51 protein-coding genes and 1 pseudogene (2 of these 52 only partly in view) are annotated in these 55731 nt (G+C 68.4%); 29 read left to right on the top strand and 23 right to left on the bottom strand.

Translation table 11 applies throughout. The features are described 5' to 3' along the window. The 3 genes in view from AC3A5Z_RS01625 to AC3A5Z_RS01615 are tightly spaced (at most 2 nt apart) and all read right to left on the bottom strand, a layout consistent with a single transcriptional unit that may run on beyond the window. Positions 1 to 374, bottom strand: the 5' end (the start) of a protein-coding gene (locus tag AC3A5Z_RS01625; protein WP_487517665.1) for an ABC transporter permease. 610 nt of this gene lie to the left of the window's left edge; only the first 374 of its 984 coding nucleotides appear in the window; the start codon lies at positions 372 to 374; its stop codon lies off the left edge, out of view. Then, entirely contained in the window at positions 371 to 1930 is a 1560-nt protein-coding gene (locus AC3A5Z_RS01620; protein WP_487517664.1) for a sugar ABC transporter ATP-binding protein, read from the bottom strand. Before AC3A5Z_RS01620 ends, AC3A5Z_RS01625 begins: the two co-directional genes overlap by 4 nt. Positions 1931 to 1932: 2 nt before the next feature. After that, positions 1933 to 2580: a GntR family transcriptional regulator gene (locus AC3A5Z_RS01615; protein WP_487517663.1), complete on the bottom strand. Its 648-nt coding sequence runs from the start codon at positions 2578 to 2580 to the stop codon at positions 1933 to 1935. Positions 2581 to 2799: 219 nt separating this feature from the next. Between AC3A5Z_RS01615 and AC3A5Z_RS01610 the strand changes: the two genes are divergently transcribed. Genes AC3A5Z_RS01610 through AC3A5Z_RS01600 form a run of 3 tightly spaced genes read left to right on the top strand, consistent with a single transcriptional unit; the run spans position 2800 to position 6323 of the window. Beyond that, the gene (locus AC3A5Z_RS01610; RefSeq protein ID WP_487517662.1) at positions 2800 to 3999 is read left to right on the top strand and encodes an iron-containing alcohol dehydrogenase; all 1200 of its coding nucleotides are present in this window, start codon (positions 2800 to 2802) and stop codon (positions 3997 to 3999) included. A 15-nt stretch (positions 4000 to 4014) separates the two neighbouring features. Further along, positions 4015 to 5481: an NAD-dependent succinate-semialdehyde dehydrogenase gene (locus tag AC3A5Z_RS01605; protein ID WP_487517661.1), complete on the top strand. Its 1467-nt coding sequence runs from the start codon at positions 4015 to 4017 to the stop codon at positions 5479 to 5481. An 8-nt stretch (positions 5482 to 5489) separates the two neighbouring features. Further along, a complete protein-coding gene (locus tag AC3A5Z_RS01600) occupies positions 5490 to 6323 on the top strand; it encodes an alpha/beta hydrolase (protein WP_487517660.1) in 834 nt (277 codons plus the stop codon). Positions 6324 to 6567: 244 nt separating this feature from the next. Here the strand turns inward: AC3A5Z_RS01600 and AC3A5Z_RS01595 are convergent. The 5 genes and pseudogenes from AC3A5Z_RS01595 to AC3A5Z_RS01575 form a co-directional block, all read right to left on the bottom strand. Beyond that, a pseudogene (locus AC3A5Z_RS01595) lies at positions 6568 to 7072 on the bottom strand (IS5 family transposase); the annotation flags it as partial. Between the two features lie 424 nt (positions 7073 to 7496). Then, entirely contained in the window at positions 7497 to 9008 is a 1512-nt protein-coding gene (locus tag AC3A5Z_RS01590) for a tripartite tricarboxylate transporter permease (RefSeq protein WP_487517659.1), read from the bottom strand. A 29-nt stretch (positions 9009 to 9037) separates the two neighbouring features. Beyond that, the gene (locus AC3A5Z_RS01585) at positions 9038 to 9484 is read right to left on the bottom strand and encodes a tripartite tricarboxylate transporter TctB family protein (RefSeq protein ID WP_487517658.1); all 447 of its coding nucleotides are present in this window, start codon (positions 9482 to 9484) and stop codon (positions 9038 to 9040) included. Beyond that, positions 9477 to 10391, bottom strand: a complete 915-nt coding sequence (locus AC3A5Z_RS01580) for a BMP family lipoprotein (protein ID WP_487517657.1) — start codon at positions 10389 to 10391, stop codon at positions 9477 to 9479. Before AC3A5Z_RS01580 ends, AC3A5Z_RS01585 begins: the two co-directional genes overlap by 8 nt. Then, complete coding sequence (locus tag AC3A5Z_RS01575) at positions 10388 to 11341, bottom strand: Bug family tripartite tricarboxylate transporter substrate binding protein (RefSeq protein ID WP_487517656.1); 954 nt, start codon at positions 11339 to 11341, stop codon at positions 10388 to 10390. The genes AC3A5Z_RS01580 and AC3A5Z_RS01575 overlap by 4 nt, the downstream gene beginning before the upstream one ends. 287 nt (positions 11342 to 11628) lie before the next feature. On the opposite strand from AC3A5Z_RS01575, the gene AC3A5Z_RS01570 reads away from it, so the two are divergent. Next, positions 11629 to 12465: a MurR/RpiR family transcriptional regulator gene (locus tag AC3A5Z_RS01570; RefSeq protein ID WP_487517655.1), complete on the top strand. Its 837-nt coding sequence runs from the start codon at positions 11629 to 11631 to the stop codon at positions 12463 to 12465. Positions 12466 to 12873: 408 nt separating this feature from the next. Here the strand turns inward: AC3A5Z_RS01570 and AC3A5Z_RS01565 are convergent, their stop codons facing one another. The 3 genes from AC3A5Z_RS01565 to AC3A5Z_RS01555 all read right to left on the bottom strand — a co-directional run bounded on the left by AC3A5Z_RS01565 (position 12874) and on the right by AC3A5Z_RS01555 (position 17216). Beyond that, on the bottom strand, positions 12874 to 13104 hold the full coding sequence (locus AC3A5Z_RS01565; protein ID WP_487517654.1) for a hypothetical protein: 231 nt from the start codon (positions 13102 to 13104) through the stop codon (positions 12874 to 12876). 269 nt (positions 13105 to 13373) lie between these two features. Next, a complete protein-coding gene (locus AC3A5Z_RS01560) occupies positions 13374 to 14594 on the bottom strand; it encodes an AAA family ATPase (protein WP_487517653.1) in 1221 nt (406 codons plus the stop codon). A 360-nt stretch (positions 14595 to 14954) separates the two neighbouring features. After that, positions 14955 to 17216 (bottom strand): adenosylcobalamin-dependent ribonucleoside-diphosphate reductase, encoded by a 2262-nt coding sequence (locus AC3A5Z_RS01555; RefSeq protein ID WP_487517652.1) that lies wholly within the window; start codon positions 17214 to 17216, stop codon positions 14955 to 14957. 175 nt (positions 17217 to 17391) lie between these two features. On the opposite strand from AC3A5Z_RS01555, the gene AC3A5Z_RS01550 reads away from it, so the two are divergent. The 3 genes from AC3A5Z_RS01550 (at position 17392) to AC3A5Z_RS01540 (ending at position 18563) form a co-directional block, all read left to right on the top strand. Continuing rightward, positions 17392 to 17823, top strand: a complete 432-nt coding sequence (locus tag AC3A5Z_RS01550; RefSeq protein WP_487517651.1) for a DUF1489 family protein — start codon at positions 17392 to 17394, stop codon at positions 17821 to 17823. A gap of 63 nt (positions 17824 to 17886) precedes the next feature. Further along, on the top strand, positions 17887 to 18189 hold the full coding sequence (locus AC3A5Z_RS01545; protein ID WP_487517650.1) for a hypothetical protein: 303 nt from the start codon (positions 17887 to 17889) through the stop codon (positions 18187 to 18189). Next, positions 18189 to 18563 (top strand): hypothetical protein, encoded by a 375-nt coding sequence (locus tag AC3A5Z_RS01540; protein WP_487517649.1) that lies wholly within the window; start codon positions 18189 to 18191, stop codon positions 18561 to 18563. Before AC3A5Z_RS01545 ends, AC3A5Z_RS01540 begins: the two co-directional genes overlap by 1 nt. On the opposite strand, the gene hisG is transcribed toward AC3A5Z_RS01540, so the two are convergent. From hisG to hisS, 3 genes are read right to left on the bottom strand one after another with little or no spacing between them, the layout of a single operon-like run. Beyond that, entirely contained in the window at positions 18550 to 19263 is a 714-nt protein-coding gene (gene hisG / locus AC3A5Z_RS01535; RefSeq protein ID WP_136791515.1) for an ATP phosphoribosyltransferase, read from the bottom strand. The two genes, AC3A5Z_RS01540 and hisG, sit on opposite strands and share 14 nt — an antisense overlap. Next, entirely contained in the window at positions 19260 to 20357 is a 1098-nt protein-coding gene (locus AC3A5Z_RS01530) for an ATP phosphoribosyltransferase regulatory subunit (RefSeq protein WP_487517648.1), read from the bottom strand. The genes hisG and AC3A5Z_RS01530 overlap by 4 nt, the downstream gene beginning before the upstream one ends. Then, positions 20354 to 21841: a histidine--tRNA ligase gene (gene hisS / locus AC3A5Z_RS01525; protein WP_487517647.1), complete on the bottom strand. Its 1488-nt coding sequence runs from the start codon at positions 21839 to 21841 to the stop codon at positions 20354 to 20356. The genes AC3A5Z_RS01530 and hisS overlap by 4 nt, the downstream gene beginning before the upstream one ends. A gap of 141 nt (positions 21842 to 21982) precedes the next feature. On the opposite strand from hisS, the gene AC3A5Z_RS01520 reads away from it, so the two are divergent. Together AC3A5Z_RS01520 and AC3A5Z_RS01515 are read left to right on the top strand one after the other, a co-directional pair. Further along, on the top strand, positions 21983 to 22186 hold the full coding sequence (locus AC3A5Z_RS01520) for a SlyX family protein (protein WP_107663314.1): 204 nt from the start codon (positions 21983 to 21985) through the stop codon (positions 22184 to 22186). 226 nt (positions 22187 to 22412) lie between these two features. Then, complete coding sequence (locus AC3A5Z_RS01515; RefSeq protein WP_487517646.1) at positions 22413 to 23477, top strand: AbrB family transcriptional regulator; 1065 nt, start codon at positions 22413 to 22415, stop codon at positions 23475 to 23477. On the opposite strand, the gene dnaE is transcribed toward AC3A5Z_RS01515, so the two are convergent. Next, positions 23474 to 26917 (bottom strand): DNA polymerase III subunit alpha, encoded by a 3444-nt coding sequence (gene dnaE, locus AC3A5Z_RS01510; protein WP_487517645.1) that lies wholly within the window; start codon positions 26915 to 26917, stop codon positions 23474 to 23476. The two genes, AC3A5Z_RS01515 and dnaE, sit on opposite strands and share 4 nt — an antisense overlap. Positions 26918 to 27133: 216 nt before the next feature. Between dnaE and xdhA the strand changes: the two genes are divergently transcribed. The 13 genes from xdhA to AC3A5Z_RS01445 all read left to right on the top strand — a co-directional run bounded on the left by xdhA (position 27134) and on the right by AC3A5Z_RS01445 (position 41510). Then, complete coding sequence (xdhA, locus tag AC3A5Z_RS01505; protein ID WP_487517644.1) at positions 27134 to 28528, top strand: xanthine dehydrogenase small subunit; 1395 nt, start codon at positions 27134 to 27136, stop codon at positions 28526 to 28528. After that, complete coding sequence (xdhB, locus tag AC3A5Z_RS01500; protein WP_487517643.1) at positions 28525 to 30978, top strand: xanthine dehydrogenase molybdopterin binding subunit; 2454 nt, start codon at positions 28525 to 28527, stop codon at positions 30976 to 30978. Before xdhA ends, xdhB begins: the two co-directional genes overlap by 4 nt. Continuing rightward, positions 30971 to 31909: a xanthine dehydrogenase accessory protein XdhC gene (gene xdhC, locus AC3A5Z_RS01495; RefSeq protein WP_487517642.1), complete on the top strand. Its 939-nt coding sequence runs from the start codon at positions 30971 to 30973 to the stop codon at positions 31907 to 31909. The genes xdhB and xdhC overlap by 8 nt, the downstream gene beginning before the upstream one ends. Continuing rightward, on the top strand, positions 31906 to 33432 hold the full coding sequence (locus AC3A5Z_RS01490; RefSeq protein WP_487517641.1) for an ABC transporter ATP-binding protein: 1527 nt from the start codon (positions 31906 to 31908) through the stop codon (positions 33430 to 33432). Before xdhC ends, AC3A5Z_RS01490 begins: the two co-directional genes overlap by 4 nt. Next, a complete protein-coding gene (locus tag AC3A5Z_RS01485) occupies positions 33419 to 34501 on the top strand; it encodes an ABC transporter permease (RefSeq protein WP_107663321.1) in 1083 nt (360 codons plus the stop codon). Before AC3A5Z_RS01490 ends, AC3A5Z_RS01485 begins: the two co-directional genes overlap by 14 nt. After that, positions 34498 to 35430: an ABC transporter permease gene (locus tag AC3A5Z_RS01480; protein ID WP_487517640.1), complete on the top strand. Its 933-nt coding sequence runs from the start codon at positions 34498 to 34500 to the stop codon at positions 35428 to 35430. Before AC3A5Z_RS01485 ends, AC3A5Z_RS01480 begins: the two co-directional genes overlap by 4 nt. 47 nt (positions 35431 to 35477) lie before the next feature. Then, positions 35478 to 36560 (top strand): BMP family ABC transporter substrate-binding protein, encoded by a 1083-nt coding sequence (locus AC3A5Z_RS01475; RefSeq protein WP_487517639.1) that lies wholly within the window; start codon positions 35478 to 35480, stop codon positions 36558 to 36560. Positions 36561 to 36753: 193 nt separating this feature from the next. After that, positions 36754 to 37002 (top strand): hypothetical protein, encoded by a 249-nt coding sequence (locus AC3A5Z_RS01470; protein WP_487517638.1) that lies wholly within the window; start codon positions 36754 to 36756, stop codon positions 37000 to 37002. A gap of 77 nt (positions 37003 to 37079) precedes the next feature. Further along, positions 37080 to 37397 carry a hypothetical protein gene (locus AC3A5Z_RS01465; RefSeq protein WP_487517637.1) on the top strand — a complete coding sequence of 106 codons (318 nt, stop codon included), beginning with the start codon at positions 37080 to 37082 and terminating at the stop codon, positions 37395 to 37397. 199 nt (positions 37398 to 37596) lie between these two features. Further along, positions 37597 to 38877: an NAD(P)/FAD-dependent oxidoreductase gene (locus tag AC3A5Z_RS01460; protein ID WP_487517636.1), complete on the top strand. Its 1281-nt coding sequence runs from the start codon at positions 37597 to 37599 to the stop codon at positions 38875 to 38877. A 44-nt stretch (positions 38878 to 38921) separates the two neighbouring features. Further along, a complete protein-coding gene (locus tag AC3A5Z_RS01455; protein ID WP_487517635.1) occupies positions 38922 to 39995 on the top strand; it encodes an NAD(P)/FAD-dependent oxidoreductase in 1074 nt (357 codons plus the stop codon). Beyond that, entirely contained in the window at positions 39992 to 40630 is a 639-nt protein-coding gene (locus AC3A5Z_RS01450) for a DUF938 domain-containing protein (RefSeq protein WP_487517634.1), read from the top strand. Before AC3A5Z_RS01455 ends, AC3A5Z_RS01450 begins: the two co-directional genes overlap by 4 nt. Positions 40631 to 40709: 79 nt before the next feature. After that, on the top strand, positions 40710 to 41510 hold the full coding sequence (locus AC3A5Z_RS01445) for a glycoside hydrolase family 25 protein (RefSeq protein ID WP_487517633.1): 801 nt from the start codon (positions 40710 to 40712) through the stop codon (positions 41508 to 41510). 54 nt (positions 41511 to 41564) lie between these two features. Here the strand turns inward: AC3A5Z_RS01445 and AC3A5Z_RS01440 are convergent, their stop codons facing one another. The 4 genes from AC3A5Z_RS01440 to AC3A5Z_RS01425 all read right to left on the bottom strand — a co-directional run bounded on the left by AC3A5Z_RS01440 (position 41565) and on the right by AC3A5Z_RS01425 (position 46290). Further along, positions 41565 to 44060 (bottom strand): GcvT family protein, encoded by a 2496-nt coding sequence (locus tag AC3A5Z_RS01440; RefSeq protein WP_487517632.1) that lies wholly within the window; start codon positions 44058 to 44060, stop codon positions 41565 to 41567. A 202-nt stretch (positions 44061 to 44262) separates the two neighbouring features. After that, positions 44263 to 45054 (bottom strand): metal ABC transporter permease, encoded by a 792-nt coding sequence (locus AC3A5Z_RS01435; protein WP_487517631.1) that lies wholly within the window; start codon positions 45052 to 45054, stop codon positions 44263 to 44265. Next, on the bottom strand, positions 45047 to 45814 hold the full coding sequence (locus AC3A5Z_RS01430; RefSeq protein ID WP_487517630.1) for a metal ABC transporter ATP-binding protein: 768 nt from the start codon (positions 45812 to 45814) through the stop codon (positions 45047 to 45049). The genes AC3A5Z_RS01435 and AC3A5Z_RS01430 overlap by 8 nt, the downstream gene beginning before the upstream one ends. After that, a complete protein-coding gene (locus AC3A5Z_RS01425; RefSeq protein WP_136793471.1) occupies positions 45811 to 46290 on the bottom strand; it encodes a transcriptional repressor in 480 nt (159 codons plus the stop codon). Before AC3A5Z_RS01425 ends, AC3A5Z_RS01430 begins: the two co-directional genes overlap by 4 nt. Positions 46291 to 46359: 69 nt before the next feature. Here AC3A5Z_RS01425 and AC3A5Z_RS01420 point away from each other — a divergent pair, with 69 nt between their 5' ends. Further along, positions 46360 to 47400 (top strand): zinc ABC transporter substrate-binding protein, encoded by a 1041-nt coding sequence (locus AC3A5Z_RS01420; RefSeq protein WP_487517629.1) that lies wholly within the window; start codon positions 46360 to 46362, stop codon positions 47398 to 47400. A gap of 70 nt (positions 47401 to 47470) precedes the next feature. After that, entirely contained in the window at positions 47471 to 48460 is a 990-nt protein-coding gene (locus AC3A5Z_RS01415; RefSeq protein WP_487517628.1) for an aldose epimerase family protein, read from the top strand. A 54-nt stretch (positions 48461 to 48514) separates the two neighbouring features. Here AC3A5Z_RS01415 and AC3A5Z_RS01410 read toward each other — a convergent pair whose 3' ends face one another. Further along, positions 48515 to 48763, bottom strand: coding sequence for a DUF167 domain-containing protein (locus AC3A5Z_RS01410; RefSeq protein ID WP_487517627.1), 249 nt, complete (start codon positions 48761 to 48763; stop codon positions 48515 to 48517). Between the two features lie 59 nt (positions 48764 to 48822). Here AC3A5Z_RS01410 and AC3A5Z_RS01405 point away from each other — a divergent pair, with 59 nt between their 5' ends. Then, complete coding sequence (locus tag AC3A5Z_RS01405) at positions 48823 to 49932, top strand: class II histone deacetylase (RefSeq protein ID WP_487517626.1); 1110 nt, start codon at positions 48823 to 48825, stop codon at positions 49930 to 49932. Between the two features lie 9 nt (positions 49933 to 49941). Here the strand turns inward: AC3A5Z_RS01405 and AC3A5Z_RS01400 are convergent, their stop codons facing one another. Together AC3A5Z_RS01400 and AC3A5Z_RS01395 are read right to left on the bottom strand one after the other, a co-directional pair. Further along, on the bottom strand, positions 49942 to 50280 hold the full coding sequence (locus AC3A5Z_RS01400; protein WP_487517625.1) for a hypothetical protein: 339 nt from the start codon (positions 50278 to 50280) through the stop codon (positions 49942 to 49944). Positions 50281 to 50342: 62 nt separating this feature from the next. Beyond that, a complete protein-coding gene (locus AC3A5Z_RS01395; protein WP_487517624.1) occupies positions 50343 to 50693 on the bottom strand; it encodes a hypothetical protein in 351 nt (116 codons plus the stop codon). A 106-nt stretch (positions 50694 to 50799) separates the two neighbouring features. On the opposite strand from AC3A5Z_RS01395, the gene AC3A5Z_RS01390 reads away from it, so the two are divergent. Genes AC3A5Z_RS01390 through AC3A5Z_RS01375 form a run of 4 tightly spaced genes read left to right on the top strand, consistent with a single transcriptional unit; the run spans position 50800 to position 54104 of the window. Further along, positions 50800 to 51138 (top strand): ArsR/SmtB family transcription factor, encoded by a 339-nt coding sequence (locus AC3A5Z_RS01390; protein ID WP_487518609.1) that lies wholly within the window; start codon positions 50800 to 50802, stop codon positions 51136 to 51138. Positions 51139 to 51178: 40 nt separating this feature from the next. Further along, complete coding sequence (gene arsB, locus AC3A5Z_RS01385; RefSeq protein WP_487517623.1) at positions 51179 to 52222, top strand: ACR3 family arsenite efflux transporter; 1044 nt, start codon at positions 51179 to 51181, stop codon at positions 52220 to 52222. Next, on the top strand, positions 52219 to 52929 hold the full coding sequence (gene arsH / locus AC3A5Z_RS01380) for an arsenical resistance protein ArsH (protein ID WP_487517622.1): 711 nt from the start codon (positions 52219 to 52221) through the stop codon (positions 52927 to 52929). Before arsB ends, arsH begins: the two co-directional genes overlap by 4 nt. Further along, positions 52926 to 54104 carry an MFS transporter gene (locus tag AC3A5Z_RS01375; protein ID WP_487517621.1) on the top strand — a complete coding sequence of 393 codons (1179 nt, stop codon included), beginning with the start codon at positions 52926 to 52928 and terminating at the stop codon, positions 54102 to 54104. The genes arsH and AC3A5Z_RS01375 overlap by 4 nt, the downstream gene beginning before the upstream one ends. 36 nt (positions 54105 to 54140) lie before the next feature. Here AC3A5Z_RS01375 and AC3A5Z_RS01370 read toward each other — a convergent pair whose 3' ends face one another. Next, positions 54141 to 55731: the 3' portion of a CocE/NonD family hydrolase gene (locus tag AC3A5Z_RS01370; protein WP_487517620.1), read on the bottom strand. Its footprint extends 296 nt past the window's final position; 1591 of the gene's 1887 nt are visible here — the last part of the coding sequence; its start codon lies off the right edge, out of view; it ends in the stop codon at positions 54141 to 54143.

The following is a 55731-nucleotide window of genomic DNA, read 5'->3' as shown; positions in this document are numbered from 1 at the left end:
ACGATCACGCCGTTCAACAGCCCGCAAAGCGCGCCGACGATCAGCCCGACGCCCGCGCCGACCAGGATCGCGTTGGCGCCCATCGAAGGCTCCAGCCGGTTCATGGTCAGGATCATGATGCCGGTCACGAAGGCCATCATCGAGCCGACCGACAGATCCAGCCCGCCGGACGAAATCACGAAGGTCGCGCCAACCGCGATGATCGCCACGAAGGCCGAGCGGGTGACGACATTGGCGATGTTGGTGGCGCTGAGGAAGTTGTCGTTCAGCATCATGCCAACCAGAACGACCACCGCCAGCGCGATGAACGGGCCCGTGTCGGCCCAGCGAATGCGCCGTGCGTCCCGGCGCATCGATCCTGCTGTCACTGTCATTTCCGGTCTCCCGCCGTCCCATGCGCCTCGCCGCTGGTCGCGGCATAGACGACGTTCTGCTCCGTGATCCGGTCGCCCGTCAGTTCGGCGACAATCCGTCCGGCCCGCATCACCAGCACGCGATCCGACAGACCGACCAACTCCGGCAGTTCCGAGGAGATCACGATGCAGGCCTTGCCGGCCCGCACGAGCTTGTCGATGAATTCGTAGATCTGACTCTTGTTGCCGATGTCGATGCCCCGCGTCGGCTCGTCGATGATCACCACCGAGGGGTCGGTCAGCATGACCTTGGCGAGCAGCAGCTTCTGCTGGTTGCCCCCCGACAACTGCCCGGCATCAAGCGTCACCGACCGCACGCGAATGTCATAGTCGGCGACAGCCCTGTCCCGCGCGGCAGCTTCCTTGCGATGGTCCAGCGCCAGACCGGGATGCATGACATCCAGCGCCTGAAGCGTCAGGTTCACCGCGAGGGATTCATCCAGCAGCAATCCCTTGCCCTTGCGATCCTCGGTCAGATAGACCAGCCCCGCCGCCTGCCAGGCGACGACCGAGCGATGGGCTACCTCTGCCCCGCCCATCACCGCGCGCCCCTGCGAGGGGCGGAGGCCCATCAGCCCCTCGAAGAGCTTGGTCCGGCCCGAGCCGATCATGCCGCCGATGCCCAGCACCTCGCCGGGCCGCACGGCGAGACTTGCCTCGACTGCCCCGTGATCGACCGAAAGATCCTCCACGACCAGCAGCGGCTCACCCGTCACCGCCGGGCGTTTCGCGGGATAGAGCATGTCCAGCTTGCGACCGACCATCAGCTCGGCCATTTCGCGCTGCGTCATCCCCTTTGCAGGCCAGGTGCCGATCATCCGGCCATCACGCAGAACGGTGACACGATCCGCCAGCGCCTCGACCTCGTCGAGCCGATGCGAGATGTAGAGTACCGCGACGCCCCTCGCGCGAAGATCGCGCACCACCGCAAGCAACGCCGCAACCTCGTCATTCGCCAGAACGGCTGTCGGCTCGTCGAAGATCACCACGGTCCGCGGTTCCAGCAGCGCCCGCGCAATCTGCACCAGCTGTCGCTGGGCCAGAGACAGATCCCCCACCCGGTCCCTCGGATGGCACAGTGCGCCGACGGAGGCCAGAAGCTCCGCCGCGCGCCGGTTCATCGCCCGGTCGTCGATCAGGAACCCACGGGTCAGCTCGCGTCCGAGGAAAAGGTTCTCTGCGACGGTCAGATCATGCGCCAGCAGGATCTCCTGATGCACCAGCACCACACCCAGGGCCTCGGCAGCCGCGGCGTCGGGAAGGACGGCACGCTGGCCGCCGATCTCCAGATGGCCGGTGGTCAGGGCGACATGGCCCGACAGGCTTTTCATCAGGGTCGACTTGCCGGCGCCGTTCTCGCCGATGATGGCGTGGATCTCGCCGGCGTGGATGTCGAGCGTGACATCCGACAGCACCGTGATCGGCCCATAGGCCTTGCCCAGCCCGATTGTCCGCAAGGCGGGGCCGGGCTGCGGCCTCGGTGCGGTTGTGGCAGGGAGGGGCAGAACCTGGCCCATGGTCAATCGAAGGCCGACAGCAGGCGCGCCCGCGAGCGCGAGATATGCTCGTGCATGGCGGTCTGGGCGGCGGCGGCGTCACCGGCGCGGAAGGCGAGGAGCAGGTTTTCATGCTCCTCCAGGGCTTCCTGCGTGACGCGGGTGTGGAACATCAGACGGAACAGGTGCAGATGCACATGCTGGTTGAACAGGGTGGCGCGGATCACCTCGTTGCCGGCGATGCGCAGGATGGCGTCGTGGAAATGCGCATCCGCCCGGGCGAAGCGGGAATAGCGGCTGGTGCGGTCCACCGGGGTCTCGCCATGCTCCATGTCGGCGGCGGCCTCCTCCAGCATCCGCAGCGAGTCGGGCGTCATGTTCACCACGGCCAGCCGGGCGCATTCCGGTTCCAGCAGCAGGCGGAAGGTGTAGAGGTCGTCGAACTGCTTGCGCGTCAGCTGCGGCGCGGCGGAATAGCCGATGAGATGCGCCTTGCGCACCAGCCCCTCGCGCTCCAGCCGCGACATCGCTTCGCGCACCGGAGTTTGCGACACGTCCAGCTCGCGGGCGATCACGTCGATCGGAATCCGCGCACCGGGAGCGATTTCCAGCGACATCAGCCGCTCGTAGACATTGTCGTAGACCCCGTCGACCACGCTGGCCGGCCGCACCGAAGTGCTTCTGGAGCCTGTCCGCTCAGTTGCCGTTCCGATCACCACATCCTCACATCTCGACTTGACACAGGCAGATAGGTCGCAAATACGATATCCAATGTCAAACACAATATCATATACGATCCGATATATGATCTTGCTCCTCCCCCCGCTGCCGCTCACTTGACCGGCTTGACCCATGACCGGCTGACCACGAACCGTAGGAACAGAGACATCATGCAGCAATTCGGCACGATCAGGGCGCCGCGAGAGATCATCTTCGGCTCAGGCCAGCGTCACGTCCTCGGCGCCGTGGCGAGACGGCTCGGCCATCGGGCGCTGGTGGTCACCGACGCGAGGCTGGCAGAGGATGCGGACTTCCTCGCCATGCTGGCCGATCTTCAGGACAAGGGACTGGCCGTGCGGGTCGAAACCGGCACCCTGCCGGATGTGCCGGTCGAAACGGCGGTTGCAGCGGCGGAAGCCGCCCGCGACTTCTCCGCCGATCTGGTGATTGCCGTGGGCGGGGGGTCCTGCCTCGACATGGCCAAGTGCATGGCGCTGCTGCTGTCGCATGGCGGCCAGCCGCAGGACTATTACGGAGAGCTGAAGGTCCCGGGGCCTGTCCTGCCGCTGATCGCCGTGCCGACCACCGCCGGCACCGGCTCCGAGGCGACGCCGGTCGCCGTGCTGTCGGACTCGGCCCGCGTTCTGAAGGTGGGGATTTCCAGCCCCTATCTGATCCCGACTGTCGCCCTTTGCGACCCGGATCTGACGCTGACCTGCCCCCCCGGCCTGACCGCCATCGCCGGGGCCGACGCGCTGACCCATGCCATCGAGGCGTTCACCGCTGTCCGGCGGCCGCTGACCGCCAGCCTGACGCAAGAGCGGGTGTTCATCGGCAAGAACACAGTGTCCGACCAGTTCGCCCTGAACGCGATCTCGCTGCTCTGGCAGGGGCTGGAGAGGGCCTGCACGGACGGAAGCGATGCCGATGCCCGGGCGCAGGTGATGCAGGGGGCGACCTTTGCCGGTCTTGCCTTTGGCGTTGCAGGAACGGCGGCGGCCCATGCCATTCAGTATCCGGTGGGGGCGCTGACCCATACCGCCCATGGTGCCGGGGTCGCCTGCCTGATGCCCTATGTCATGGACTGGAACCGCCCGGTGATCGGCGAGGATCTGGCGCAGATCGCCGCGGTGACCGGGCTCGGCTCGGCCGAGGCGGTGATCCCCGCCATCGCCGCCCTGTTCGACCGCATCGGCATCCCGCCGACGCTGGCCGCGCTCGGCCTCGCCGAGGACCAGATCGACAGCGTGGCCGAACAGGCCTGCGGGATCGAGCGGCTGATCCAGAACAATCCCCGGCCGATCGACCGCGCCGGCATGACCCGACTGCTGCGGGCCGCGTTCCGCGGCGACCGCGGCGTGAGCCACTAACCGGAAGGACAGCAGATGACCCTCGATTCTCCCCGCACCGCCGGCTTCGCCGACCCGGCCCTGCATGCGCAGGGGTTCTACATCGGCGGCGACTGGCTGCCCGGCGGCGGCATTCCGGTGGTCGACCCCTCGACGGGGGAGGTTCTGGCCGAGGTGCCGGACGCCTCGATGGCGGACGCGATGCGCGCGGTCGACGCGGCCGAGGCCGCCGCCGCCGGCTGGGCCGCGACGCCGCCCCGGGCGCGGGCCGAGATCCTGCGGCGCTGGTTCGTCCTGATGACCGAGCATGCCGAGGATCTGGCCCGGCTGATCTCGCTGGAGAACGGCAAGGCGCTGCCCGACGCGCGCGGCGAGGTGGCCTATGCCGCCGAATTCTTCCGCTGGTATGCTGAGGAGGCCGTCCGCGTGCCGGGCGAGTTCCGCCACACGCCCTCGGGCGCGCATCACATCCTCGTCGACCATGATCCCATCGGCATCGCCGTGCTGATCACCCCGTGGAACTTCCCCGCCGCCATGGCGACCCGCAAGATCGGCCCGGCGCTGGCGGCGGGCTGCACCGTCATCCTGAAACCTGCCTCCGAGACGCCGCTGACCGCCTATGCCATGGCGCGTCTGGGAGCCAAGGCCGGGGTGCCGCCGGGGGTGGTGAACGTGCTGACCACCACCCAGCCCGGCCCGGTGGTCAATGCCATGCTGGCCGACCCGCGGGTGCGCAAGCTGTCCTTCACCGGCTCGACCGGTGTCGGGCGCACCCTGCTGGCCGAGGCGGCGAAGACGGTGGTCTCCTGCTCGATGGAACTCGGCGGCAACGCGCCCTTCCTCGTCTTCGACGACGCCGATCTGGAGGCGGCGCTGGATGGGGCGATGATCGCCAAGATGCGCAACGCCGGCGAGGCCTGCACGGCGGCGAACCGCTTCTATGTCCAGTCGGGCATCCATGACGCCTTCGTCGCGGGGCTGACCCGCCGCATGGCGGCGCTGCGGATCGGGCCGGGGACTGCTGCGGAGACGCAGGTCGGGCCGATGATCACCGCGAAGGCGGTCGCCAAGATCGACCGGCTGGTGTCGCAGGCAGTAGCGCGCGGCGCGCGGGTGACGACCGGCGGCACGCCCCTGCCGGGGCCGGGCTATTTCTACCCGCCGACGGTGCTGGAGAACGTGCCGGTGGAGGCCGAGATCGCCCATGAGGAGATCTTCGGCCCGGTAGCTCCGGTCTACCGCTTCGAGACCGAGGCGGAGGCGATCCGTCTGGCCAATGACACCGAATACGGGCTTGCCGCCTATGTCTATTCGCGCGACCTTGCCCGCGCGCTGCGCGTCGGCAAGGGCATCGAGAGCGGCATGGTGGCGATCAACCGCGGTCTCATGTCCGACCCGGCCGCCCCCTTCGGCGGGGTGAAGCAGAGCGGGCTCGGGCGCGAGGGTGGAGTGACCGGCATCCTCGAGTTCCTCGAGCCGAAGTATTTCGCGGTGCAGTTCTAGGGGAAGGCATGCAACAGGATCTCTACCGCAACCGCGACTTCATCCCGGAGTTCGACGCCCTCATGGCCGAGACCGCGGCCCGGTCGCGCGACCTTACGGCGCGCGCGGAAATCCGCGCCGATGTCGCCTATGGAGCCTCTGCGCGAGAGCGGATGGATATCCTGTTCCCGCCGAACCCGGCCAAGGGTGCGCCACTCCACCTGTTCCTGCATGGTGGCTACTGGCGGTCCGGCTCGAAGGCCGATCATCACCTCGTTGCGGCGCCGGTCCTGGCGGCCGGCGGCATTGCCGCCATAGCGACCTATGACCTGATGCCGGGCACGCGGCTGGGTCGCATCGTGGCGCAGGTGCGGGCGGCGGCGCGGCATCTGCAGGCGATGGCGCAAGACCTAGGCGCCGATCCGGCCCGGTTCACGGCCAGCGGCCATTCCGCCGGCGCGCATCTGGCAAGCTATCTTGCCGCCTGCGGCCCGCAGGAGACGGCCGATCCCGACCTGCCCCGCCTCCGTGGCCTGCTGATGGTCAGCGGCCTCTATGATCTGTCCGGCATCCCGTCCAGCTTTCTGAAGGACGAGGCGCAGATGACGACGGAAGAGGCCGCTGGATGGTCGCCCCTGACCGCCCGGCAGGGCGAAGGACCGCTGCGGATCATCACCCGGGGCTCGGAGGAGACACTCCCGTTTCACGAGCAGGCGAAAAGGTTCGGCAGACGCCTCGATCAGGAGGGCCATGCCAACAAGGTGCGCGAGGAGCCGGGCCTCAACCATCTGACCATCGTCCTGTCCCTTGCAGATCCGAAGTCCCCCCTCGGGGGGGTCCTGGCAGACCTTCTGGAAAGCTGACATCCCGCCTGCGGCTGCCGTCTTCGCCGGGAAGCACGGAGGAAACCCAGGCAGGAAGGTCGAGCGCCTTCCCCCGTCCGATCGGATGTGTCCACCAAACCGGCAGCAGCTCATTGCTTTTTTCGGGCGCTCTATGGGTGAGGCTAAGGACTGAGCCCGGGCTGCTCTGAACCTAATGCGATCGGATGTCTTTCAACGCATCTCTGAACCAATCGGCGTCGTAGCCGCGGTCTGCCAGCAGCTACTCCGCCTGTGGCAAGCTGCGCAGCAGGGCCGCCGCGCCCGTGTAGTCGCTGAGCTGGCCTGCGGTCATGAAGAAGCGGATGGGACGGCCATCGGCATCTGTGACGGCATGCAACTTGGTGTTCATGCCGCCCTTGGTCCGGCCGATCAGACGGCCCCTTTGGTCGCCTGATCCCCCTTCTTCAACCGCAGGCTGTTCGCCGTGCGGTGCGCCTTGAGATGGGTCGCGTCGATCATCACCGTCTTCGGAACCGTGGCTTCCGAGGCCAGACCGCCATCATTCTGACGAAGATGCCCTTGTCGCTCCACCGCTTCCAGCGGTTGTAGAGGGTCTTCGCCGGGCCGTAGTCATCGGGCGCGTCGCACCACCGCAAGCCATTGCGGTTGATGAAGATTATGGCGCTGAGGACCCGCCGATCATCGACGCGAGGCTTTCCATGGCTCTTGGGGAAGAAAGGCTGCAGCCGCGCCATCTGCGCCTCTGTCAGCCAGAAAAGGTTGCTCATCGTTCGATCTTCTTGCAGAGGCTGAATCATGCCGCAAAGGCAAAATCAATGGGTCCTGAGCCTAAGCGAACTTCTGCTTTCGGTAGTTGATGGTCAGACAGCGGACAATTCGCTGGCGGCCCTTACCCGTAGGTCGATCTGGCGTGTGTTGCACGTCGAGATTCCCGAAGGTTAACATGCGATCTGTATCGCAGCGAAATCTGCGCCGTAATTTTAGCAAGCCAAAGCCCCATTCGCTGCATCTTGCATGAGTGACTGCTTTACCGATGTCGCTGCGCCTGCCATGCTGCACCTCCGTCAGACCGGTTTCCGCCCTCCGCGTCAATTGGCATCCAGTCCCTCACCAGCCTGACCACGTCGATCTTGAACTCGCGGCTGAAAGTCCGTCGCGCCATATCCCCTCTCCTGTCCCTCGGCCACGATGCTATCGCCATCTCCACAAGACCGGCAGCAGGCCAAGGAGGCGCGCCATGGGCAAGACCGAGCCTGCGAACAACAAAAGGCTTGCGAGCAGGATCACCGCCGCGCCCGGGCGCTCGATGAAGACCATGGCGTCGCCCCGCGACAGCAGCATCGCCCGGCGGAAATACTCCTCCATCATCGGCCCCAGCACGAAGCCGATCAGCAGCGGCGCCGGCTCGAAGCGCCAGAGGCGCAGCGCGTAGCCGATCAGACCGAAGACGAGGACCGACCAGACATCGAACAGGCTTAGGTTGATGCTGTAAGCGCCGATGCAGATGATGGCGACGGTGGCGGGATAGAGGAACTCGCCAGGCACCTTCAGCAGCCGCACCCAGAGCCCGATCAGCGGGATGTTCAGGATCAGCAGGAAGAGGTTGCCGATCAGGAAGCTGACGACCAGGCCCCAGAAAAGCTGCGGATGCTCCTCGATGATGCGCGGTCCGGGCGTGATGCCATGGATCATCATCGCGCCAAGCATCAGCGCCATCGTCGGGCTGCCGGGGATGCCGAGGGTCAGCGAGGGGATGAACGAGGTCTGGGCCGCGGCGTTGTTGGCCGATTCAGGAGCGACGACCCCCTCCACCGTCCCGGAACCGAACCTGTGCCGGTTCGGCGAGATCTTCTTTTCCAACGCATAGGCCATGAAGCTGGACACCGTTTGCCCGGTGCCCGGCAACGTGCCGAGGATGGCGCCGAGCAGCGAGCCGCGCGCGATCGGACCGGCGGAGGCCCGGGCTTCCGACCCCGTGGGCAGCATGTCGGCGAGACGGAAGCGGTCGCGCAGCACCGATCCGGCCGGATCGCGCATCGAGCTGATCACCTCGGAGACGCCGAACAACCCCATGGCGACGATGCCGATGTCAATGCCGTCGCGCAGGTCCAGGGAGCCGCCGGTGAAGCGCGTCTCGCCCGAGGTGACGTCAAGGCCGACGGTCCCCAGCAACACGCCCAGGAACACCATCATCGCGCCGCGCACCGCTCCGGCGCCGGACACGGCCGCCGCCGAGATTAGCCCCAGCAGCATGATCGCAAAATACTCAGCAGGCCCGAACAGCAGCGCGAAAGAGGCAAGCGTCGGCGAGAGACTCGCCATGATCGCGATGCCCAGAACGCCGCCCGCGAAGGAGGCGATGGCGGTCATGAACAGCGCCACCCCGGCGCGGCCGGCCCTGGCCATCGGATAGCCGTCGAGACAGGTGATGGAGGCGGAGGGCGAACCCGGGATGTTGAGCAGGATCGAAGCGATGGAGCCGCCATATTCATTACCGTAGTAGACGCCGGCAAGCATCACCAGGGCGGCCTCGGGCGGCAGGTGGAAGGTGACCGGCAGCAGCATCGCGATGGCCGCAAGCGGCCCGATCCCCGGAAGAACACCGACCGCGGTGCCCAGGAACACCCCCGCCAGACAGAGGAGCAGGTTCATCGGGTCGGTCGCGGTCGCGAGACCCGAGGCGAGATTGTTCAGAACTTCCATTACGCCACTCTCTCCGGCTGTTGCCGGTATCAAAGTCCCCGCATCGCGACGAAGGGCACCTGCAGCAGCCGGATGAACAGCAGCCAAGCCAGCCCCGTGAGAACGCAGGCGAGGACCAGCCGCCACAGCCACCCGCGCCGTCGCGCCGCGAGGCTCGCTGCAAGCGCCGCGACTAAGGTCGCCGGCATGACCCCGGCAAGCTGCGAGAGGAAGGCGAATCCGGCCATCGCCCCGGCGATAGCAAGGATCGCCGGCCCGTCGGCGCGCTCGGGCGCCTGGGCGCGCCGCAGGTCGAGCAGGATGCTCGCAAGCGCGAGGGCCATGACGCAGATCCCGGCCATCAGCGGGAAGGCTCCGGGCCCGAGGCGACGCGCCGACCCCAGATCAAGTCCGGTGGCGGCGGCAAGGACGAAGGCGGCGCCGACGCCGAGCACCGCGAGGTTTCCGGCTTGGGCTGCCAGCGCGCGGCTACGCATCGTCGTGCTCCAGCGCGAACTCCGGCCCATCATAGTGCTCGGGAATGTCGACATCGCCGCCGACCACGCGCGCGGCCAGCTCCTTCACCTCCCGCGCCAACCCTGCGGGGACGTCCGCACCCATCGTCAGGCGGACGGCCCCGTCATCCGCCAGTCCGAAGCGGCGGACCTGGGCCGGGGGTGTTCCAACGGCCATGTCGGTGATCGCCTGCAGCACCCCGAGATCGATGCGCGCCTCGGCCGAGGCCAGGAAGACCTCCGGACAGATGCCGCACCAGTCCAGCGCATTGCCGATCTGACGAGCCCGGCCCGCGCAGGCCTCGATCGCGCCGTCCCTCGCGCCGTTCAGCATTGTGAACAGGATATCCGCGCCGGCATCGATCTGCGCAGCAGCCCAGCGGCACGTCGTGTGGTTCGCATCCTGCGTGCCGCAGAACGCGGTGAGCAGGCGCACATGGGCGTCGGCATGACGTAGGCCAGCGGCAAAGGCGGCGCGTCCCTTCAACCCCGGGCGAACCCGATGCCCGGACAGATGGGCTACCGTCCCGGTGCTGGTCATCCGGGCGGCAAGATAGCCAGCGAGAAAGGCCGACTGCTCTTGCAGCACATCGTAGCTCGCGACATTCGGCGCGACGTGGTTGCCTTGAACGAGTGCGAAGCGCTTCCCCGGGTGCCTGCGGGCGATGTCGGGCACAACCCGGTCGCCTTGTCCGCCGACAAAGACCAACCCGTCGAGATCCTGCAGGCCGCGTTCGACAGCCGCCGACATCTCGGCGGGATCATAGGTGATCCCGGACAGAACCTCGACGCTTCGTCCCGCCTCGATCGCCGCCTTCGTCCCGGCAAGGCCCGAGGCGTTGAAGCCCCGGTCTTCCACCTCGCCCACGAAAAGGACGCCGATCTTCATTGCAGGGCCGCCTTCTGCACGGGTTGCTTCCAGGCCTCATACTGGCTGGCGACGAAATCGCCGAAGCTGGGCTCCTTCAGCGGCGCCGTCTCGATGCCCCAGACGACGAATTGCTCCGTCACCCGGGGTTGGGCCAGCACGTCGCCGACGGCAGCGTCGATCTTTCCGGCAATGAGCGGGTCGAGCCCCGCCGGCGCACTGAGGCCGAGCCAGTTCTCGGCGACGATGTCATGGCCCAGTTCACGGAAGGTGGGCACATCCGGGAGAACGGACAGGCGTTCGGGCGAGGTGACGGCAAGCGGGACCGCGGCGCCTTCCTCGACCAGAGGCAAGTTCTGGGTGACGGCGTCGAACATCGCGGAGATGATGTCGGCGCGGAAATCCAGCACCATCGGCCCCGATCCCTGATAGGGGATGTGCTCCATGTCCACACCCGCCCTGGCCTTGAAGGTCTCGGCGACCAGATGGCCCCAGGATCCAACGCCCGAAGATCCGTAATCCAGCATGCCAGGCTCGGCCTGCGCCTTGGCCACGAAGGCCGCGAGGTCGGGGGTCGACAGCTCCGGCTGAACGAACAGCGCGAGATGGCTGGCGCCGAGGTAGCTGACATGGGTGAAGTCCGTCACAGGATCATAGCCCGCCTCCGGCATCAGCGTGGGAGCGATGCTGAACGGCGTCAGGTTCGACAGCATGAGCGTGTAGCCATCCGCAGGCGCGGGCTTAAGGTCGCCCGCGGCGATGGTGCCCGCCGCACCGGGCTTGTTCTCAACGACGACCTGCTGCCCGAGCGACTCGGTCAGATGCTGCGCCAGAAGACGCGCGACCAAGTCGCTGGCGCCGCCCGCCGGGAAGGAGACTAGGATGCGCACCGGCTTCGAGGGCCAATCCTCGGCGAGAGCGGGGCTGGCGAGGCTGGCCAGCAGAACGACGGTGAGGGATCTGAAGGGCATGGCAGGCTCCAAGGCAGGTCGGCTCATGAAACCATACACAGCATGGAGCCCGAAAATGGGTCGTCAGGAAATCATGGTTTCACGCAAAACGCGCATTGCCCGCAGAATGGGCACCCACGCCGCCCCATTGCCCGGTATAAGTCACCGAGGCAAGCTCGCGGAACGACGGTTTCAGCGAAGTCGAGCGAATCGGCATGCCGGGCGCGTTGTTCGGCTGTCCGACGCATGCTTGACAACTCCTGACCCGACGCATCATCGTCCGTGAAACCCTGATTTCACGGACGATGATGCCCGACGCTTCCCGCTTTCTCGACCTCATCCGCGAAGCCCTGCCCGACCTTCATCCCGCGGAGCGGCGCCTCGGGGCGTTCCTTCTCGATTTTCCAGGGGAGATGGCCAGCTATGACGCGCAGGAACTGGCGCGGCTCGCGGGCGTCTCCAAGGCCACCGTGTCGCGTTTTGTCAGGAGGCTCGGCTTTCCCTCATACGAACAGGCGCGCCGGACCGCGCGGGAGGAGGCGCGCACCGGTTCGCGCCTCTATCTCGGCCATGCCGAGGCGGGAGATTTCACCGACCTCTCGGCGCAGATCGAGGAAGAGCGATCGAATCTGGAATGGACCTACCGCCGCCTTTCGGTTCCAGCACTGGACGCGCTCTCCAGCAGGATCCTGTCCTCCCGCAAGGTTTGGGTCCTTGGCCAGAGGATCAGCCAGAACTTCGCAGGCTATCTCGGCTGGCAACTCATGAAGCTTGCGGAGGATGTCACCTCGATCCCTCGGGCCGGCGAAACGCTGGGCGAGCATATCGCCACCATGCAGCCCGAAGACTGCGTGATCGTCTTCGCCCTGCGCCGCCGCGCAGCGGGGACTGACGCCGTCATCGACGAGATCCTGAAGCGTGGCAGCGCCCTCGCGCTGATCTCCGACGAGGGCATGGCGACACGGGCTGACGTGCCCTGGCATTTCCAGTGCCAAACCGGCACGAACGGGCCGCAGTTCAACCACTCGACAGTTCTGGCGCTGTGTCACCAGATCATGCTGCGCACCAGCGCGGCGGCAGGCCCCGCGGGACGCGTTGGCCTCCGCCGCGCGGAAGAGATCAACGAGCGGATCGGCGCGCTTTAGCAGGGCGTCGTTCAGGCGAAGGGGACGCCGGGTCCTGTCGGCGCACCCTGCAGCCGTTCAGAAAGACCGTCAGATCGCCAAAGCCATGCGCAACGCCCATATAGTCGTGCGAACGCATCGCTCCACAGTTGTCCCTGCCCGGCCAGCCGCTGATCCACGCTACATTCCTGTGTCACCAGAAGCCCGCGGCGGTGCAGCTCATCCTCCAAATGAGGCGACGCGAGCGGCAGCTCTCTGGACACAACAATGCACGTTGCATCCGGACAGAAATCCTTGGCCCTGAATACTTGCCAGCGGAGCAGAACGGGCGCGATCAGGGCGCTAGAAACCGCTGCCACCTGGTCGCACTGGCCAAGGATTTGGCTGTTCTACAACACCAAAGTCGCCTGTTTGCCGGGGCCCGAAGGCCTAGCTGAACTTGATGATCAGTTCCAAAACATCGGCGGCTCGATAATGCGGCCGACCATCGACAAGAGGCATGTCCCGACCGGCGCAATGTTCCTCGAGAGCTGCAAGAAGCTTATCTGGCAACCGATCCGGATCGATCGGTTGGCCGGCTTCAAGTTGGGCACGGAAGTAGTGAAGCGTCACGAACGCATCGATGTGTAGGATCTCCCTCTCGGTCAACTTCCGCTGCATCTTGGGCTCCCGAACCTGTCCGGACCTCCCGGCGCGTCGGGCCCGTTCAAGTCGAAGCTCGTCAAAAGTCGGGCGCTTGCTCATGTGATCCTGAGGTTCCTATGGTGCGAGCAGTTTTGGCCACCGACCGCCCGCCGGTCAAAGCAGTTGCCCCGACTGGACAGATGCCCGGGCACTCGTTCCCCCATTCCGCGTTCCAAGCTCGGATCACCAGCGACGCAGGGGACAGCGGCGGAAGGTGGCGCGATGTCGGGCAGACCGTGCGCGTGTCAAATCGGCATCGGGTCGCGCTCCAACTCCGCGGCACGGTCCAGCAGCCGCAGCACCGACCGGAGACTCAACCTACGCGCCCGTGCATCCGGGTGTTCCAGCGCCGCGACGATGGCCTCGACGGACAGGTCGGAGAGTTGCCGCCGCCGGCCTTGCCGCCGGGCGAAGCCCACCAGATCGGCCACTCCCACCTGCTGCAGCCGCACTTCGGTGCATCTGCTGCGCAGGGGCTCCGACAGCAGATGGCGGTTGTTCGTCGTCAGCACCCAGTTGATCCAGCCCATGTCGAACTGAACCTCGAAGAATGGGCAATTCCAGCTCCCTGCGGTCGCAGGCTCGAGGAGCGGCAACAGCGATGCGGCGAGGTCGAAGCTCTGGCCCTTGCCCGAGTGCACCGGTCCCGCCTTTTCGATCTCCTCCACGACAACGATCGGGTTGCCGCAGAGATGCTGCAGGATGTTCTGCATCAGCCGCCCCGGAGCAGCGTTGCTCCAGCCCCGCTGCGAGCCGACGATGCCGAAGCTCGCGTTCTGGTTCGTCGCCTCCACGACCAGGCTCGGTGCCTCGACCAGCGTGCCGAGCCATCGCGCCCAGACCGACTTGCCGATCCCGACAGGCCCGTCGAGCAGCAGGGGCGGCATCCGGAAGCCCGGCCAGCCTTCCCGCACCGAGCGGCGCATCGCGCGCCAGACCACCTCGGTGGCGGGCGCCAGCCAAGGGAATTCCCCGTGCAGCTCGGCGGCCAGTTCATCGGCCCGGTGCTCGGACGGGATGAGGGCCAGGCGGACTCCTCCGGCCAGCACCTCGAGACGGTCCCGGTCCTCCTTCTTCAGGTGCTTCATCCCGGAAGCCGCTTCCCGCCGATGGAACAGCCGCCTTGCCCTGCGATCGATCTTCGACCGGTCGGCGGCGGAGAGGCTGATGGTGCTCGCGATCCTCGCGAGGATCCGATCGGCCGGCGGCAAGAGCAAGTCGTCATCCTTGGCACCTTCGGCATCGGAGCCTTTCGCGCTCCTGATCCCGACAGCAGGCTGCTGCGCCGCATCTTCCTGTCGGTGCGGCGCTGCGGCCTCGGCCAACCTCAACTCCTGCGCCTCCCGCAGCTTCCACAGGTGGTCGGTCAGGCGGCGGGTGATGTCCAGTTGCGATGCAGAGGCAGCGGGGAACCGCGCCTCAATGAACCGGATGTGGCCTTTGGCCAGGATGGGGTCGGCGGGCATTGGAGCCTCCTTGAGCATGCCTCCGCCCTGCGGGAAAGCGGCGCTTTCCCGGTGGGGCAGATGTGGTTTTGGGAACTGCCGGGAAGGCTGGAGGCGTCAGCGCCTCTTCACCGGACCGGACAAGATGACGGAAACCATGCTCAGGAGGGTCGAAACCGTCAACGGGGGTGGGGAGAGGGCCGACCGGCTTGCATGGTCCGGAGGCGCTCAAGCCCCGGACCACGCCAACTAGTTGATATTTAAACCGAAAGGGTCACAGCCCCCAAACCGATGGACACTAATCGCGCGTCCAATGGTCAAAAAACAGGGGGAAATGGACAGTATTTGCTGTGTATTACATTGACCTGCTGTGTATTAAACTCACCCGCACTTCGAGAACCCGCAGCTTGCGCAGGTCATGCAGCCCTCGACCATCCGCAGGTCGTAGCTGCCGCAGGAGGAGCAGGCCTTGGCCTTCATCCCCAGCACTGCCACGTCGGCCTTGGGGTCGGTCTTCAGGCCCATGCCCTCGCCCTCGATGAAGCCGATGGCGATCAGGTGACGTTCGATCACGCCGCCGATGGCCGCGAGGATCGAGGGGATGTAGCGGCCCTCCATCCAGGCACCGCCGCGCGGGTCGAAGACCGCCTTCAATTCCTCGACCACGAAGGAGACGTCGCCGCCGCGGCGGAAGACGGCGGAGATCATCCGGGTCAGCGCCACCGTCCAGGCGAAATGCTCCATGTTCTTGGAGTTGATGAACACCTCGAAGGGCCGCCGGTGACCGGCGATGACGATGTCGTTCACCGTGATGTAGAGCGCATGCTCCGAACCCGGCCATTTCACCTTGTAGGTCGCGCCTTCCAGCTCCGCGGGCCGGTCGAGCGGGTCGGTGAGGTAGACCACCTCGCCCTTGGGCTCCGGCTCGGCCGGCGCGGCCTGCGCCGCTTCGGACACGCTCAGCACCGAGCCCGTCACCTCGTTCGGGCGGTAGGTGGTGCAGCCCTTGCAGCCCTGATCCCAGGCGGCCATGTAGACCTCGGCGAAATCGTCGAAGCTGATGTCTTCGGGGCAGTTGATCGTCTTGGAGATCGAGCTGTCGATCCATTTCTGCGCCGCGGCCTGCATGCGGACATGCTCCAGCGGGGCGAGGGTCTGGGCGTTCACGAAGTAATCCGGCAGCGGCGCGTCGCCATGGGTCTCGCGCCAGAGGCGGACGGCGTAATCGACCACCTCCTCCTCGGTGCGGGTGCCGTCCTTCTGCAGGACCTTGCGCTTGTAGGCATAGGCGAAGACCGGCTCGATGCCCGAGGAGACGTTGCCCGCATAGAGGCTGATCGTCCCGGTCGGGGCGATCGAGGTCAGCAGCGCGTTGCGGATGCCATGGGTGCGGATCGCCTCGCGCACATCCTCGTCCATATGGGTGAGCGAGCCCGAGGCGAGGTATTTCTCGGCGTCGAACAGCGGGAAGGCGCCCTTCTCCTTGGCCAGATCGACCGAGGCGAGATAGGCGGCGCGGGCGATGGCCTTCATCCAGGCTTCGGTCTGCGCCGCCGCCTCGACCGAGCCGTAGCGCTGGCCGACCATCAGCAGCGCATCGGCGAGCCCCGTGACGCCGAGACCGATGCGGCGCTTGGCCTGGGCCTCCTGCGCCTGCTGCGGCAGCGGGAAGCGCGAAGCGTCGACAACGTTGTCCATCATCCGCACCGCCAGACGCACCAGCTTGTCCAGCGCCGCCAGATCGAGCTTGGCCTCGGGCGTGAAGGCGCCGCTGACCAGCGTCGCCATGTTGATCGAGCCCAGGAGGCAGGCGCCGTAGGGTGGCAGGGGCTGCTCGCCGCAGGGGTTGGTGGCGGCGATGGTCTCGCAATAGCCGAGATTGTTCATCGCGTTGATCCGGTCGATGAAGATCACCCCGGGCTCAGCGAAATCGTAGGTGGAGCGCATGATGCGGTTCCACAGGTCGCGCGCCTGCACGGTCTTGTAGACCTTGTCGCCGAACACCAGCTCCCACGGGCCGTCGGCCTTCACCGCCGCCATGAAGGGATCGGTGACCAGCACCGACAGGTTGAACATGCGCAGCCGCGCCGCGTCCTTCTTGGCCTCGATGAACTGCTCGATATCCGGGTGGTCGCAGCGCATGGTGGCCATCATCGCGCCGCGACGGCTGCCCGCCGACATGATGGTGCGGCACATCGCGTCCCAGACGTCCATGAAGGACAGCGGGCCGGAAGCGTCCGCCGCCACGCCCTTCACCTCGGCGCCCCGCGGGCGGATGGTGGAGAAGTCATAGCCGATGCCGCCGCCCTGCTGCATGGTCAGCGCGGCTTCCTTGAGCGCGTCGAAGATCCCGCCCATGTTGTCGGGCACGGTGCCCATGACGAAGCAGTTGAACATGGTGACCGCCCGCCCCGTGCCGGCGCCCGCGGTGATCCGGCCGGCGGGCAGGAACTGGAAATCCTCCAGCGCGTGATAGAAGCGGTCCTCCCAGACCTGCGGCTCGGCCTCGACCTCGGCCAGCGAACGGGCGATGCGGCGCCAGGTGTCCTCGACCGTCCCGTCAACCGCCACGCCGGAGGCGTCCTTGAGACGATATTTCATGTCCCAGATCTGTTCGGCGATGGGGGCATGAAAACGGGACATGGAAGATTCCTTGTGGTGGGACGATCAGAGGATATGCGGCGAAGCCCTACTAGATATGCCCCTCGGCTGCTAGAGGCAAACCAGCGGTGGGAGCAAACGCCGTCCCTTCACCTTAGCAAGCTTGAACTCGGTCGCCAAAAGATTAATGTCTGATCTCCCTTGTGCGGAGAGACCCTTGCCCGATTTCGTCAACCTGCTGAAGCTCTGCGTCGGCGCCGAGAAGGTCGAGGACCTGATCGACTGGCAGCAGAGCCAGCGCGGCCGCTGGCCCGACGGTCTCCCGCGCCATGTCACCCGGATGTGGCCCAAGCGCGAGACCGAGATCATCAGCGGCGGCTCGCTCTACTGGGTGTTCAAGGGGATGATTCTGGCGCGGCAGCGGATCGACGGGCTGGAAGAGGTCGTCGGCGCCGACGGCATCACCCGCTGCGCCATCCTGCTCGACCCCGAGGTGATCCGCACCGAAGGCGCCCCCCGCCGCCCCTTCCAGGGCTGGCGCTACCTCTCCGCCGAGGAAGCCCCGCGCGACCTGCCCAAGGGCCGCGCCCGGGAAGAGGCCCTGCCCCCGGCGCTGGCGCAGGCGCTGGCAGAGATCGGACTGCGCTGACGCGTCGCTTGCCCGGTTTCCGGCGGCTGGCTAGCCTCCCCGCAGGATGCGCGGGGGTGGCCAGTGGCGGAGCAGATCTTCCATCGTCGCGCGGATGAGCGGGAGCGCCGGCTGGTCGCGGATTCCGGCTGGCTCTGGGGCAAGGCGCCGCGGCAGATCGCCGGAAATGGCCCGGCCTGCGTGAAGGCCTATCTCGGCCCGCTGTCCGCCGGAGAGGCGGGCTACAGCTTTCGCACCCACGTCCCGCCTTCACATTATCGTAGCTTCTTCGGGGTAAAGGGAGCAGTCTGGGACGAGGGCGCGACAGGGGTGCTTGATGTGCCCGGCCTGCGTGGCCACGTAAGGATACCAGTCGAGGTTATCTGATGACCGCAATCGCAACGAAACCAGAGCCGTCACTTGCCCGCTCGAAGGGCACGCGCGGCGCTGCGCCCGGGCTGGTCTGGCCCAGTGGCCGCGGCCATGAGATCGCGGTCATCCGCGGCTCGCTCGACGGCGTGCACCGGACCATCCTCGCCAAGGGCTCCGCAACCCCGTCGCAGATCGATCTGGTCGAGGAGGACGGGGCGAAGGCGCTCGTGCTTCATGGCCTCGTGGAAGGGCCGGTGTCGATCCTGAACGACCCGTGTGCCTCGCGCAGCCAGCTTGCGGTCATTGCCGATGACGGGCAGGACGCTACGATCCTGATAGACCGGCTGGCGCTGCTCATCGCCCCCCTTCCGCTGGTCAGGACCGGGTAAACTCGGGCTCGGCCACATCCAGCTTCTGCACCAGTTGCGCCAGCGTCCCCGCAGCCTCCCCCCACTCCGCCCGCCGCGAGGCGAAGAGCACGGCCTGCGAGCTGTGGACCAGCGCGTCGGACAGGATCTTCAGGTGGTTCGCCCGGAGCGTCTCGCCCGAGGAGGTGATGTCGGCGATCGCCTCGGCGGTGCCGTTCTTCACCGTGCCCTCGGTCGCGCCCTGGCTGTCGACCAGCTGATAATCCGCAACCCCCTGGGCCGTCAGGAATTCCCGCACCAGCCGGTGATACTTGGTGGCGATGCGCAGCCGGAAGCCATGCGCCGCGCGGAAGGCCGCCGCCGCCGCGTCGAGGTCGTCGAGCGTGTCGACATCGATCCAGCAGGCCGGCACGGCGATGATCAGGTCGGCGTGGCCGAAGCCCAGATGCGCCAGCTCCGCCACCTGCGTCTGCCAGTCGGCCAGCTTGTCGCGCACCAGATCCGACCCGGTGACGCCCAGATGGATGCGGCCCGCCGCCAGTTCGCGCGGGATCTCGCCCGCCGAGAGCAGCACCAGCTCCACCCCCTCGATCCCCTCGACCGCGCCGGAATATTCGCGCTCCGCCCCGGTCTGGCGCATGGCGATGCCGCGCGCGTTGAACCAGTCGAAGGTCTTCTCCATCAGCCGCCCCTTGGACGGCACGCCGATCTTCAGCATCAAAGGGTCCCCTTCAGCTGCGCTACCAGCCCCGGGCGGATCACCCCGCCCACCGCCGGGATCGACCGGCCCTGCCCCAGCACCGCCGTGAGCGCATCATAGCGCCCGCCCGTCGCCACCGGCGGCAGCGCGGGGTTGGCGGCGTGGAAGCTGAAGACGAAGCCGTCGTAATATTCCAGCGTGCTCTGGCCATGGCTTGCGGCGAAGGGCAGGGTCGCGGCATCCATCCCCCGCGCCTCCAGCGCCCCGAGCCGCCGCGCGAAGCGGTCGACCGAGGTCGCGATCGCCGGCATCTCGGCGGCAATCGCGCGCAGCCGCTCGAGCGCCGCCGCAGCCGTGTCCTCCAGCGTCAGGAGCTCGTCCAGCATCCCGGCCTCGGCGCCGCTGATCGGCGCGGCCTCGGCATCCTCGATCAGAGCCGCCGCCCGCGCCGCGATATCGGCGGGCTCGCGCAGCCCGATCACCGGCCCCGCCGCCTCGATCAGCGCCTCGGCCGAGCCCGTGGCCAGCCGCTCCAGCAGCTGCAGCCGCGCCTCGGGCGCCGGCGCCCGGCCAGCGAACCGGTCGAGCAGCGCACGGAACCGCTTCGGTCGCCAGACATGGCGCAGCAGCGCCGCCTTGCGCCGCTCGGTGGTGCCGAGGCCGCGCACCGCCGCCAGCAGGATACCGATGTCGCCGGTCGCCGCCTTCAGCCCCAGAGGCGCCAGCAGCCGCGAGAACAGCGCGAAAACCTCGGCATCCGCCGCTTCCGGCTCGGCGCGGTCGAAGATCTCGAAGCCGACCTGCAGATATTCCGAGGCGCGCGGCCCCAGATGCTCCTGCCGCCGGAACACCTCGCCCATGTAGGTATAGCGCGCGGGGTCGGCGCCATGCGCCATATGCGCCTGCACCACCGGCACGGTGAAGTCGGGCCGCAGCATCATCTCGCCGCGCAGCGGGTCGGCGGTGACATAGGCCCGCGCCCGGATATCCTCGCCGTAGAGGTCGAGCAGCGTGCCGGCGGGCAGCAGGATGTCGGCCTCCACCGGCAGGGCGCCCGCGGCCTGGAAGGCGGCGAACAGCGTCTCGGCCTCGGCCCGGATCGCGGCCTTGGTCACTGGTCCAGCATCCGCTTCACGGCGGCGACCAGATCGGCCCGCGCCACCTCGACCTGCGCCGGTCGGGATTTCCACTCCTCGAGGCTGGCCTCCTCGGCCACCTTGGCGCCCAGCACCAGATCCTTCAGCACCACGACGCCGCGCCCGGCCTCGTCGGTGCCCTGGATCACCGCCACCGGAGAGTGGCGATTGTCGGCGTATTTCAACTGGTTGCCGAAATTCTTCGGATTGCCGAGATAGAGCTCCGCCCGGATCCCGGCCAAGCGCAGCTCGCCAACCATCGCCATGTAATCGCCCATCCGGTCGCGGTCCATCACCGTCACCACCACCGGCCCGACCGATTGCTGCCCGGCCCGGCCCTTGGCCCGCAGCGCCGCCAGCAGGCGGTCCACACCGATGGAGACCCCGGTCGCCGGCACCGCCTGCCCGGTGAAGCGCTTGACCAGATCGTCATAGCGCCCGCCTCCCGCCACCGAGCCGAACTGCCGCTTGCGGCCCTTCTCGTCGAGGATCTCGAAGGTCAGCTCGGCCTCGAACACCGGGCCGGTGTAGTAGCCGAGACCACGCACGACGGAGGGGTCGATCTCGATCCGGTCGGGGCCATAGCCTTGCCGGTCCAGCAATTCGGCAATGGTTTCAAGCTCCTGCACGCCCTCGCCACCCAGAACCGAGCTGCCGACCAGATCGCGCAGCCGCGCCACCGTCTCGGCGCCCGTGCCGCGCTTGGCGGCCATGAAGCCCATCACCACCTCGGCCTGTTCGTCCGAGAGCCCGGCGCCCTTGGTCACGTCGCCCGACTCGTCGCGCCGCCCCGCGCCCAGCAGGGCGCGCACTCCGGCCTCGCCCAGCCGGTCCAGCTTGTCGATGGCGCGCAGCACGATGCCGCGTTCCGCCTCGAATTTCGACGGATCGGAAGGGTCGAGCACCCCCGCCACTTCCATGACCCCGTTCAGCACCTTGCGATTGTTGACCCGCACCAGATAGTCGCCGCGCGGAATGCCCACGACTTCCAGCGCATCGGAAAGCATGGCGCAGATCTCGGCATCCGCCGCGACCGAGGCCGCGCCGACCGTATCGGCATCGCATTGATAGAACTGGCGAAACCGCCCCGGCCCCGGCTTCTCGTTGCGCCAGACCGGACCCATGGCGTAGCGGCGGTAGGGCGAGGGCAGGTCATTGCGGAACTGCGCCGCCACCCGCGCCAGCGGGGCCGTCAGGTCATAGCGCAGCGCCAGCCAGTCGCCATCCTCGTCCTGCCAGCCGAAGACCCCCTCGTTCGGGCGGTCGACGTCGGGCAGGAACTTGCCCAGCGCCTCGACGGTCTCGACGGCGGAGGTTTCCAGCGGATCGAAGCCGTAGCGGTGATAGACCTCGGCGATGCTGTCGAGCATCGCCTTGCGTTCCGTCACATCCGCGCCGAAATAGTCGCGGAAGCCCTTCGGCGTTTCCGCGCGGGGGCGGCGGGGAGACTTGTCCTTGGCCATGACCGGACCCTTCGCTGTGTTTCGCTGGGGGTGTATCGGAGGAGAGGGCGCGGGACAAGCCGCGGGCGTTTGCGGCAAAAGGGCGATGCACGACCGATGCACAGGTCATGCACGGCGCATGCAGAGGAAAGGAAGCGGCGGATGGACAGGATGGATGCGGCCGAGGAGCAGATCGCGCATCTGACGCGGGCGGTGGAAGACCTCTCGGAGGTGGTGGCGCGGCAGTCCAAGGACATCGAGCGGCTGTCGCGCCGGGTCGGCCTGCTGCTCGAACGCGAGGCCGAACGCGAGGCCGACAGCGGCGGCGGCATCCCTCTGGCCGACCAGCGCCCGCCGCACTGGTAACCCCCCTCTCCTAAGAGCTGACCCTCTTTCCCCTCACCTTGCACAAATATCCTCGGGGTGGGGGGTGATGAGCGCCCGGAAATCGTCCGGTGGACGATTTTCAGCGAAGAACGCCCGTCAGGGCCGGGCTCGGGGAGGGGCAGACAGCCCCTCCCCCGGCGCCTGCCACGGACGCGACATCCCTCGCGCCTTGCCTTTCAGCCATGCCGGTGATGATGTGCCGCGGATGCGTCGTTTCTCCCTCCCCTTCGACCCCCTCGCCACCCTCCTGACCGTCGCCATCGGCGCGGCCGGCGGGTTGGCGGCCAAGGCGGCGGGGTTGCCGCTGGCGCTGCTGCTGGGGTCGCTGACCGCAGTGGGCTGTTCGGCGGCCTTCCGGCTCCGGCTGTTCAACCGGGCCATCGCCGTGCCGCAGAGCCTGCGCACGCTGTTCGTGCCGGTCATCGGGCTGGGGATCGGCGGCTCCTTCACGCCGGAGGTTCTGGCGCAGATGCCGGGTTGGTGGTCGAGCCTGCTGGCGCTCGGGCTCTACATTCCGATCGCGCATTACATCGGCTACCGGATCTACCGCCGTCTCGGGCCGCTCGATGCGCCGACCGCCTTCTTCGGCGCGGTGCCGGGCGGGCTGATCGAATCGGTGACGCTCGGGCAGGAGGCCGGGGCGGACGAGCGGATGCTGGTGCTTTTGCAGTTCCTGCGGCTGATCCTGACCATCGTCGCGGTGCCACTGATCTTCAGCTGGCTCACCGGCCATGCGGTGGGCAGCAGCGCCGGGGTGAGCACCGGCGGACACTCAGCGCTCGGCTTTGCCGATGTGCTGGTGCTGGCGCTCTGCGGGGTGCTGGGGGTGGTGATCGGCACGCGGCTGAAGATGCCCGCGGCGGTGATGACCGGGCCGCTGACCCTGTCGGCGCTGGCGCATCTGGCCGGGCTGACCGAGGCGGTGCCGCCGGGCTGGGCGGTGCAGGTGACGCAGGTCGTCATCGGCTCGGTGCTGGGGGCGCGCTTTGCCGGACTGACCCGGGGCGCGCTGCCGATGGCGCTGCGGCTGGCGGTGGTGAATGTCAGCGCGATGATGCTTCTGGCCTTCGGCTTTGCCTTCGCGCTGGCGGGCGTGGTCGGCCAGCCCGCCATGGCGGTGTTTCTGGCCTTCGCGCCGGGCGGGCTGGCCGAGATGAGCCTGATCGCCCTGAGCCTGCAGATGAGCGTGGTCTATGTCACCGCGCATCACGTGGCGCGGATCATCTTCAGCGTGCTGGTGGCGCGGATCTTCTCCAGCCGGATCGGCTAGATCTCCTCGATCATCACCACGCCCTGCATCGCCTTGATCGCGCCCTTGATCTGCGGCGTCACCGGGTAGTCCCTGGGCAGGGCGATGTCGATCTCCTGCCCGCTGGCCGGATCGGCGACGCAGATGGTGATCTGGCCGCGCGCCCGCCCCGCCTCGGTGACCCGGGCAAACAGCGCCGCGACCGAGGCTGCGGCCTCGGCCCGGTCGAGATGGATGCGCAGGCTGGAGCCCCCGGCTTCGGCGGCAACCGAATCGATCGGCTGGGCGGCGCGGGCCAGCAGTTTCAGCGTGTCGCCCTCCAGCGTCGCCTCGACCGTCAGCACCACGTTCTTGCCGGGCTCCAGCAGATCGCGCGCCTGTTCCAGCGTGTCGGAGAAGACCGTGACCTCGTAGAGCCCGGTCGGATCGGAGAGCTGGACGAAGGCGAAGCGGTTGCCCTTGGCCGATTTCTTCTCTTGCCGGGACGAGACCGAGCCCGCCAGCTTGCCGATGATCGGCCCGCGCTGCGCGGCTTCGGTCAGTTCGGTCAGCGTCATCACCTTCTTGCGCTTCAAGGGCCCCATGTAATCGTCGAGCGGATGGCCCGAGAGGTAGAAGCCGATGGCCTGATGCTCCTGCGTCAGGCGCTCCACCGGCAGCCAGTCGTCACGGCTGGCCAGACGCGGTTCCGGCAGGTCGGCGCCGGCCTCGCCGAACAGCGAGACCTGGCTGGAATTCCGGGCTTCATGGATGGCGGCGCTGTAGGCGACCAGCGGATCGAGCGCCTCGAAGACCCGTGCGCGGTTGGAATCGAGACAGTCGAAGGCCCCGGCGCGGGCCAGCATCTCCAAGGGGCGTTTGCCGACGCGCTTCAGGTCCACCCGGCGGGCCAGGTCGAAGAGCGTGGCGAAGGGCCGGTCGCCCCGCGCCTCGACGATCAGCCGCATTGCGTCGAGCCCGACGTTCTTCAGCGCGCCGAGACCGTAGACCACCGCGCCGTCGCGCACGGTGAAGCTGGCCAGCGAGGCGTTGACGCAGGGGGCGATCGTCTTGATGCCCAGCTTGTCGACCTCGCGCTTGTAGACCGCGAGCTTGTCGGTCAGGTGGATATCGCAGTTCATCACCCCGGCCATGAACTCGACCGGGTGATTGGCCTTGAGCCAGGCGGTCTGGTAGCTGACCACGGCATAGGCGGCGGCGTGCGACTTGTTGAAGCCGTAGTTGGCGAATTTCTCGAGAAGATCGAAGACCTCGCCCGCCTTCTTCTCCGGCACGCCATGGGTGGCCTTGGCGCCCTGGATGAATTTCGGGCGTTCCTTGGCCATCTCCTCGGCGATCTTCTTGCCCATGGCGCGGCGCAAGAGGTCGGCGCCGCCGAGGCTGTAGCCGCCCATGACCTGCGCGATCTGCATCACCTGTTCCTGATAGACGATGATGCCCTGCGTCTCCTGCAGGATGTGGTCGATGGTCGGATGGATCGATTCGAGATCCTTGAGCCCGTTCTTCACCTCGCAATAGGTCGGGATGTTCTCCATCGGGCCGGGGCGGTAGAGCGCCACCAGCGCCACGATATCCTCGATGCAGGTCGGCTTCATCCGCCGCAGCGCGTCCATCATGCCGCTGGATTCCACCTGGAAGACGGCGACGGTCTTGGCGGCGGCGTAGAGCTCGTAGGTCGGCTTGTCGTCGAGCGGGATCAGCGAGATGTCCACCTCGACGCCGCGCAGCTTCATCAGGTCCAGCGCATTCTGGATCACAGTGAGAGTCTTCAGCCCGAGGAAGTCGAACTTCACCAGCCCCGCCGCCTCGACCCATTTCATGTTGAACTGGGTCGCCGGCATGTCCGACCGCGGGTCCTGATAGAGCGGCACCAGCTCGTCCAGCGGCCGGTCCCCGATCACCACGCCTGCGGCATGGGTGGAGGCGTTGCGCAGCAGCCCCTCGATCTGCTGGCCGTAGTCAAGGAGACGCTGCACCACCTCCTCGGCCTTGGCCGCCTCGCGCAGCCGCGGCTCGTCGGCCAGCGCCTTCTGGATCGAGACGGGCTTCACCCCCTCGACCGGGATCATCTTCGACAGACGGTCCACCTGCCCGTAGGGCATCTGCAACACCCGCCCCACGTCGCGCACCGCCGCCTTGGACAGGAGCGCGCCGAAGGTGATGATCTGCCCCACCTTGTCGCGGCCATACTTGCCCTGCACATACTGGATCACCTCCTCGCGGCGATCCATGCAGAAGTCGATGTCGAAGTCGGGCATCGACACCCGCTCGGGGTTCAGGAAGCGCTCGAACAGCAGGTTGTAGCGCAGGGGGTCGAGGTCGGTGATGGTCAGCGCATAGGCCACCAGCGACCCCGCGCCCGAGCCGCGGCCCGGACCGACGGGAATGCCCTGCGCCTTGGCCCATTTGATGAAATCGGCCACGATGAGGAAGTAGCCCGGAAAGCCCATCTGCTCGATGATGCCGAGTTCGAAGGCCAGCCGCGCCTCGTACTCCGCCACCGGCACGGCATGGGGGATGATCGCCAGCCGCGCGGCCAGACCCTCCTGCGCCTGACGGCGCAGTTCCACCACCTCGTCATCGGCGAATTTCGGCAGGATGGGCGGGCGCTTGGCCACCTTGAAGGCGCAGCGCCGGGCGATCTCCACCGTGCTCTCCAAAGCCTCGGGCAGATCGGCGAAGAGCGCGCACATCTCGGCTTCGGTCTTGAAGTAGTGCTGCGGCGTCAGGCGGCGGCGGGGCGCCTGCTGGTCGACATAGGCGCCTTCCGCAATGCAGATCAGCGCGTCGTGGGCCTCGTACATCTCGGACTTGGGGAAATAGACGTCGTTGGTGGCGACCAGCGGCAGGCCCAGCGCATAGGCCAGCTCCACCAGCCCCTGCTCGGAGGCGCGCTCCGCCTCGGGCAGCCGCCCGCCCTCGCCCGGATGGCGCTGCAGCTCGACATAGAGCCGGTCGCCGAAGATCGCCTGCAGCCGGCGCATCAGCGCCTCGGCCTTGGGCCCCTGCCCGGCCTGCAGGAATCGGCCCACCGGCCCCTCGGCCCCGCCAGTGAGGCAGATCAGCCCCACGGCATGGGTTTCGAGCTGTTCGAGGCTGACCTGCGGCAGCTGCCCACCGGTGCCGATATAGAGGCAGGAGTTCAGCTTCATCAGGTTCATGTAGCCGCGCTCGGACTGCGCCAGCAGCACGACCGACGCCGGGGCGCGCGGCTTTTCCCCCACCGCCGCCGGATCGAAGCAGACCGAGATCTGGCAGCCGACGATCGGCTGGATGCCCGCGCCGCTGGCCAGCACCGAAAACTCCAGCGCGGCGAACATGTTGTTGCTGTCGGTCACGGCCACGGCCGGCATGGCCTGCGCGGTGCAGAGGCCGATCAGCTTCTTCACCGGCACCGCGCCTTCCAGCAGCGAATGTTCGGTATGGGTGCGGAGATGGATGAATCGGGGCGCGTTCGACATGGCGGCACCCTAGCCGAGCCGTGGGCCGGGCGGAACCCTGCGTGGATTTTGCGCCGCCCCGGCGCGCGGTGACGCAGCGATGCGAAGACAGCCCTTGCCATGTGCCCGGCGCAAAGGCTTCATGGTGTCGCACCACCCCCGCTTTACGCCGCATCGGGCGGGCTGGCGCAGGCCCTGCCGGGGCCACGGGATGCAGAGAAGGCGGCAGGTTACCCTATGACGGACATCGCGTTTCACCTGAACGGAACGCCGGTGCGTGTTTCGGGAGCATCTCCCACGCGCACCCTTCTCGACTGGCTGCGCGAGGAGCGTGGGCTGACCGGCACAAAGGAGGGCTGCAACGAGGGCGATTGCGGCGCCTGCACCGTGATGGTGACCGACGAGTCCGGCCCGCGCGCGCTGAACGCCTGCATCCTGTTCCTGCCGCAGTTGCAGGGCAAGGCGATCCGCACGGTCGAGGGCATCGCCGGTCCCGAAGGCCAGCCGCATCCGGTGCAGCAGGCGATGGTGGCCGAGCACGGCAGCCAATGCGGCTTCTGCACCCCGGGCTTCGTCGTCTCGATGGCCGTGGCCCATGCACAGGGCCGCACCGACCATGACGACGTGCTGGCCGGCAATCTCTGCCGCTGCACCGGCTACGCCCCGATCATCCGTGCCGCACAGGCCGCGGAAAGCGCGCCGATTCCCGACTGGTTCTCTGCCCCTCTCACCTTGGCTCAAATGCCCCCCGGGGAGGGGGCAGACAGCCCCCTCCCCGACGCTCTCCGACCGCGCGGCATTGCCGAGTTGGCGCGCCTCTACGCCGCCCATCCCGAAGCCACGCTGATCGCCGGGGCCACCGACGTGGGCCTCTGGGTGACGAAGGAACTGCGCGAGCTGCCGCTGCCGATCTTCCTCAACGGCATCGCCGAAATGGCGCAGATCGAGCGGCAGGGCGACAAGCTGCGGATCGGCGCCGGGGTGACGATGGCGGCGCTGCGGCAGGCGATAGGCGACCTGCACCCCAGCCTCGGCGAGTTGCTGCGCCGCTTTGCCAGCGAGCAGATCCGCAACGCGGCGACCGTCGGCGGCAATATCGCCAATGGCTCGCCGATCGGTGACACGCCGCCTGCGCTGATCGCGCTGGGCGCGGTGCTGCATCTGCGGCAGGGCGAGGCGACGCGCGACCTGCCGCTCGAGGCCTTCTTCCTCGACTACCGCAAGCAGGACCGCCGTCCGGGCGAGTTCGTCGAGGCGGTGACGATCCCGGCCGAGGCACCGGCCCTGCGCTGCTACAAGCTGTCGAAACGCTTCGATCAGGACATCTCGGCGGTCTGCGGCTGCTTCAACGTGACCGTTGCGGAGGGCCGGATGACGGCGGCGCGCATCGCCTTCGGCGGCATGGCGGGCATCCCGAAACGCGCCGCGGCGGTGGAAGCGGCACTGCTGGGCCAGCCCTGGGGCGAGGCCACGGTGGCCGCCGCCCTGCCCGCCTTTGCGGCCGATTTCACCCCGCTCAGCGACATGCGCGCCTCGGCGGGCTACCGGCTGCAGGCGGCGCAGAACATGCTCACGCGCTATCTCCACGATCTTGCCGGGCGACCTGTCTCGGTGCTGGAGGTGCAGCCATGAGCGCGGGCAAGCCGCTGCCGCATGACGCGGCCCCGCTGCATGTCACCGGCGAAGCGCGTTACATCGACGATCTGCCGACCCCGCGCGGCACGCTGCATCTGGCCTTCGGGCTGAGCCCCGCGGCCCATGCCGAGATCCTGTCGCTGGACCTTGCGGCGGTGCGGGCAGCGCCGGGAGTGGTCGCGGTCTTCGGGCCGGACGCCTTCGACCCGATGCCCGACTGCTCGCCCTCGGTGCATGACGAGCCGCTGCTGGCGCAGGGCGTGGTGCATTACCTCGGCCAGCCCATGTTCCTCGTGGTGGCCGAAAGCCATCTCGCGGCGCGCAAGGCGGCGCGGCTCGGGCGGATGGAGCTGCGCGAGCGGCCTGCCATCCTGACCGTGGACGAGGCGCTGGCGGCGGAGAGCCGCTTCGAGGACGGGCCGGTGGTCTGGCAGAAGGGCGATGCGGCGGCGGCTATCGCCGGGGCGGCGCAGCGGATCGAGGGTTCGATCGAGCTGGGCGGGCAGGAGCATTTCTATCTCGAGGGTCAGGTGGCGCTCGCCCTGCCGCAGGAGGGCGGCGACATGGTGGTGCAGAGCTCCACCCAGCACCCGACCGAGATCCAGCACAAGGTTGCCCATGCGCTGCACCAGCCGATGAGCGCAGTGCGGGTCGAGGTGCGGCGGATGGGCGGCGGCTTCGGCGGCAAGGAGAGCCAGGGCAACGCACTGGCCATCGCCTGCGCGCTGGCGGCGCGGGCCACCGGGCGGCCCTGCAAGATGCGCTACGACCGCGACGACGACATGACGATCACTGGCAAGCGCCACGACCTGCGCATCGACTACCGCGCCGGCTTCGATGCCGAGGGCAGGCTCGCCGGGGTGGAGTTCCGCCACCTGATGCGCTGCGGCTGGTCGCAGGACCTGTCGCTGCCGGTGGCCGACCGGGCGATGCTGCATGCCGACAACGCCTATCACCTGCCCGCCGTGCGGATCGAGAGCCACCGCCTGCGCACCAACACCCAGAGCGCCACCGCCTTCCGCGGCTTCGGCGGGCCGCAAGGGATGGTGGGGATCGAGCGGGTGATGGATCACATCGCACACCGGCTGGGGCGCGATCCGCTGGAGGTGCGGCGCGTGAATTTTTACGCGGCGCGGGTAGACAGGCCGGGGGGCTGTCTGCCCCCCGGACCCCCCGAGGATACTTTCAGACAGAAAATAGGAGAAGAGGACGCCGAGGCGCTTCGGGCTCTGGATGCGGAGGAGGTGGATCTGACCTCGCGGGGGGCGGAGACCTTGCAGCATGGTAAGGCGCCGCGGGTGCCCGAGGGGGTGCAGACCACGCCCTATCACATGCCGGTGGAGGATTTCATCGGCCATGAGCTGGTGGCGGCGCTGGCCGGAAGCGCGGACTATGCGCGGCGGCGGGCGGAGATCGCGGCGTGGAATGCGGGGAGCCCGATCCTGAAGCGCGGCATCGCGTTGACGCCGGTGAAGTTCGGCATCTCCTTCACGCTGACCTGGCTCAATCAGGCCGGAGCGCTGGTGCATCTCTATCAGGATGGGTCGGTGCATCTGAACCATGGCGGCACCGAGATGGGACAGGGGCTGTTCCAGAAGGTGGCGCAGGTGGCGGCGGGGGTGTTCGGGCTGGAGGCGGAGGCGGTGAAGATCACCGCGACCGATACCGCCAAGGTGCCCAACACCTCGGCCACGGCGGCCTCTTCCGGGTCGGACCTGAACGGCATGGCGGCGCGGATCGCCTGCGAGACGCTGCGCGACCGGCTGGCGGCGATGCTGGCCGAGCGGCATCAGACGCAGGCCGCGGAGGTGCGCTTTGCCGGTGGCCGGGTGAAAGTGGCGGGGGCGGATTACAGCTTTGCCGAGGTGGTGGGGCTGGCCTATCAGGCGCGGGTCTCGCTGTCCTCGACCGGCTATTACCGGACGCCGAAGATCGTCTGGGACCGCAAGAAGGGCGAGGGGCGGCCGTTCTTCTATTTCGCCTATGGCGCGGCGGTGTCGGAGGTGGTGATCGATACGCTGACCGGCGAGAACCGCCTGCTCAGGGTCGACGTGCTGCATGACACCGGGCGCAGCCTGAACCCCGCGCTCGACATCGGCCAGATCGAGGGCGGCTTCGTGCAGGGCGCGGGCTGGCTGACTACGGAGGAGTTGGTCTGGGACGCCAAGGGGCGGCTTCGCACCCATGCGCCCTCGACCTACAAGATCCCGGCCTGTTCCGACCGGCCGCCGGTGTTCAACGTGGCGCTCTGGGGCCGCGACAACCCGGAGGATACGGTGGGGCGGTCGAAGGCGGTGGGCGAGCCGCCGTTCATGCTGGGGATCTCGGTGCTGATGGCGCTGAGCGATGCGGTGGCGGCCTGTGGCGATGGCTCGGTCTATCCGGGTCTCGACGGGCCGGCGACGGCGGAGCGGGTGCTGGCGGCCGTGGGGCGGCAGCGTGGCTGAGCGGGGCTTCGATCTGGCGGGGCTGCGGGCCGCGGTCGAGGCCCGGAGCCGCGTGGCCCGCGTGGTCGTGGCCAGCGAGGACGGATCGAGCCCGCGCGAGGCCGGGGCGGCGATGCTCGTGTGGCAGGGCGGCGCCTCGGGCACGATCGGCGGCGGCGCGCTGGAATGGGAGGCGATGGCGCGGGCGCGGGCGATGCTCGACGCGGGCGGGCAGCGGCTGGAGCGGGTGGCGCTCGGCCCGTCGATCGGCCAGTGCTGCGGCGGGGCGGTGAGCCTGCTGACCGAGGTCTATGATGCCGGAGCGGTGGCGGCGCTGGACGGGCCGGTGATCGCACGTGGGCCGGGAGAGATGCCGCTGGCGGTGAAGCGGCTTTTGGCGCGGGCGCGTGGCGAAGGGGTGCTGCCGGAGCCGCAGCTGGTGCAGGGCTGGATGGTCGAGCCGGTGGCGCGGGTGGACCGGCAGATCTGGATCTGGGGCGCGGGCCATGTCGGGCGGGCGCTGGTGGCGGTGCTGGCGCCCTTGCCGGGGTTGGCGCTGACCTGGGTCGATGCCGGGGCGGAGCGGTTTCCCGATACCGTGCCGGAGGGGGTGACCGCGCTCTGGGCCGCGGCGCCGGAGGCTCTGGCGGGCCATGCGCCGCGCGGGGCGGAGCATCTGGTGCTGACCTATTCGCATGCGCTGGATCTGGAGCTGTGTCATCGGCTGCTGGGGCATGGCTTTGCAGCGCTGGGGCTGATCGGGTCCGAGACCAAGGCCGCGCGGTTCCGGTCGCGGCTGCGCGCGCTCGGTCATGGCGATGCGCAGATTTCGCGCATCCTGTGCCCTATCGGTGACAAATCGCTCGGCAAGCATCCGCAGGCGATTGCGCTTGGCGTGGCGGTAGCGTTGCTGGGACAGAGACGACAAACCGAGACGGAGATCGCGGTATGACAACGGGGGACCTTCTGCGCGTCGAGGGGCTGACCAAGGCCTATCCGGGCGTGGTGGCCAACAGCGACGTGTCCTTTGCCATCAAGCCGGGCGAGGTGCATGCGCTCTTGGGCGAGAACGGCGCGGGGAAATCGACGCTGGTCAAGATGATCTACGGGCTGGTGCGGCCGGATCACGGGCGGATGCTGCTGCGCGGGGCGGAGTATGCGCCGGCCGAGCCGCGGGCGGCGCGGGCCTCGGGCGTGGCGATGGTGTTCCAGCATTTCTCGCTGTTCGAGGCGCTGAACGTCGCCGAGAACGTGGCCTTGGGCATGGAGAACCCGCCGAAGCTGCGCGAGCTGGCGGGCAAGATCCGGCAGGTGTCGCAGGATTACGGGCTGCCGCTCGACCCCTCGCGCATGGTGGGCGATCTGAGCGCCGGCGAGCGGCAGCGGGTGGAGATCATCCGTTGTCTGCTGCAGGACCCGAAGCTGCTGATCATGGACGAGCCGACCTCGGTGCTGACGCCGCAGGAGGTGGAAATCCTGTTTCAGACGCTGCGGCAGCTCTCGGCGGAGGGGACGGCGATCCTCTATATCTCGCACAAGCTGGAGGAGATCCGGGCGCTCTGCGACGAGGCGACGATCCTCCGGCGCGGCAAGGTGGTCGCCACCTGCACGCCGCGCGACCGCTCGGCGCGGGAGATGGCGGAGCTGATGGTGGGCACGGTGCTGACCCCGCCCGCCCGCAGCGGCACGGCCAAGGGGGCGGTGGCGCTGGAGGTGGCGGGACTGACGGTGGACTCGCCCATCCCCTTCGGCACCTCGCTGAAGAACGTGAGCTTCAAGGTGCAGCGCGGCGAGGTCCTGGGCATCGCCGGGGTGGCGGGCAACGGGCAGGACGAGCTGCTGCTGGCGCTGTCGGGCGAGCTGCGGTCGGGCGTGGATGCGGTGCAGATCGGCGGCGTCGGCATGGGAACGGCCGGGCCGAACGAGCGGCGGCGCGCGGGCCTCGTCTCGGCCCCCGAGGAGCGGCTGGGCCATTCGGCGGCGCCCGACATGTCCTTGGTGGAGAATGCGCTCCTGTCGGGCGATACGCGCAAGGGGCTGACGCGGCACGGCTTCATCGACTGGGGCAAGACGCGCAGCTTTGCCGAGGCGATCGTCAAGGAGTTCGACGTGCGCACCCCGGGCACATGGGTCGCGGCGCGGGCGCTTTCGGGCGGCAACCTGCAGAAATTTGTCGTCGGCCGCGAGCTGTCGCAGGCGCCGTCGGTGATCGTCATCAACCAGCCGACATGGGGCGTCGATGCCTCGGCGGCGGCGGCGATCCGGCAGGCTATCCTCGACCGGGCGGCGGAGGGGGCGGCGGTGGTGGTGATCAGTCAGGATCTTGACGAGCTTCTGGAAATCGCCGACCGCTTCGCCGCGCTGAACGAGGGGCGGCTGAGCGCCCCGCGTCCGGTGCAGGGGCTGACCATCGACGAGATCGGCCTGATGATGGGCGGCGCGCATGGCATGGAGGTGGCGCATGGTCATGCTTGAGAAACGCCCGAACCCCTCGCGGTTCTGGACGGCGGCGACCCCGGTTCTGGCAGTGGTGCTGACCATGATCGCGGGCGGGGTGATGTTCGCCATTCTCGGGAAGAACCCGTTGGAGGCGATCCGCACGATCTTCTGGGACCCGCTGTTCGGCGAGTTCGCCTGGTATTTCCGCGGGCAGCTTCTGGTGAAGGCCGGGCCGCTGATCCTGATCGCGGTGGGGCTGTCCTTGGGCTTCCGCGCCGGGATCTGGAACATCGGGGCCGAGGGGCAGTACATCATGGGGGCGATCTTCGGCGCTGCCGTGGGGCTGGCCTTCTACCCGATGGAGGCCTGGTTCATCTTTCCGCTGATGGTGATCGCCGGGGCCTTCGGCGGCTGGCTCTGGGCGATGATCCCGGCGGTGCTGCGCACGAGGTTCCGCACCAACGAGATCCTCGTCTCGCTGCTTCTGGTCTATGTCGCGCAGTCGATCCTGTCGTCGATGGCGCTGGGGGCGCTGCGCAACCCCGAGGGCGGCGGCTTTCCCGGGTCGCGCAACCTGTCGCAATACCCTTCGGCGGCGAATGGCGAGCTGATCGCCGGGAGCGGGATGCATTGGGGCGTCGTCGCTGCCTTCATCGCGGTGATCGCGGCCTATGTGCTGCTGCAGCGGCATATCCTCGGCTTCCATATCCGGCTGGCAGGTCAGGCGCCGCGCGCCGCGCGCTTTGCCGGGGTGTCGCCGAACCGGCTGGTGCTGCTCTGCATGGGGATCTCCGGGGCGCTGGCGGGGCTTGCCGGGCTCTTCGAGGTGAGCGGGCCCGCGGGGCAGATCAGCATCGATTTCGCCTCGGGCTACGGTTTCACCGCGATCATCGTGGCCTTCCTCGGCCGGCTGAACCCGGTGGGCATCCTGCTGGCGGGGCTCTTGATGGCGCTGACCTATATCGGTGGCGAGAATGCCTCGACCAATCTCGGGCTGCCCTCGGCCTCGATCCAGGCCTTCCAGGGGATGCTCTTGTTCTTCCTGCTCGCCGTGGACCTTCTGTCCAACTACCGCCTCCGCCTGTCCAACCGGGAGACCGCATGATGCTTGGAGGGATCAACCCCGCCGTCCTGATCGCCTCGCTCATGGTCGCCGCCGTGCCGATCATCCTTGCCGCCATCGGCGAGCTGGTGGTGGAGAAGGCGGGCGTCTTGAACCTCGGGGTCGAGGGAATGATGATCATGGGCGCGATCTGCGGCTTTGCCGCGGCGGTGGCGACCGGTAGCCCGCTGATGGGCTTTGTCGGCGGCGCTCTGGGAGGGGCGGCGCTGAGTGTGATCTTCGCGCTGCTGACGCAGTTCCTGATGGCCAATCAGGTGGCGACGGGGCTGGCGCTGACGCTGTTCGGGCTGGGGCTGTCGAGCCTGATCGGACAGGGCTATGTGGGCATCAAGCCGCCGCCGACGGCGAGGCTGGATCTGGGGCCGCTGAGCGACATCCCGGTGCTGGGCACCATCCTGTTCCGGCATGACGTGATGGTCTATGTCTCGGTCGCGGCGGTGGCGGTGGTCTGGGCGGTGCTGCGCCATACCCGCACGGGGCTCGTGCTGCGCGCGGTGGGCGAGAACCACGACGCAGCGCATGCGCTGGGCTATCACGTCGTCCGCATCCGCTTTCTGGCGATCCTGTTCGGCGGGGCGATGGCGGGGCTGGGCGGTGCCTATCTGAGCCTGATCCGCGTGCCGCAATGGACCGACGGGATCACCGCCGGGGCAGGCTGGATCGCGCTGGCCATCGTGGTGTTTGCCAGCTGGAAACCCTGGCGCGTGCTGCTGGGTGCCTATCTTTTCGGCGGTATCGCCGTGTTGCAGCTTAACCTGCAGGCGGCAGGGGCGCGGATTCCGGTCGAATACTTGTCGATGTCCCCCTATCTGATAACGATCCTCGTGCTAGTCATCATGTCCGCCGACAAGAGCCGCGCCGCTGCCGCAGCGCCTGCAGCCCTTGGCAAGAATTTCCACGCCTCGCGTTGAGGCAAAAGCAGCAAGCCGGGACCGCCCGGCGCAACAGGGAGCCTAACATGAATCGCAGAACCCTTCTCGCCAGCGCGGCGATCGGCCTCGGCCTGTCGATGACCGGCGCGGCCTTCGCGCAGGACAAGGTGAAGGTCGGCTTCATCTACGTCGGCCCGATCGGCGACGGCGGCTGGACCTTCCAGCACAACGAGGGCCGTCTGGCGGTGGAAGCGGAATACGGCGACCGGATCGAGACCGTCTATCAGGAAAGCGTGCCGGAAGGCGCCGACGCCGAGCGCGTGCTGACCCAGATGGCGCTGGGCGGGGCCGACATCATCTTCACCACTTCCTTCGGCTACATGGATGCGACCAATGCCGTCGCCGCCAAGTTCCCCAACGTGAAGTTCGAGCATGCCACCGGCTTCAAGCGCGAGCATCCGAACGTCTCCACCTACAACGCGCGCTTCTACGAGGGTCGCGCCGTCATGGGGACCATCGGCGGCCGCATGACCAAGTCGAACAAGATCGGCTACATCGGCTCCTTCCCGATCCCGGAAGTGATCCAGGGCATCAACGCCTCCTACATCCACGCCAAGAAGGTGAACCCGGATGTCACCATGTCGGTGGTCTGGGCCTATACCTGGTTCGACCCGGCGAAAGAGGCGGATGCCGCCAAGGCGCTGATCGAGCAGGGCGTCGACGTGATCCTCGCCCATACCGACTCCACCGCGCCGCTGGCCGAAGCGCAGAAGACCCCCGGCGTGATCGGCTTCGGTCAGGCTTCGGACATGATCGGCTACGCGCCCTCGCCGCGCGTATCGTCGATCATCGACAACTGGGCGCCCTATTACATCGAGCGCGTCGGCATGGTGCTGGACGGCACCTGGGAGAGCACGGATGCCTGGGAAGGCATCGGCGGCGGCGAAGTGCAGATCGGCGAGATCACCGAAGCGGTGCCTGCCGAGGTGAAGGCCGAGGCCGAGGCGCTGGCCGCTTCGATCGGCGATGGCAGCTACCACCCGTTCACCGGCCCGCTGAACAAGCAGGACGGTTCGGCCTGGCTGGCCGAGGGCGAGACGGCCGATGATGCGACGCTGGCGGGGATGAACTTCTACGTCGAAGGCATCAGCGGCGACATTCCGAAGTAAGTGCCGAAAAAATGAGCGTCAAAAGGCCCGGGTTCGTCCCGGGCCTTCTGCATTTTGACGCAGCGCGTGAAGCCAGCGTCAAATCGACAGCCGCCCCCCGCAGAGCCGTTCCGGGGCCGGAAAAGTCGTGTTAGCTTCTATTTACGGAAAGCATTTGAACGGACATTTTATCTAGAAATCAGGAGTTTATCCGATGCCTCGCTTTGTCGTTGACCTCGGAGACATTGATATGAGCACCGAGGCTCAGTCTGCCCTGAACCGCGACATCCAGAAGGTGGCCTTGGGTCATCTGGCCGAAATGAGGATGGAGCGACCGCTTGCGATCAGGTTCCCGATCGATTGGGTCGGTCTGATCGCCCGGCTCGATTTCGACCGTCTGGCCGGAGTCGAGAAAGAACTGGGGGCAATTCTGCCCTCGATCCGGGCGGGCGGAAGCAGATGACGGGCCTGACCTGCCCCAGCGCACCGGCTTCCCCGGGCGCGGTGCTGCTGGGAGTGAAGGGTGCGGAGGGGCGTATTGTGCCCCTCCGCACCAGGATGCAGGTGGATGCGGATTTCCTCGCCTCCGCCGCTCGTCTGGGGCCACCCGAGGCGCGGATGCGCTTTGCCTCGCCCTGCCAGACCCGGGGCTGCACGCAATGGACGGGCAGCGCCTGCGGCATCATCCAGCGCGTGCTCGACCATCTCGGGCCCGCCCCTGCCCCGCCTGCCCCACAGGCGGAGCGGCTGCCTCCCTGCACCATCCGGCAGGACTGCCGCTGGTTCAGCGAACAGGGCCGTCCGGCCTGCGCCGCCTGCGATCTGGTGGTGACCTACCAGACCGACAACGCCCACTGAGCTCCCGACCCCGCGCGACTTTCCCCTGAGAGTGCGGGCCTTGCCTGCGGCCCGAGCGATGGTTCCTCCCCCCGGAGGCTCGGCCGCAGGCCTTTTTGCGGGACAGAGGCCCAAGCGCGGCCCGCAGGAATTTCCGATACATTCATTTTTTTCGATGTATGATCGGGATACGGGGCCAGCTATTCTGGGAGGAATGATCATGGCACATGTCATCGTCTTGGGGGCCGGACTGGGCGGCTCTATCATGGCCTACGAGCTGCGACGGCAGCTGCGGCCGGAGGATACGATCACCGTGGTCACCCGCGACCCGACGTATCACTTCGTGCCCTCGAACCCGTGGATCGCCGTCGGCTGGCGCAACCGCAGCGACATCACCGTCGATCTGGCGCCGACGATGGCGCGGCTCGGCATCGCCTTCCGCGCCGTGGCCGCCCGCAAGGTGATGCCTGCGGAGAATCGCGTGGCCCTCGTCGATGGCAGCGAGATCTCCTATGATTATCTGGTGGTTGCCACCGGGCCCGAGCTTGCCTTCGACGAGATCGAGGGCTTCGGGCCACAGGGCCATACCCTGTCGATCTGCCATATCGACCATGCGGAGGAGGCGCGGATCGCTTTCGACCGCTTCTGCGAGACGCCGGGGCCGGTCGTCGTCGGCGCGGCACAGGGGGCGAGCTGCTTCGGCCCGGCCTACGAGTTCACCTTCATCCTCGACGCGGCGCTGCGCAAGCTGAAGATCCGCGATCAGGTGCCGATCACCTTCGTCACTTCGGAGCCCTACATCGGCCATCTCGGGCTCGACGGGGTGGGCGATACGAAGGGCCTGCTCGAATCGGCAATGCGGCAGAAGCACATCAAGTGGATCACCTCGGCCCGGGTGACGAAGGTCGAGGCCGGGCAGATGCAGATCGAGGAGGTGGCCGAGGACGGCAGCGCCAAGCCGCGCAGCCTGCCCTTCGGCTATGCGATGATGCTGCCCGCCTTCCGCGGGATCGAGGCGGTCTCGGGCATCGAGGGGTTGTCGAACCCGCGCGGCTTCACGCTGGTCGACAAGTATCAGCGCAATCCGACCTTCCGCAACGTCTTCGCCGTCGGCGTCTGCGTCGCCATCCCGCCGATGGCGCAGACACCCGTGCCCTGCGGCGTCCCCAAGACCGGCTTCATGATCGAATCGATGGTGACAGCCACGGCCCACAATCTCGGCGCGCTGGTGCGGGGGCGCGAGCCGGATCAGGTCGGCACCTGGAACGCGGTCTGCCTTGCCGATTTCGGCGACAGCGGCATCGCCTTCGTCGCGCAGCCGCAGATCCCGCCGCGCAACGTCAACTGGTCATCGCAGGGGCGCTGGGTGCATCTGGCCAAGATCGGCTTCGAGAAATACTTCCTGCGCAAGGTGCGGGTCGGCACGTCGGAGCCGTTCTACGAGGCGGCGATGATGAAGATGCTGGGCATCGACAAGCTGAAGGCAGCGAAGAAGGGCTGAAACGGCTCTTGCGCTCGGCCCGGGGCCGGGCCAGCCTGCGCCGCATGGAACATGATTTCGTGATTGTCGGCGGCGGGATCGCCGGTGTGTCGGCGGCGGCAAGGCTGTCTGCCCTGGGCTCGGTGCTGCTGCTCGAGGCGGAGGATGCCTTGGCGCATCATGCCTCGGGGCGGTCGGCGGCGCTTTACGAGCCGCGCTACGGGTTGCCGCCGGTGGTGGAGCTGTCGCTCGCCTCGGGCGACTTCTTCCGCGCGGCGGATAAGGTGCTGTCGCCACGCGGGCTGATGATCGTCGGGCGGGCGGAAGAGGCGGCAGAGGTCGCCTCGGATGCCGGGACGATGCATCTGGAGATGATGTCGGTCGCAGAGGCGCGGGCCATCGTGCCGGTGCTGAACGACCGGGTGGCTGTCGCGGCCTATGGCAATCATGCCTGGGACATCGACACCGACCTGCTGCTGCAGGGCTTCGCCCGCGAGGCGCGCAGCGGGGGCGCCACGATCCTGACCGGGGCCAAGGTCACCGGCATCCGGCGCGAGGGCGCGGGCTGGCGTATCGCCACGGCAACGGGCGAGCATGGCGGGGCGGTGCTGGTGAATGCCGCCGGGGCCTGGGCCGATGCCGTGGCGGCGATGGCGGGCGTGCGGATGCTGGGGCTGCAGCCCAACCGCCGCTCCATGGCGCGCATCCCGGCGCCGGGCGGGCATGACGTGAGCCGCTGGCCGATGCTCTTCGGCGCGGGCGAGACCTGGTATGCCAAACCCGATGCCGGGGCGCTGATCGTCTCGCCCGCCGATGAGCACCCGATGGAGCCGCATGACGCCTGGGCCGACGACATGGTGCTGGCCGAGGGTCTGGCGCGCTACGAGGAGATGGTGACGACGCCCGTCACCCGGCTTCTGGCGAGCTGGGCGGGCCTGCGCACCTTCGCGCCCGACCGCGTGCTGGTGATCGGCCGCGATCCGGTGGAGCCCGCGTTCTTCTGGCTGGCGGGTCAGGGTGGCTACGGTTTCCAGACCTCGCCCGCCGCGAGCCGGTTGGCGGCTGACCTGCTGGGCGGCACGGCGCCGGAGCTCGACGCAGGCGTGGTGGCGGCGCTGTCGCCGGGGCGCTTCGCATGAGCCTGCGCCTGCCCGACAGCGGCGCGCCGGAGATGCCGGACGGTCGCCGCGTGGCGCCTTCGGCGGAGCGCAACGCGGCGCCGATCCTCGCGCAGCTGCGGGCCGAGGGGCTGGCGGGGCGGCTGCTGGAGCTGGCCAGCGGCACCGGGCAGCATGCGGCGCAGTTCGCCGCTGCCCTGCCCGCGCTGGACTGGCAGCCGAGCGATGTCGAACCGGCGAACCTGGGCTCCATCGAGGCGTGGCGCGTCCATGCGGCGCTGCCCAACCTGCGCGCCCCGGTGCTGCTGGATGCGGCGCGGCCCGGCTGGGGGGCGGCGTGGCAGGGGCAGGACGCGATCCTTGCGGTGAACATCCTGCACCTGATCCCCGAAGCCTCTGCCGCGACGCTGCTGGCCGAGGCAACGCGCGCGCTGGCGCCGGGCGGTCGGCTGATGCTCTATGGCCCCTTCCTGCGCGACGGCAAGCCGACGAGCGAGGGCGATGCGGCTTTCGACGCCAGTCTCAGGGCGCAGAACCCGGCCATCGGCTACAAGGATCTGGCTTGGGTTACGGGGCTTCTGGGCGGGACCGGGCCGGGAGTGCGGGTGGTGGAGATGCCGGCCAACAACCTGATGCTGGTGGCGCAGGGCGGCTGACCGCCGGGGGGCAAGATTGCCCATGACAGACCGGCGGATTTGCGGCAGGTTGGCCGCGTCCCTGATCTTCCGGAGCCCCATGACCCCGTTTTTCCGCCTGCTGTCCCTCGGGCTTCTCGCCTCTGCCCTGATCTCCTGCGGTCGCCCAGAAGTGACGGCGGAACTGCCCTCCGGTCAGGTGGTGACCGTGGCACCGCCGAGCTTCGGCGATGCCCGTCCCCACGCCTGGGAGGGGCGCGCGCCGCGCGACTATCCGGTGCATGGCATCGACGTTTCGCGCTTCCAGGGGCCGATCGACTGGCGCACCGCGGCGGAAGCCGGGGTGTCCTTCGCCTTCATCAAGGCAACCGAGGGCGGCGACCGGGTGGACCCGATGTTCCACGAGAACTGGCGCGGCGCGGGCCGGGCCGGGGTGCCGCGCGGGGCCTATCATTTCTTCTACTTCTGCCGCCCCGCCGCCGAGCAGGCGCGCTGGTTCATCGAGAACGTGCCGAAATCGGCCCGCACCCTGCCCCCGGTTCTGGACATGGAGTGGAACCCCTTCTCGCCCACCTGCACCCTGCGCCCGGCACCAGCGGTGGTGCGCGCCGAGGCGCTGGAGTTCATGAACATCCTGCAGCGCCACTACGGCAAGGCGCCGATCGTCTACACGACCATCGACTTCTACGAGCGCAACGAGATGTGGCGGCTGACCGGGCACGACTTCTGGCTGCGCTCCACCGCGGGCCATCCGTCGGAGCGTTACGGCGGTCAGGGCTGGAAGTTCTGGCAATACACCGGCACCGGCATCGTGCCCGGGATCGCCACGCAAGCCGACATCAACGTCTTCAACGGCAGCGCGGTCGATTGGGCGGGCTGGCTGGCGCAGAAGCTGCAATGACGAAAGGGCGGGAGTGATCTCCCGCCCTTTCTGCTTTCGCCCTTGCCGAGGGTCTCAGCCGTCCTTGCGGATGCGGGCGTTGGAGGGATCGAAGGGCGAATCCTCCACCACCGTCACGTCGAAGAGCTCGCGGAACATGCGCACCTTCAGCTTCTGGCCGACCTCGGCCAGATCCGAGCGCACATAACCCATGCCGATCTGCTTGCCGAAGGCCACCGACCAGCCGCCCGAGGTCAGACGGCCGATCTTCTCGCCGTCATGCAGCAGCGCTTCCTTGCCCCAGGGATCGGCATCGGCCGGGCCGTCGATCAGCACGGTGACGCATTTCGAGCGGATGCCAGTATCGAGCATCGCCTGCTTGCCCTGGAAGTCCTTCGAGAGGTCGATGAAGCGGTCGAGACCGGCCTCCATCGGCGTCGCGTCGCGGCCCAGTTCGTTGCCGAAGGCGCGGTAGGATTTCTCCTGCCGGAGCCAGTTCTGCGCCCGCGCGCCCACGAGCTTCAGCCCGTGCTTCTCGCCCGCCTTCAGGAGCAGGTCCCAGAGATAGGCCGACATCTCGATCGGGTGATGCAGCTCCCAGCCGAGCTCGCCGGTATAGGCGACGCGGATGGCGCGGACCGGGCACATGCCGAGCTCGATGCTGCGGTAGCTGAGCCAGGGGAAGCGCTTGTTCGACAGCACCGTGGCCGGGTCGGCATCCTTGACGATCTCGTTCAGGATCGCGCGGGAATTGGGGCCGGCAAGCGCGAAGACGCCGTATTGGGTGGTGACGTCGTGGATGTCGATCCAGCCGAATTCGGACATCTTCTCGGCGGCGCATTGCTTGAGGTAGTCGGCGTCATAGGCCGTCCAGGCCCCGGCGGAGACGAGATAGTATTCGTTCTCGGCGAAGCGGACGATGGTGTATTCGGTGCGCGTCGTGCCGGTGGCGGTCAGCGCATAGGTCAGGTTGATGCGGCCCACGGCGGGCAGCTTGTTGCAGGTGAACCAGTCGAGGAAGGCGGTGGCGCCGGGGCCGCGCACCAGATGCTTGGTGAAGGCGGTGGCGTCGATCAGGCCCGCCGTCTCGCGCAGCGCCTCGGCCTCGGTCTTGGCATATTGCCACCATTCGCCGCGGCGGAAGCTGCGGCTGTCGTGGTCGAAGCTGGAGGGGGCATCGAGCGGGCCGTAGTAGTTCGGCCGCTCCCAGCCGTTCACCTGACCGAACTGCGCGCCGAGCGCCTTCTGGCGGTCGTAGACGGGGGCGGTGCGCAGCGGGCGGCAGGCTTCGCGCTCCTCGTCCGGGTGGTGCAGGATGAAGACATGCTCGTAGCATTCCTCGTTCTTGCGCGCCGCGTATTCCGTGGTCATCCACGAGCCGTAGCGCTTGGGATCGAGCGAGGCCATGTCGATCTCGGCTTCGCCTTGGGTCATCATCTGCGCGAGATAGTAGCCGGTGCCGCCCGCCGCGGTGATGCCGAAGGAGAAGCCCTCGGCCAGCCACATGTTGCGCAGCCCCGGCGCGGGGCCGACCAGCGGGTTGCCGTCGGGGGTGTAGCAGATCGGGCCGTTGTAATCGTCCTTCAGGCCGACGGTCTCGGACGAGGGCAGACGGTGGATCATCGACATGTATTCCTCCTCGATCCGCTCCAGATCGAGCGGGAAGAGGTCGGCGCGGAAGCTCTGCGGCACGTCATAGAGGAAGCGCGCCGGGGCGTTGCGCTCGTAGGGGCCGAGGATCCAGCCGCCGCGCTCCTCGCGGACGTACCACTTGGCGTCGGCGTCGCGCAGCACCGGGTGCTGCGGGTTGGTCTTGCGCCACTCGACCAGCGCCGGATCGGGCTCGGTCACAATATACTGGTGCTCGACCGGGATCGCCGGGATCTTGATCCCGAGGAGCCGCGCAGTTCGCTGCGCATGGTTGCCGGTGGCGGTGACCACATGCTCGGCATGGATCTCGAAGGTCTCCTCGGAGGCCACGAGGTTGCCCCCCTGCTCCACCATCCGGGCGCAGGTGACGATCCATTCGCTGCCGGTCCAGCGGTAGCCATTCACCTGGATCCGCCGCTCGATGGTCGCGCCGAGCTGCCGCGCGCCCTTGGCCATCGCCTGCGTCACGTCGGCCGGGTTGATGTAGCCGTCCTGCGGGTGGTAGAGCGCGCCCTTCAGATCCTCGGTGCGCACCAGCGGCCAGCGCTCCTTGATCTGCGCTGGGGTGAGGAATTCATGATAGACCCCGGCGGTCTCGGCCACCGAGGAATAGAGCATGTATTCGTCCATCCGCGCATCGGTCTGGGCCATGCGCAGGTTGCCGACGACGTAGAAGCCCGGGTTGAGCCCGGTTTCAGCCTCGAGACCCTTGTAGAAGTCGACCGAATACTTGTGGATATGGGTGGTGGCATAGCTCATGTTGAAGAGCGGCAGGAGCCCCGCGGCATGCCAGGTGGAGCCGGAGGTCAGCTCGTCGCGCTCGACCAGCATGGTGTCCCAGCCGGCCTTGGCGAGGTGATAGGCGATCCCCGTTCCGACGGCGCCACCACCGACGACTAGGGCTTTCACATGGGTCTTCATCGGGGCAACTCCGTACGGCAGGGTTTTGCGCATACATGCCCTAACGCGGCCGCGCGCGACAAGTCAGCCCGACATTTGGCGTCCGAAAACGACATGGGGGTAAGAAGCTGGCTTGCGGGGTGCCTGTGGTTGGCGGCGCAGCGGGGGGTTTCACACCCCCCGCACCCCCCGTGGGATATTCGAGGACAAAAAAATGGGAGGGTCAGGTGCGGCGCAGCTTGCCCAAGGTGGCGGAGGCGGCAAAGACCAGTGCCGCCGCCGCTACGATGGAGGGGCCGGCGGGGGTGTCGTAGAAGAGCGAGAGCTGCAGGCCGCCGAGGGTGGCCGCGCCGCCGATCAGGGCGGCGAGCACGGCCATGGATTCGGGCGTGCGCGCGAGGCCGCGCGCGGCGGCGGCGGGGATGATGAGCATGGCCGCGATCAGGAGCGCGCCCACCACCTTCAGCGCCACGGCGACGGTCAGGGCGAGGGCCAGCGTCAGGATAAGCCGCTCGCGGTCGGGATTGAGGCCCGAGGCATGGGCCAGATCCTCGTTCAGCGTCGAGGTCAGCAGCGACGACCAGCGCCAGACCAGCAGGGCCACGACCAAGGCCGCCCCGCCCCAGATGAAGACGAGATCGGCGGCAGAGACGGCGAGGATGTCGCCGAAGAGATAGGCCGAAAGGTCGGTGCGCACCCCCGGCACGAAGCTGACGGCGACGAGGCCGAAGGCTAGCGCCGAATGGGCGAGCACACCGAGCGTCGTGTCCATCGCCCAGCCGCGCGCGGCGAGGGTGGAGACGGTGAGCGCCATGAGGAGCGCGACGGCGAGGGTGCCGAGGCCGACGGGCAGGTCGCTCGCCAAGGCCAGCGCCACGCCGAGGATCGCGGCATGCGAGGTCGCGTCGCCGAAATAGGCCATGCGCCGCCAGACCACGAAGGCGCCGAGCGGTCCCGCCGCCAGCGCCACACCGATCCCGGCAAGGGCGGCGCGGATCAGGAAATCGTCAAACATGGTCGTGCTCCGCGGGATCATGGTCATGCGCATGCGGATGGGCATGGTCATGGGTGTGGTCGTGATCGTGGCTGTGCTGGTAGAGCGCCAGCGCGCCCTGCGTGCCCAGACCGAAGAGCGCGCGGTATTCCGGCGCGTTCGACACCACCCGCGGCGTGCCCTCGCAGCAGACATGGCCGTTGAGACAGATCACCCGGTCGGAGGCCGACATCACCACATGCAGATCGTGGCTGACCATCAGCACCGCCGCCCCGGTCTCGGAGCGGACCTCCTCGATCAGCCGGTAGAAGGCGGCCTCGCCGGGCTGGTCCAGCCCCTGCGTCGGCTCGTCGAGGATGAGGAGGTCGGGCGTGGTCAGCAGCGCGCGGGCCAAGAGCACCCGCTGGAACTGGCCGCCGGAGAGATCCGCCATCTGCCGCTCGCGCACCTCGGGCACCCCGACCCGCTCCAGCGCCGTGCGGGCCTCGGTCTCGCTGCGGCGCTGCGGCAGCGACAGGAAGCGGCGGACGGTCAGCGGCAGGCTGCGGTCGATGTGCAGCTTCTGCGGGACGTAGCCGATGCGGAGCCCCGGCTTGCGCGTCACCTCGCCGCCGGCGGGCGGCAGGATGCCGAGCAGCGCGCGCAGGAGCGTGCTTTTGCCCGAGCCGTTCGGGCCGACGATGGTGACGATCTCGCCCGCGGCGACCGACATGCTGACCCCGGTCAGCACCTCGGCGCCACCGAGACGGATGCTCAGGCGATGCGCGGCGATCAGGCTCATGCGGCGGCCTTGCAGCCGGGGCAGAGGCCGACCGCCTCGATGTTGCTGCGCTCGATGCTGAAGCCGAGCGAGGCCGCCGCCTGATCCAGCGCGGCGCGCACCGGCTCGGCCGGGGCCTCGGCCACGGCGTCGCAGAGTCGGCAGATCAGGAAGGCGGGCGCATGGGCGGTGCCGGGATGCATGCAGGCGGTGAAGGCGTTGAGCCGGCGGATGCGATGGGCGAAGCCCTGCTCCACCAGGAAGTCGAGCGCGCGATAGGCCACGGGCGGCTGGTTGCCGAAGCCCTCCTTCGCCAGCCGCTGCAGCACGTCATAGGCGCCGAGCGCGCGGTGCTCCTCCAGAAGGATCTCCAGCACGCGGCGGCGCACCGGGGTCAGGCGCGCCCCGGTCTCGGCCGCCATGCTTTCGGCGCGGGCGAGGAGGTCGCCCGAGCAATGGCTGTGATCATGCGCAGCGAAGGCGAGCGGCTTGGACATGCTTGGCCCCTTGACGTGTTATGCTATAACATACTACCGATCCCGGAGAGTTCAAGGAAAGGCGAGACCATGCGTTATACCATATCATCCGCAGTGACGAGTCTGCTGATCGCCCCGGCGGCCCTCGCCGAGGTGCCGCTGGTGGTTACCGACATCCCGCCGGTGCACTCGCTGGTGGCGCAGGTGATGGGCGATCTGGGCGCGCCGGAGCTGCTGCTGGACCGCGGGGCGGATGCGCATTCCTTCCAGCTGCGGCCCAGCCAGGCGCGGTCGCTCTCCACCGCCGGGCTGGTGATCTGGATCGGGCCGGAGATGACGCCCTGGCTCGACCGGACGCTGGAGAGCCTGGGGGCCAAGGCGCAGCTCAGGCTCTCGACCGTGGCGGGGCTGCATGTGCAGGACTATGGCGACGCCGCTGCGCATGAGCATGAGGGGCATGAGCAGGAAGAGCATGCCGACCACGATCACGCGGAGCACGCGCATGAGGAGCATGCGGAGCACGATCATGCCGAGCATGAGCATGAGGCCGAGCCGGCGGGTCATGACCATGATGCCGAAGAGGCCGGGCACGAGGGCCACAGCCACAGCGGGCTCGACCCGCATCTCTGGCTCGATCCGGCCAATGCGCGGCTCTGGCTGCCGGTGATCGCCGCCGAGTTGGGCAAGCTCGATCCCGACAACGCCGCGACCTATGCCGCCAACGCCGAGGCGGCGGCGGCGGGGGTCGCCCGGCTCGATGCAGAGACGGCGGCGCGGCTGGAGGCGGTGCAGGACCGGCCCTTCGTCGTGTTCCACGATGCCTATGGCTATTTCGCGGCGCATTACGGGCTCGATGTCGCGGCGACGGTGGCGATCGGCGATGCCTCGGCCCCCGGTGCGGCGCGGCTGAGTGCGCTGCGCGAGGAGCTGGCGGCGGAGGGCGCGGTCTGCATCTTCCCCGAGGTGCAGCACGATCCGAAGCTGGTGGCGCAGCTGGCCGAGGGCACCCCGGTGAAGATCGGCGCGCCGCTCGACCCGCAGGGCGCACAGTTGGAGCCGGGCGCGGGGCTTTATGCCGAGCTGCTGACCGGGCTCGCCACGACGCTAACCGACTGTCTCGGCGAGCGCTGAGCCTTGGCGGGCCAGCCTTGACCGGACCGGCCGGATCGGCAAAGGCTGGCCCGCCAGCGAGGAGAGCGACGTGACAGGCCAGATCACCCCTTTCGGAACCGCGCCCGACGGTCGGCCCGTCGAGCGCATCACCCTGCGCAACGCCGCGCTGACGGTGCAGCTGCTGACCTGGGGCGCGGTGGTGCAGGATCTGCGGCTGGCGGGGGTGGACTGGCCGCTGACGCTGGGGTCGGCGGATCTGGCGGCCTATATCGGGCCGCTCGGCTATTACGGAGCGGTGGTGGGGCCGGTGGCCAACCGCATCGCCGGGGCCTCGGCGCTGATCGACGGCGCGCGCCATGACTTCCCGCCGAACGAGGGGGCGAACCTGCTGCATGGCGGGCACTTCGGCACGCAGGCGCGGGTCTGGGATATTGCCTCGGTCGGCGAGACCTCGGCGGTGCTGCGTCTGGCCTTGGCGGCGGGCGATCAGGGCTTTCCCGGCGCGCGGGTGATCGAGGCGGGTTTCGCGCTGGAGGGCGCGACGCTGGTGCTGCGGCTGAGCGCCACCAGCGACGCGCCGACGCTGATGAACCTCGCCAATCACAGCTACTGGAACCTCGACGGATCGGAGAGCATCGCCGGGCACCGCCTGACCGTCGCCGCCGACCGGGTGCTGGAGACGGTGGCGGGCCTGCCCACCGGGCGGGTGCTGCCGGTGGCGGGCGCCTTCGACCTGCGGCAGGGTCGGGTGATCGACCTGAGCGAGGGCTTCGACCACAACTTCTGCCTCGCCGATGCGCCGCGCGGGCTGACCGAGGTGGCCGAGCTGGTGGGGCAGTCGGGGGTGCGGCTGCGGCTCGCGACCACCGAGCCGGGGCTGCAGGTCTACGACGGGGTTTACATCGACAGCGAGGGCTTCGCCGGGCTGCAGGACCGACCGCTCCGCAAGCATGAGGCGATGGCGCTGGAGGCGCAGCGCTGGCCGGATGCGCCTAACCACCCGGGCTTCCCCTCGATCCGGCTGGATCCGGGCCAGACCTACCGGCAGGAGACGCGGCTGAGCTTCGACCGGGTGTAGCCGCGGCAGCGCCGTCCGAGCGGGCCTCGATGGCCCCGAGGACGGCTCCCCCCGTCAGTCCAGCCGGAACAGCTTGTCGCGCGAGGTCGCGCCGCGCAGCAGGGTCAGCCGCGATTTCGCCACCCCCAGCGCCTTGGCCAGCAGGGCTGTCACCGCCTTGTTGGCCTTGCCGTCCTCCGGCACGCAGGTGACATGGATGCGGATCTGGCCATCCTCGCACAGCACCCGGTCGCGCGACGCGCGGGGCGTCACGCGGACGGCGAGCGTTGCGCCGGGTTGGGCAAGGGAGCTCAGGTCGGTCATCGCTTTCCTCTGGCCCCCGGCATAGCCCGCTCTTAGGCTCGGGGCAAACGGAGGTGCGGATGACGACGGGTTTCTACTGGGACGAGCGCTGCTTCTGGCATGGCGGCGGGAATTATGCCTTCACCCTGCCGGTGGGCGGGCTGGTGCAACCGCTCGCCGGCGGCCTGCCGGAGAACCCCGAGACCAAGCGGCGGCTGCGCAACCTCCTGGAGGTGACCGGGCTGATCCGCGACCTTGCCGCCAGCTCCGCACCCGAGGCGGCAGCGGAAGACCTGCGCCGGGTGCATCCCGCAAGCTACCTCGACGCCTTCAAGGGGATGTCGGATGCCGGCGGCGGCGAGCTTGGCCTGCGCACACCCTTCGGGCGCGGCGGCTACGAGCTGGCGGCGCTCTCCGCCGGGCTGGCCAAGGCGGCGCTTGGCGATGTGCTGCGGGGCAGGCATCGCAACAGCTACGCGCTGAGCCGCCCGCCGGGGCATCACTGCCTGCCGGATTTCCCCAACGGCTTCTGCCTGATGGCCAATATCGCCATCGCCATCGAGGCGGCGCGGGCCGAGGGGCTGACCGAGCGGGTCGCGGTGATCGACTGGGACGTGCATCACGGCAATGGCACCGAGGCGATCTTCTACGACCGGGCCGACGTGCTGACCATCAGCCTGCATCAGGAACGCAACTACCCGATGGATACCGGCGAGGCCTCGGCGCGCGGGACCGGCGCGGGGCTGGGGACGAACATCAACATCCCGCTGCCGCCCGGCACCGGGCATCGCAGCTATCTCGAGGCGATGGAGCGGATCGTGCTGCCCGCCCTCGCCCGCTTCCGGCCCGACGCCATCGTGGTGGCCTGCGGCTTCGATGCCGCGGCGGTGGATCCGCTGTCGCGCACCATGGCCACCGCCGAGACCTTCCGGCTGATGACCCGCATGGTGATGCGAGCGGCGGAGGAGCTCTGCGACGGGCGGCTGACGCTGGTCCACGAGGGCGGCTATTCCGAGGTCTATGTGCCGTTCTGCGGCCATGCGGTGCTGGAGGAGCTGTCGGGCAGCACTGCCATCGCGCCCGATCCGATGGCCGAGACGCTGAGATTGCGCCAGCCGGGGCCGGGGTTCGACGCCTATGTGAGCGGGCTGATCGGCGAGATGGCCGGGCTGTTCGCCAGCCCGGCCTGAGGCCCGCCCTCAGCGCAGCAGCAGTTTCGCCACCCCGAAGAGCAGCGCGCCGCCGCCGAAGAAGGCAAGCCAGCTCATGAGCGCGGCCCGCCGTTCCGCCGGGGTGGCGCCGGTCTCGGTCGGGAACTGCGTCTGCTCCGCCGTTTCGATAGCAGGCTGAGGCGGCATCGGCACGCGCCGAGGGCACGCGGGGACTGCGGTCAGATGCGCGGGCGGCGCATAGGGCTGGCTGCGGTCGCTGCCGCGCGCGGCGCGGCGGGCGCGCGAGCGGTGCAGCCCACTGAGCACCAGCGCCACGGCGGAGGCGGCAGGAAAGAGCCCGGACAGGGCGGAGAAAGCGATCGTCATGGGTTAACCCTCATCAAGAAGCGATGGCCGCCGGCCATGGGCCCGCGACCGATGTCACTGCGTCAGATGAGGAAGAACGGCGGCGCCCGCGACGGCGGCAGGCGCAAGGCAGGGCGCCCGGGGCTGGTCTTGACCGCTGCCGGTGTGGCGAGGCCCCAGCCGGTCGCGGGGCGTTCCGGCGCGACGAAGGCCGCGCCCAGCAGGAGGAGGGTCTTCGGTTGCGCAGCTTCGGGCCGCTTGACCGCCAGTGCCCGCTCTGGCGCGGCCAGCAGCGTCTCGACCTGCGCGCGCACCCGTTCCACCGCCTGCGCCGAGGCGGCGGGCAGCATGCCCTGCCCCATCAGAAGCACCGCCGTCAGGACAAGCCTGAGCGCAAGGGCAGCAGCAAGGAAGGGGCGGGAGTCGCGACGCATGCCGCGAAACCTGCACCACAAGCGCCGTGCGCTCAACAGCGATCTGCGGCTTGACGGTCACGATCGGCAGAGCTAACGTCTCAATATACGTTGAGAGGTTGAGATGATGGACGACACCGCGGCTCTGGGTGCCTTCGCCGCGCTGGCACAGGACACGAGGCTGCGCATCGTGCGGCTTCTGGTGACGGCGGGTCCGCAGGGCCTGTCGGCGGGCGCGGTGGGCGAGGCGCTCGGCGCCTCTTCCTCGCGGCTGTCCTTCCATCTGACGCATCTGGAACATGCGGGTCTCGTCACCTCGCGCAAGGAGGGGCGCTTCGTGATCTACACGGCGGCCTATGGCGTGCTCTCCGACCTCGTGGCCTTCCTGATGCGGGATTGCTGTCAGGGCCACCCCGAAATCTGCGGCCCCGCCACGGTCTGCCTCCCCGTGGCCGACGAGGCCTGACCGTCGCGGACCTGCCGCCCCTGCCGAAAGCTCCCTCCCCATGACCCGCCTTTCCTTCCTCGACCGCTGGCTCACACTCTGGATCTTCGCCGCCATGGCGCTCGGCGTGCTGCTCGGGCGGCTGATGCCCGGGCTGCCGGGCGCGCTCGATGCCGCCTCGTGGGGCACGACCAATATCCCCATCGCCATCGGGCTGATCCTGATGATGTATCCGCCACTGGCGAAGGTGCGCTACGAAGAGTTACCGCGCGTGTTCCGCGACCGTCGGGTGCTGGCGCTGTCGCTGTTGCAGAACTGGGTCATCGGGCCGGTGCTGATGTTCGCGCTGGCGGTGATCTTCTTGCGCGACCTTCCCGATTACATGACCGGGCTGATCCTGATCGGGCTGGCCCGCTGCATCGCCATGGTGCTGGTCTGGAACCAGCTGGCCCGGGGGGACAGCGAATATGTGGCGGGGCTGGTGGCCTTCAACTCGATCTTCCAGATCCTGTTCTTCTCCACCTACGCATGGTTCTTCCTGACTGTGCTGCCACCGCTCTTCGGGCTGGAGGGCAGCGTGATCGACGTGAGCTTCCGCACGGTGAGCGAGGCGGTGCTGATCTATCTCGGCATCCCCTTCGCCGCGGGCTACCTGACCCGCCGCTTGCTGATCGCCCGCAAGGGAGCGGTCTGGTATGCCGAGGCGTTCCTGCCGCGGATCAGCCCGATCACGCTGGCGGCGCTGCTCTTCACCATCGTCGCGATGTTCAGCCTGAAGGGCGGCGACGTGCTGCGCCTGCCGTTCGACGTGCTGCGCATCGCCGTGCCGCTCACTCTGTATTTCGCCATCCAGTTCGGGCTGAGCTTCCTCTTGGGCCGGCTGATCGCCAGGGACTACCCGCGCACCACGGCCATCGCCTTCACCGCGGCGGGCAACAATTTCGAGCTGGCGATCGCCGTTGCCATCGCGGCCTTCGGCCTCGCCTCGCCCGTCGCCTTCGCCGCTGTCATCGGCCCGCTGGTCGAGGTGCCGGTGCTGATCCTGCTGGTGCAGGTGGCGCTGCGGCTGCGCCCGCGCTGGTTCGACGACAAGGAGACCGCATGACCGACCTGCCAAACATTTCTGCCGCCGCCTTGCGCCTGCCCGACCGCGAGGCGCTGCGGCCTGCGGTTTCCGGCCATCCGCCGCGGGTGCTGCTGCTCTACGGCTCGCTACGCGAGCGCAGCTACAGCCGCTTCCTGACGCTGGAGGCCGAGCGGCTGCTCAGCCATTTCGGCTGCGAGACGCGGATCTTCCATGCCGACGGCCTGCCCCTGCCCGACGACGCAGCGCCCGACCATCCCAAGGTGCAGGAGCTGCGCGAGGCCTGCACATGGTCCGAGGCGCAGGTCTGGACCTCGCCCGAGCGGCATGGCGCGATGACCGGGGTGATGAAGGCGCAGATCGACTGGATCCCGCTGGCGATGGGCGCGATCCGCCCGACGCAGGGGCGCACGCTGGCGCTGATGCAGGTCTCGGGCGGGTCGCAGAGCTTCAACGCGCTGAACCAGATGCGGGTGCTGGGGCGCTGGATGCGGATGATCACCATCCCGAACCAGTCCTCGGTCGCCAAGGCCTATGCCGAATTCGACGAGGCCGGGCGGATGAAGCCCTCGGCCTATTATGACCGGGTGGTGGACGTGATGGAGGAGCTGGTGAAGTTCACCCTCCTGACCCGGGACATCAGCGGCCATCTGACCGACCGCTACTCCGAGCGCAAAGAGGCCGCGGCCGAGCTGGAGGCGCGGGTGAACCTGACGCAGGCGCGGTGAGCCCCCGCCGCTGGCCGGTGATCTCGGCGCTCGGCGTCATGCAGATCTTCGCCTGGGGCAGCAGCTACTACCTGATGGCGGTGCTGGCCGGGCCGATCTCTGAGGATACCGGCTGGCCGCTGCCCTGGGTGGTGGGGGCGCTGTCGCTGGGCCTGCTGGTCGCCGGGCTCGCCTCGCCCGGCGTCGGGCGGGCCATCGCCCGGCATGGCGGTCGGCCTGTGCTGCTGGCGGGGTGCCTGCTGCTGGCGCTGGGGCTGGTCATGCTGGCGCTGGCGACGGCGCTCTGGGTGTTTCTCCTGGGCTGGGCGGTGATCGGTCTGGGAATGGCGGCGGGGCTCTACGACCCGGCCTTCGCCACGCTGGGCGCGCTCTATGGCCGTGAGGCGCGGCGGGCGATCACCACGCTGACGCTCTGGGGCGGCTTTGCCAGCACGGTCTGCTGGCCGCTCTCGGCGCTGCTGCTGGAGCATCTGGGTTGGCGCGGCGCGGCGCTGGCCTATGCCGGGCTGCATCTTTGCCTCTCCGCCCCGCTGATCCTCTGGCTGGTGCCCCCTGCCCCCGCGACGGGCGGCCCGAAACCCCGGGCGCAGCCCCTCTCGCTTGCCTCCGAGGAGCGGCGGTCGTTCCTGCTGATGGCGGCGATCCTCACGCTGGCGGGGCTCGCCACCACCATCCTCTCGGTGCATCTGCTGACGCTTCTGGCGGCGCGCGGCCTGTCGCTGTCTTCTGCCGTGGCAATCGGGGCGCTGATCGGTCCGGCGCAGGTCGGCGGGCGGCTGATCGAGATGGCCAGCGGCGGGCGGCACCCGGTGATCTGGTCGCTGGCGGCGGCCACCGTCTCCACCGCGGCGGGGCTCGTGCTGCTGGCGATGGTGGATGCGCCCGCTCCGGCGATGCTGCTTTACGGGGCGGGCAACGGCGTCTTCTCCATCGCCCGCGGCGCCCTGCCGATGGCGGTCTTCGGGCCGGAGCGCTATCCGGCGCTGATGGGCCGTCTCGCCCGCCCGGCCCTCCTGGCGCAGGCGGCGGCCCCGCTGATCGGCGCGGCGCTGATCACCCGGCTGGGTGCCGAGGCGACGCTGGCGGCGCTGGCGGCCTTTGCCCTGGCCAATGTGATCCTCGCACTGACGCTCTGGACCGGGCTGCGCCAGCCCTCCGCTGCGGGAAGCCGTTGAACGGGAGCCCCGGCAGTCGCCTGCCGGGGTCGGACATCAGCCCTTGAGGGGCAGCCGCATCAGCTCGATCCGGCTGCCATCGGCCTGGCCCAGGTGCAGGCTGTTCACCGCGATCCGGCTGCGGCGCGAGGTGCCTTCGGGCTCGCCGGTGTTCGGGTTGATGTCGTATTTCGGGAAGTTCGACGACGAGATGTCGAGCCTGATCCGATGCTCCTTTGCGAAGCGGTTCGCCGTGGCGAAGGGGGTGATGGTGATCTCGAAGGCGCCCTCGTCGGGGCCGACGAGCTCCGGCGCGTCGTAGCCCTTGCGGTAGCGGACGCGGAAGATCCCGTCGGTGATGTTGAGCGCATAGCCGCGCGGGTAGTCGGCGGAGGGCGGATAGACATCGACCAGCTTGGCGGTGAAATCCGTGTCCGGCGCATCGGTGGAGACCTTGAGCCGCACCTTCACCGGGCCGGCGATCACCATGTCTTCGACCAGAGGCGCGGTCTCGAAGCTCAGCACGTCGGGCCGCGCGGTCAGCGGCATGCCGGGCGCGGTGCAGCCGAAGATGCCCTCGGCCTCGACCTGATCGAAGCCGCCGCCGGAGAAGATCGGCTCGCCCGAGGTCAGAGAGCCGCCGATCGTCGGCACCGGATGGCGCGGATCGTAGTCGTAGGACAGCACCTGTTCCGCGCCGGGGGTGTCGCCCAGCGTCATGTCGGCGCGCAGATGCAGCACCAAGGGCTCCGCCTCCGGCACCGGCCAATCGGTGGTCTCGATCCACTGCCCGCCGTGGTCGAGGTGCCCGGACCCGGTCTTGCGCCCCGAGCCACCGCCCATGACGAAGAGATGCACGCGGCCGTCGAGCACCGGCGCCGCCTCGTCCTTCAGCCAGCGGGCGAAGAATTTCAGCCGGTAGGTCAGCCAGTCGCTGTCGACCTGCGCATCGAAGGTCGCGGCCTCGCCGAAATCGACATCGCCGAAGACTCGCTCCGAGCGGTTGCCGTGGGTCCAGGGCCCCATGATCAGCGTCAGCGGGCGCTCGGCCTCGCCCCTGAGGCCTGCGTAATTCTCCAGCGTGGTCTGCACATAGGCATCATACCAGCTCGACATGAAGATAATCGGCAGTTTCGGGAAGGTCTGGTAGTAGCCCGCCGCCCAAAGCCCGGTCTTCTTCCAGAAGTCGTCGAAGGTGCCGTGCTGCCACTGGTCGAGCAGATAGGCCTCGTAATCCGGATCCCACTTTACCGGCGAGCGGCCCTTGGTCCAGGGCGTGCGGGCCATCCAGCCGTGCAGGTCTTCCGCCTGGATCGCGCGCAGGATGTCGGGCTCGGCGGCGGACAGCGGGCTTTCCATCGCGCGGTTGTAGGCCCAGGTCGCCTGCTTCATCTCCAGCGCCCCGCCTTGGCGGATGCCGCAGGTGAAAGCGTTGGAGAAGCCGCCCGAATCCACCGCCATGCAGGCGAGGCCGGGCGGGTTGAGACAGGCCATCGCCATCTGCACATGGGCGTCGTAGCTCAGGCCCATCGTGCCGATGCGCGAGTTGTTCCACGGCTGCGCCTCGATCCAGACCATCGAGTCGTAGCCGTCCTCGGCCTCGTTCACATACTTCGTGAACACGCCTTCCGAGGCATAGCGTCCCCGG

The sequence above is a fragment of the Cereibacter sp. Soil_C_27 genome (assembly GCF_057657095.1).
The sequence above is the reverse complement of the archived record's forward strand: the minus strand, read 5'-3'. Positions and strand labels throughout refer to the sequence as shown.

Excerpts from the sequence above, each read along its gene's own strand:
- AC3A5Z_RS01575 (WP_487517656.1), bottom strand. The coding sequence starts at position 11,341 with ATGCCCTTCAGATCCCTCACCGTCGTTCTGCTGGCCAGCCTCGCCAGC.
- xdhA (WP_487517644.1), top strand. The coding sequence starts at position 27,134 with ATGACGGACATCGCGTTTCACCTGAACGGAACGCCGGTGCGTGTTTCG.
- AC3A5Z_RS01570 (WP_487517655.1), top strand. The coding sequence starts at position 11,629 with ATGCCCGACGCTTCCCGCTTTCTCGACCTCATCCGCGAAGCCCTGCCC.
- AC3A5Z_RS01555 (WP_487517652.1), bottom strand. The coding sequence starts at position 17,216 with ATGTCCCGTTTTCATGCCCCCATCGCCGAACAGATCTGGGACATGAAA.
- AC3A5Z_RS01560 (WP_487517653.1), bottom strand. The coding sequence starts at position 14,594 with ATGCCCGCCGACCCCATCCTGGCCAAAGGCCACATCCGGTTCATTGAG.
- arsH (WP_487517622.1), top strand. The coding sequence starts at position 52,219 with ATGACCGACCTGCCAAACATTTCTGCCGCCGCCTTGCGCCTGCCCGAC.
- AC3A5Z_RS01390 (WP_487518609.1), top strand. The coding sequence starts at position 50,800 with ATGGACGACACCGCGGCTCTGGGTGCCTTCGCCGCGCTGGCACAGGAC.
- AC3A5Z_RS01450 (WP_487517634.1), top strand. The coding sequence starts at position 39,992 with ATGAGCCTGCGCCTGCCCGACAGCGGCGCGCCGGAGATGCCGGACGGT.
- AC3A5Z_RS01610 (WP_487517662.1), top strand. The coding sequence starts at position 2,800 with ATGCAGCAATTCGGCACGATCAGGGCGCCGCGAGAGATCATCTTCGGC.
- AC3A5Z_RS01585 (WP_487517658.1), bottom strand. The coding sequence starts at position 9,484 with ATGCGTAGCCGCGCGCTGGCAGCCCAAGCCGGAAACCTCGCGGTGCTC.
- AC3A5Z_RS01410 (WP_487517627.1), bottom strand. The coding sequence starts at position 48,763 with ATGACCGACCTGAGCTCCCTTGCCCAACCCGGCGCAACGCTCGCCGTC.
- AC3A5Z_RS01405 (WP_487517626.1), top strand. The coding sequence starts at position 48,823 with ATGACGACGGGTTTCTACTGGGACGAGCGCTGCTTCTGGCATGGCGGC.
- dnaE (WP_487517645.1), bottom strand. The coding sequence starts at position 26,917 with ATGTCGAACGCGCCCCGATTCATCCATCTCCGCACCCATACCGAACAT.
- hisS (WP_487517647.1), bottom strand. The coding sequence starts at position 21,841 with ATGGCCAAGGACAAGTCTCCCCGCCGCCCCCGCGCGGAAACGCCGAAG.
- AC3A5Z_RS01515 (WP_487517646.1), top strand. The coding sequence starts at position 22,413 with ATGCGTCGTTTCTCCCTCCCCTTCGACCCCCTCGCCACCCTCCTGACC.
- AC3A5Z_RS01425 (WP_136793471.1), bottom strand. The coding sequence starts at position 46,290 with ATGTCCAAGCCGCTCGCCTTCGCTGCGCATGATCACAGCCATTGCTCG.
- AC3A5Z_RS01580 (WP_487517657.1), bottom strand. The coding sequence starts at position 10,391 with ATGAAGATCGGCGTCCTTTTCGTGGGCGAGGTGGAAGACCGGGGCTTC.
- AC3A5Z_RS01460 (WP_487517636.1), top strand. The coding sequence starts at position 37,597 with ATGGCACATGTCATCGTCTTGGGGGCCGGACTGGGCGGCTCTATCATG.
- AC3A5Z_RS01490 (WP_487517641.1), top strand. The coding sequence starts at position 31,906 with ATGACAACGGGGGACCTTCTGCGCGTCGAGGGGCTGACCAAGGCCTAT.
- AC3A5Z_RS01605 (WP_487517661.1), top strand. The coding sequence starts at position 4,015 with ATGACCCTCGATTCTCCCCGCACCGCCGGCTTCGCCGACCCGGCCCTG.
- AC3A5Z_RS01485 (WP_107663321.1), top strand. The coding sequence starts at position 33,419 with ATGGTCATGCTTGAGAAACGCCCGAACCCCTCGCGGTTCTGGACGGCG.
- AC3A5Z_RS01480 (WP_487517640.1), top strand. The coding sequence starts at position 34,498 with ATGATGCTTGGAGGGATCAACCCCGCCGTCCTGATCGCCTCGCTCATG.
- AC3A5Z_RS01520 (WP_107663314.1), top strand. The coding sequence starts at position 21,983 with ATGGACAGGATGGATGCGGCCGAGGAGCAGATCGCGCATCTGACGCGG.
- AC3A5Z_RS01435 (WP_487517631.1), bottom strand. The coding sequence starts at position 45,054 with ATGTTTGACGATTTCCTGATCCGCGCCGCCCTTGCCGGGATCGGTGTG.
- AC3A5Z_RS01400 (WP_487517625.1), bottom strand. The coding sequence starts at position 50,280 with ATGACGATCGCTTTCTCCGCCCTGTCCGGGCTCTTTCCTGCCGCCTCC.
- xdhB (WP_487517643.1), top strand. The coding sequence starts at position 28,525 with ATGAGCGCGGGCAAGCCGCTGCCGCATGACGCGGCCCCGCTGCATGTC.
- AC3A5Z_RS01565 (WP_487517654.1), bottom strand. The coding sequence starts at position 13,104 with ATGCAGCGGAAGTTGACCGAGAGGGAGATCCTACACATCGATGCGTTC.
- AC3A5Z_RS01395 (WP_487517624.1), bottom strand. The coding sequence starts at position 50,693 with ATGCGTCGCGACTCCCGCCCCTTCCTTGCTGCTGCCCTTGCGCTCAGG.
- arsB (WP_487517623.1), top strand. The coding sequence starts at position 51,179 with ATGACCCGCCTTTCCTTCCTCGACCGCTGGCTCACACTCTGGATCTTC.
- AC3A5Z_RS01455 (WP_487517635.1), top strand. The coding sequence starts at position 38,922 with ATGGAACATGATTTCGTGATTGTCGGCGGCGGGATCGCCGGTGTGTCG.
- AC3A5Z_RS01620 (WP_487517664.1), bottom strand. The coding sequence starts at position 1,930 with ATGGGCCAGGTTCTGCCCCTCCCTGCCACAACCGCACCGAGGCCGCAG.
- AC3A5Z_RS01420 (WP_487517629.1), top strand. The coding sequence starts at position 46,360 with ATGCGTTATACCATATCATCCGCAGTGACGAGTCTGCTGATCGCCCCG.
- AC3A5Z_RS01440 (WP_487517632.1), bottom strand. The coding sequence starts at position 44,060 with ATGAAGACCCATGTGAAAGCCCTAGTCGTCGGTGGTGGCGCCGTCGGA.
- AC3A5Z_RS01470 (WP_487517638.1), top strand. The coding sequence starts at position 36,754 with ATGCCTCGCTTTGTCGTTGACCTCGGAGACATTGATATGAGCACCGAG.
- AC3A5Z_RS01600 (WP_487517660.1), top strand. The coding sequence starts at position 5,490 with ATGCAACAGGATCTCTACCGCAACCGCGACTTCATCCCGGAGTTCGAC.
- AC3A5Z_RS01590 (WP_487517659.1), bottom strand. The coding sequence starts at position 9,008 with ATGGAAGTTCTGAACAATCTCGCCTCGGGTCTCGCGACCGCGACCGAC.
- AC3A5Z_RS01475 (WP_487517639.1), top strand. The coding sequence starts at position 35,478 with ATGAATCGCAGAACCCTTCTCGCCAGCGCGGCGATCGGCCTCGGCCTG.
- AC3A5Z_RS01540 (WP_487517649.1), top strand. The coding sequence starts at position 18,189 with ATGACCGCAATCGCAACGAAACCAGAGCCGTCACTTGCCCGCTCGAAG.
- AC3A5Z_RS01445 (WP_487517633.1), top strand. The coding sequence starts at position 40,710 with ATGACCCCGTTTTTCCGCCTGCTGTCCCTCGGGCTTCTCGCCTCTGCC.
- AC3A5Z_RS01430 (WP_487517630.1), bottom strand. The coding sequence starts at position 45,814 with ATGAGCCTGATCGCCGCGCATCGCCTGAGCATCCGTCTCGGTGGCGCC.